The organism is Acinetobacter sp. Z1 (assembly GCF_024296945.1).
Classification (GTDB): domain Bacteria; phylum Pseudomonadota; class Gammaproteobacteria; order Pseudomonadales; family Moraxellaceae; genus Acinetobacter; species Acinetobacter beijerinckii.
This window is the reverse complement of record NZ_CP101115.1, coordinates 865,069-922,739: the sequence shown is the minus strand read 5'-3', so window position 1 is coordinate 922,739 and position 57,671 is coordinate 865,069. Positions and strand designations below refer to the sequence as shown.

The following is a 57,671-nucleotide window of genomic DNA, read 5'->3' as shown; positions in this document are numbered from 1 at the left end:
TTTCCATGAATAAGGTATATGTTCCTGCTGCCAAGTTTTTCACTTCAAACTCAACAGTTGATCCAAAGATACCTAAAATATCAAGTAATCCATTATTTGAATTATCTGCAATTACAGTGGTTGAACCATCTGGATTAGTCCGTGTGAGTACAACATGTAAGCCATCGAATAAAGTTCCCAACGAACCAAAGTTCACTGAAATAACTGCATCAGTTAAATTACCAGGATCTACAGTAAAGTTTGCAGAACCACTAGAGTTACCGATTACTAAACCACCGATACCTAATAACCAACTATAGCTAATCGCATTATCAATGTTTTCAACAGTGACAGGATAGTCATAGTCAATTGATGCAACATCGACGTTGTTGAATGCATCTAATGGAAGTGGATCATTAATCACTGCTGGTTGTGATGGATCAGCAGGATTCCATGTCATATCGATTGTATTACTATCTAAATGTACATAGAACGTTGCTTCAGAAGTATCACCACTTAATGGATCAAACAATGTATAGGTAAATTGATCAACTTGTCCTAGACCTGTCTGGTTGGCAGTCGGTGTATAAGTATAATCACCATTTGGATAGATCACCAAACTACCGTATGTGCCATTAATCGTAGTTCCTGCTAGATCAATTGCAATGCCGTTCACTTCACTAATAACGGTATTGGTTGTTGCTATATCAACATCACCATTTGTATTTGGATCAGAGATTAAGTTGCCATGTACAGCGACAACACCATAACCATCAATGATATGCGGGTTATAAACATCCATTGTTCCAGTTAAAGTACCACCTAGACCGATACCAATCAGTCCATCATATGCCATGAATGCACGGTATGAACCTTCGGTTAAGCCACCTATTTGTGCAGCAGGTGTCGAACCAAGTAAAGTCAAATCAATGAGGGATGCATTTGTTCCACCCGTAATTGACTCCCACTGACCAGTCGTTTGATTGAATTTTTGGACGACTAAGTTATAGTCACCCAAAGCGCCTGCACCAATTAATGTACTGAATGTAAAGGTCGCAACACCCTCTAGATTTTCCGCAACTGAGAACTCAATCGCATCTGTACCTAAGAGTTGGAAATCTAGTCCAGCTAATGAAACTAATAATGCATATGAGCTTGTACCTAGCGCAACATCATCATCAACAAGTAATGATAATGGATCAAGTTTAGCTTCTACCAAATTATCAGCCGCTTTGATCGTACCAAGATCAATGTAGAGAACTGCTTGAGCCATATCACCAGTTAAAGAGTCCGTAAGCACATAATTAAACTGCTCTACTTGACCAATACCTGCGCCATTTGGAAGCGGTGTATAAACGTAACTACCATCTTGATAGAAAGTAATTGAACCGTAATCTCCATTGATGGTTGTTCCACCAACGCCAATCGCGACACCATCTACACTTGATACATAAGTCGTTGGCGTTACGATATCAACTTCACCGCTGCCATTGACATCAGTAATCACGTTTCCTTCTGCATCGCCAAGTTCATATCCACCTACTTGCGTTAAATCAAATACGTCCATCGTACCAGACAAGGTGCCTAACACACTTGCACCTAGCAGACCATCAAAGGTCATGAAGGCACGGTACTGACCTTCTTCCAAGCCTTCTAAAACAGCCCCTGGAGCAGCGCCTATACCTAGAATACTAAGACTGATGAGTGATGCTTCACTGTCACCGTGTAAAGATTCCCATTGACCAGTCGTTGTATTGAATTTTTGAACGACTAGCAAGTAGTCAGACAACAAACTAGCATCGATTAATGAGCTATAAGTGAATGTTGCTGTACCTTCTTGATCAGCGCCAACATTGAAGTTAACGGCATTCGCACCAAGTTGTAGATTCAGCCCAGCCAAAGAAGTCAGAATTAAATAACTTGCACTTCCTAGAGCCTGATCATTAACGATTAGTAAAGGTTGCGGGCTAATTACTGCATTATCGAAGTTATCGAATGCAGCAAGTGGATTTGCATCAACTTCTAGTGTTCCTGTATCTGAACCAATATTACCTGCTGGATCAGTTGCAGTCACCGTAACGACGTAATTACCATCTGCCAATGTTGGCAAGGTGTTATCTGCTAATGTCCATGTACCATCACCATTGTTAGTCGCTGGATAATCCACACCATTGACATTGACAACAATAGTTGCTGTTGGATCATCTGTTGTTCCTGTTAATTCAGGTGTCGCATCCGTAGTCACTAAATCGTTAAATGCAACTGTTGGAGCTGTAACATCAATCGTTAAGTTACCTGTATCTGTACCGACGTTACCTGCTGCATCTGTTGCAGTGACTGTTACTGGATAAGTTGCTATCGCTAATAATGGCAAGATATTATCTGCCAATGTCCATGTACCATCGCCATTGTTGGTTGCTGGATAATCCACACCATCTACAGTCACCACGATGCTCGCTAATGGATCATCAATTGTTCCTGTAAGTGCTGGGGTTTGATCATTGGTGCTCAAGTCATTCAAGCTCACCACTGGTGCTGTGATATCCAAGGTATAGCTTTGGCTATCAGTCACACTACTGCTGTTGCCTGCTGCATCAGTGAAGGTCACTTCCGCATCAACCGTTAAGTCCGCATCATTGGCTAAATCACTGCCTGATACGTCTACACTCCATGTGCCTGCAACTGGATCAACTGTCGCAGTGTAGTCGTTGCCATTCACTGTAACCGTCACAACTGTGGTTGCTGCATCTACTGGAATGCCAGTCAATACGCCCGTTAAGGTCACTGTGCCTGAAGTCGATTCTGCTTCGTTAATCACATTGTCCGCAGTCACATCATCGATCGTAAACACACTGCCTGTTGCATCTGGTGGAGTCAGGTCAATCGTTAAGCTACCTGTATCTGTACCGACGTTACCTGCTGCATCTGTTGCAGTGACTGTGATTGGGTAACTCGCTTCTGGCAAGCTTGGCAATAGATTGTCTGCCAATGTCCATGTACCATCGCCATTGTTGGTCGCTGGATAATCCACGCCATCTACAGTCACCACGATGCTCGCTAATGGATCATCAATTGTTCCTGTAAGTGCTGGGGTTTGATCATTGGTACTCAGATCATTCAAGCTCACCACTGGTGCTGTGATATCCAAGGTATAGCTTTGGCTATCAGTCACACTGCTGCTGTTGCCTGCTGCATCAGTGAAGGTCACTTCCGCATCAACCGTTAAGTCCGCATCATTGGCTAAATCACTGCCTGATACGTCTACACTCCATGTGCCTGCAACTGGATCAACTGTCGCAGTGTAGTCGTTGCCATTCACTGTAACCGTCACAACTGTGGTTGCTGCATCTACTGGAATGCCAGTCAATACGCCCGTTAAGGTCACTGTGCCTGAAGTCGATTCTGTTTCGTTGATGACATTGTCCGCAGTCACATCATCGATCGTAAACACACTGCCTGTCGCATCTGGTGGAGTCAGGTCAATCGTTAAGCTACCTGTATCTGTACCAACGTTACCTGCTGCATCTGTGGCAGTGACTGTGATTGGGTAACTCGCTTCTGGCAAGCTTGGCAATACATTGTCCGCCAATGTCCATGTACCATCACCATTGTTGGTCGCTGGATAATCCACACCATCTACAGTCACCACGATGGTCGCTAATGGATCATCAATTGTTCCTGTAAGTGCTGGGGTTTGATCATTGGTACTCAGATCATTCAAGCTCACCACTGGTGCTGTGATATCCAAGGTATAGCTTTGGCTATCAGTCACACTGCTGCTGTTGCCTGCTGCATCAGTGAAGGTCACTTCCGCATCAACCGTTAAGTCCGCATCATTGGCTAAATCACTGCCTGATACGTCTACACTCCATGTGCCTGCAACTGGATCAACTGTCGCAGTGTAGTCGTTGCCATTCACTGTAACCGTCACAACTGTGGTTGCTGCATCTACTGGAATGCCAGTCAATACGCCCGTTAAGGTCACTGTGCCTGAAGTCGATTCTGTTTCGTTGATGACATTGTCCGCAGTCACATCATCGATCGTAAACACACTGCCTGTTGCATCTGGTGGAGTCAAATCAATCGTTAAGCTACCTGTATCTGTACCGACGTTACCTGCTGCATCTGTGGCAGTGACTGTGATTGGGTAACTCGCTTCTGGCAAGCTTGGCAATACATTGTCCGCCAATGTCCATGTACCATCGCCATTGTTGGTTGCTGGATAATCCACACCATCTACAGTCACCACGATGCTCGCTAATGGATCATCAATTGTTCCTGTAAGTGCTGGGGTTTGATCATTGGTGCTCAAGTCATTCAAGCTCACCACTGGTGCTGTGATATCCAAGGTATAGCTTTGGCTATCAGTCACACTACTGCTGTTGCCTGCTGCATCAGTGAAGGTCACTTCCGCATCAACCGTTAAGTCCGCATCATTGGCTAAATCACTGCCTGATACGTCTACACTCCATGTGCCTGCAACTGGATCAACTGTCGCAGTGTAGTCGTTGCCATTCACTGTAACCGTCACAACTGTGGTTGCTGCATCTACTGGAATGCCAGTCAATACGCCCGTTAAGGTCACTGTGCCTGAAGTCGATTCTGTTTCGTTGATGACATTGTCCGCAGTCACATCATCGATCGTAAACACACTGCCTGTTGCATCTGGTGGAGTCAGGTCAATCGTTAAGCTACCTGTATCTGTACCAACGTTACCTGCTGCATCTGTGGCAGTGACTGTGATTGGGTAACTCGCTTCTGGCAAGCTTGGCAATACATTGTCCGCCAATGTCCATGTACCATCACCATTGTTGGTCGCTGGATAATCCACACCATCTACAGTCACCACGATGGTCGCTAATGGATCATCAATTGTTCCTGTAAGTGCTGGGGTTTGATCATTGGTACTCAGATCATTCAAGCTCACCACTGGTGCTGTGATATCCAAGGTATAGCTTTGGCTATCAGTCACACTGCTGCTGTTGCCTGCTGCATCAGTGAAGGTCACTTCCGCATCAACCGTTAAGTCCGCATCATTGGCTAAATCACTGCCTGATACGTCTACACTCCATGTGCCTGCAACTGGATCAACTGTCGCAGTGTAGTCGTTGCCATTCACTGTAACCGTCACAACTGTGGTTGCTGCATCTACTGGAATGCCAGTCAATACGCCCGTTAAGGTCACTGTGCCTGAAGTCGATTCTGTTTCGTTGATGACATTGTCCGCAGTCACATCATCGATCGTAAACACACTGCCTGTTGCATCTGGTGGAGTCAAATCAATCGTTAAGCTACCTGTATCTGTACCGACGTTACCTGCTGCATCTGTGGCAGTGACTGTGATTGGGTAACTCGCTTCTGGCAAGCTTGGCAATACATTGTCCGCCAATGTCCATGTACCATCGCCATTGTTGGTTGCTGGATAATCCACACCATCTACAGTCACCACGATGCTCGCTAATGGATCATCAATTGTTCCTGTAAGTGCTGGGGTTTGATCATTGGTGCTCAAGTCATTCAAGCTCACCACTGGTGCTGTGATATCCAAGGTATAGCTTTGGCTATCAGTCACACTACTGCTGTTGCCTGCTGCATCAGTGAAGGTCACTTCCGCATCAACCGTTAAGTCCGCATCATTGGCTAAATCACTGCCTGATACGTCTACACTCCATGTGCCTGCAACTGGATCAACTGTCGCAGTGTAGTCGTTGCCATTCACTGTAACCGTCACAACTGTGGTTGCTGCATCTACTGGAATGCCAGTCAATACGCCCGTTAAGGTCACTGTGCCTGAAGTCGATTCTGTTTCGTTGATGACATTGTCCGCAGTCACATCATCGATCGTAAACACACTGCCTGTTGCATCTGGTGGAGTCAAATCAATCGTTAAGCTACCTGTATCTGTACCGACGTTACCTGCTGCATCTGTGGCAGTGACTGTGATTGGGTAACTCGCTTCTGGCAAGCTTGGCAATACATTGTCCGCCAATGTCCATGTACCATCGCCATTGTTGGTTGCTGGATAATCCACACCATCTACAGTCACCACGATGCTCGCTAATGGATCATCAATTGTTCCTGTAAGTGCTGGGGTTTGATCATTGGTGCTCAAGTCATTCAAGCTCACCACTGGTGCTGTGATATCCAAGGTATAGCTTTGGCTATCAGTCACACTACTGCTGTTGCCTGCTGCATCAGTGAAGGTCACTTCCGCATCAACCGTTAAGTCCGCATCATTGGCTAAATCACTGCCTGATACGTCTACACTCCATGTGCCTGCAACTGGATCAACTGTCGCAGTGTAGTCGTTGCCATTCACTGTAACCGTCACAACTGTGGTTGCTGCATCTACTGGAATGCCAGTCAATACGCCCGTTAAGGTCACTGTGCCTGAAGTCGATTCTGTTTCGTTGATGACATTGTCCGCAGTCACATCATCGATCGTAAACACACTGCCTGTCGCATCTGGTGGAGTCAGGTCAATCGTTAAGCTACCTGTATCTGTACCAACGTTACCTGCTGCATCTGTGGCAGTGACTGTGATTGGGTAACTCGCTTCTGGCAAGCTTGGCAATACATTGTCCGCCAATGTCCATGTACCATCGCCATTGTTGGTTGCTGGATAATCCACACCATCTACAGTCACCACGATGCTCGCTAATGGATCATCAATTGTTCCTGTAAGTGCTGGGGTTTGATCATTGGTGCTCAAGTCATTCAAGCTCACCACTGGTGCTGTGATATCCAAGGTATAGCTTTGGCTATCAGTCACACTACTGCTGTTGCCTGCTGCATCAGTGAAGGTCACTTCCGCATCAACCGTTAAGTCCGCATCATTGGCTAAATCACTGCCTGATACGTCTACACTCCATGTGCCTGCAACTGGATCAACTGTCGCAGTGTAGTCGTTGCCATTCACTGTAACCGTCACAACTGTGGTTGCTGCATCTACTGGAATGCCAGTCAATACGCCCGTTAAGGTCACTGTGCCTGAAGTCGATTCTGTTTCGTTGATGACATTGTCCGCAGTCACATCATCGATCGTAAACACACTGCCTGTCGCATCTGGTGGAGTCAGGTCAATCGTTAAGCTACCTGTATCTGTACCAACGTTACCTGCTGCATCTGTGGCAGTGACTGTGATTGGGTAACTCGCTTCTGGCAAGCTTGGCAATACATTGTCCGCCAATGTCCATGTACCATCGCCATTGTTGGTTGCTGGATAATCCACACCATCTACAGTCACCACGATGCTCGCTAATGGATCATCAATTGTTCCTGTAAGTGCTGGGGTTTGATCATTGGTGCTCAAGTCATTCAAGCTCACCACTGGTGCTGTGATATCCAAGGTATAGCTTTGGCTATCAGTCACACTACTGCTGTTGCCTGCTGCATCAGTGAAGGTCACTTCCGCATCAACCGTTAAGTCCGCATCATTGGCTAAATCACTGCCTGATACGTCTACACTCCATGTGCCTGCAACTGGATCAACTGTCGCAGTGTAGTCGTTGCCATTCACTGTAACCGTCACAACTGTGGTTGCTGCATCTACTGGAATGCCAGTCAATACGCCCGTTAAGGTCACTGTGCCTGAAGTCGATTCTGTTTCGTTGATGACATTGTCCGCAGTCACATCATCGATCGTAAACACACTGCCTGTTGCATCTGGTGGAGTCAAATCAATCGTTAAGCTACCTGTATCTGTACCGACGTTACCTGCCAAGTCTGTTGCCGTCACAATAACGGTATGTGGACCTTCTGCGAGTACTGGAAGGATATTGTCTGCCAATGTCCATGTACCATCACCATTGTTGGTCGCTGGATAATTCACACCATCTACATTCACTACAATCGTCGCATTCGGATCATTGATCGTTCCGCTTAGATCTGGTGTTTCATCATTCGTCACCTCATCATTGAAGGTTACGATTGGTGGTAAGCCATCACCATCTACAATTTCAGTCGCTGGTAATGATTCATTCCCTGCCGCATCCGTCGCTGTGGCTGTAACCGTATCTCCATCCACCAAGTTACCTGGATTTGCTACCGTCCATGCCCCTGTGCCTGGATCTGCAACCACTTGCACTGTGCTGCCATCTGGGAAGGTCACTGTCACCGTCGAACCAGGTTCTGCTGTTCCTGTGATTGGATCAACTGCATTGATTGGATCAATATCAGGTACATTCGGTGCAATGGTATCAATGGTCACTGTACCTGTATCTGTTCCAACATTACCTGCCAAGTCTGTTGCTGTCACAATAACGGTATGTGGACCTTCTGCGAGTGCTGGAAGGATATTGTCTGCCAATGTCCATGTACCATCACCATTGTTGGTTGCTGGATAATCTACGCCATCTACAGTCACTACAATCGTCGCATTCGGATCATTGATCGTTCCGCTTAGATCTGGTGTGTTGTCGTTGGTGAATTCATCATTCAATGCAACCACTGGTGGTAAGCCATCACCATCTACAATTTCAGTCGCTGGTAATGATTCATTCCCTGCCGCATCCGTCGCTGTGGCTGTAACCGTATCTCCATCCACCAAGTTACCTGGATTTGCTACCGTCCATGCCCCTGTGCCTGGATCTGCAACCACTTGCACTGTGCTGCCATCTGGGAAGGTCACTGTCACCGTCGAACCAGGTTCTGCTGTTCCTGTGATTGGATCAACTGCATTGATTGGATCAATATCAGGTACATTCGGTGCAATGGTATCAATGGTCACTGTACCTGTATCTGTTCCAACATTACCCGCCAAGTCTGTTGCTGTCACAATAACGGTATGTGGACCTTCTGCGAGTGCTGGAAGGATATTGTCTGCCAATGTCCATGTACCATCACCATTGTTGGTTGCTGGATAATCTACGCCATCTACAGTCACTACAATCGTCGCATTCGGATCATTGATCGTTCCGCTTAGATCTGGTGTGTTGTCGTTGGTGAATTCATCATTCAATGCAACCACTGGTGGTAAGCCATCACCATCTACAATTTCAGTCGCTGGTAATGATTCATTCCCTGCCGCATCCGTCGCTGTGGCTGTAACCGTATCTCCATCCAACAAGTTACCTGGATTTGCTACCGTCCATGCCCCTGTGCCTGGATCTGCAACCACTTGCACTGTGCTGCCATCTGGGAAGGTCACTGTCACTGTCGAACCAGGTTCTGCTGTTCCTGTGATTGGATCAACCGCATTGATTGGATCAATATCAGGTGCATTCGGTGCAATGGTATCAATGGTCACTGTACCTGTATCTGTGCCAACATTACCTGCCAAGTCTGTTGCCGTCACAATAACGGTATGCGGACCTTCTGCGAGTACTGGAAGGATATTGTCTGCCAATGTCCATGTACCATCACCATTGTTGGTCGCTGGATAATCTACGCCATCTACATTCACTACAATCGTCGCATTCGGATCATTGATCGTTCCGCTTAGATCTGGTGTGTTGTCATTGGTGAATTCATCATTTAATGCAACCACTGGTGGTAAGCCATCACCATCTACAATTTCAGTCGCTGGTAATGATTCATTCCCTGCTGCATCCGTCGCTGTGGCTGTAACCGTATCTCCATCCAACAAGTTACCTGGATTTGCTACCGTCCATGCCCCTGTGCCTGGATCTGCGACCACTTGCACTGTGCTGCCATCTGGGAAGGTCACTGTCACTGTCGAACCAGGTTCTGCTGTTCCTGTGATTGGATCAACTGCATTGATTGGATCAATCGCTGGTGCATTCGGTGCAACTGTATCAACGCTTAATGTACCTGTTGCAGTACCTACATTGCCTGCTGCATCTGTGGCGGTCACGGTAATGGTGTAGTCACCATCCGTTAACGCTGGAACCGTGTCGTCTGCCAATGTCCATGTACCATCACCATTGTTGGTCGCTGGGTAATCCACACCATCAATCGTCACCACAATGCTTGCGGTTGGATCATTCACTGTGCCAGTGAGTGCTGGTGTATTGTCATTGGTCAATGCATCATCCACCGTCACCATCGGTGCAGTAATGTCTGCGGACACAGTGCCTGTTGCTGGTAATGATTCATTTCCTGCTGGGTCAGTCGCTGTCGCTGTAACCGTATCTCCATCCAACAAGTTACCTGGATTTGCTACGGTCCATGCTCCTGTGGTTGGATCAGCAACTACTTGTGCAGTGCTGCCATCTGGGAAGGTCACTGTCACCGTCGAACCAGGTTCTGCTGTACCAGTGATTGGATCAACTGCATTGATTGGATCAATCATTGGTGCGTTTGGTGCAGTCGTATCAACACTTAATGTGCCTGTTGCGGTGCCCACATTGCCTGCTGCATCTGTGGCAGTCACGGTAATGGTGTAGTCGCCATCCGTTAATGCTGGAACGGTGTTGTCTGCCAAGCTCCAGGTACCATCACCGTTGTTGGTCGCTGGATAATCCACACCATCAATCGTCACTACAATGCTTGCAGTTGGATCATTCACTGTGCCAGTGAGTGCCGGTGTATTGTCATTGGTCAATGCATCATCTACCGTCACCATCGGTGCAGTGATGTCTGCGGACACAGTGCCTGTTGCTGGTAATGATTCATTTCCTGCTGGGTCAGTCGCTGTCGCTGTAACCGTATCTCCATCCAACAAGTTACCTGGATTTGCTACGGTCCATGCTCCTGTGGTTGGATCTGCGACCACTTGTGCACTGCTGCCATCTGGGAACATCACTGTAACCGTCGAACCAGGTTCTGCTGTTCCTGTGATTGGATCAACTGCATTGATTGGATCAATCGCTGGTGCATTCGGTGCAACTGTATCAACGCTTAATGTACCTGTTGCAGTACCTACATTGCCTGCTGCATCTGTGGCAGTCACGGTAATGGTGTAGTCGCCATCCGTTAATGCTGGAACGGTGTTGTCTGCCAATGTCCATGTACCATCGCCATTGTTGGTCGCTGGATAATCCACACCATCAATCGTCACTACAATGCTTGCAGTTGGATCATTCACTGTGCCAGTGAGTGCCGGTGTATTGTCATTGGTCAATGCATCATCTACCGTCACCATCGGTGCAGTGATGTCTGCGGACACAGTGCCTGTTGCTGGTAATGATTCATTTCCTGCTGGGTCAGTCGCTGTCGCTGTAACCGTATCTCCATCCAACAAGTTACCTGGATTTGCTACGGTCCATGCTCCTGTGGTTGGATCTGCGACCACTTGTGCACTGCTGCCATCTGGGAAGGTCACTGTCACCGTCGAACCAGGTTCTGCTGTACCAGTGATTGGATCAACTGCATTGATTGGATCAATCATTGGTGCGTTTGGTGCAGTCGTATCAACACTTAATGTGCCTGTTGCGGTGCCCACATTGCCTGCTGCATCTGTGGCAGTCACGGTAATGGTGTAGTCGCCATCCGTTAATGCTGGAACGGTGTTGTCTGCCAAGCTCCAGGTACCATCACCGTTGTTGGTCGCTGGGTAATCCACACCATCAATCGTCACTACAATGCTTGCAGTTGGATCATTCACTGTGCCAGTGAGTGCCGGTGTATTGTCATTGGTCAATGCATCATCTACCGTCACCATCGGTGCAGTGATGTCTGCGGACACAGTGCCTGTTGCTGGTAATGATTCATTTCCTGCTGGGTCAGTCGCTGTCGCTGTAACCGTATCTCCATCCAACAAGTTACCTGGATTTGCTACGGTCCATGCTCCTGTGGTTGGATCAGCAACTACTTGTGCAGTGCTGCCATCTGGGAAGGTCACTGTCACCGTCGAACCAGGTTCTGCTGTACCAGTGATTGGATCAACTGCATTGATTGGATCAATCATTGGTGCGTTTGGTGCAGTCGTATCAACACTTAATGTGCCTGTTGCGGTGCCCACATTGCCTGCTGCATCTGTGGCAGTCACGGTAATGGTGTAGTCGCCATCCGTTAATGCTGGAACGGTGTTGTCTGCCAAGCTCCAGGTACCATCACCGTTGTTGGTCGCTGGGTAATCCACACCATCAATCGTCACTACAATGCTTGCAGTTGGATCATTCACTGTGCCAGTGAGTGCCGGTGTATTGTCATTGGTCAATGCATCATCTACCGTCACCATCGGTGCAGTGATGTCTGCGGACACAGTGCCTGTTGCTGGTAATGATTCATTTCCTGCTGGGTCAGTCGCTGTCGCTGTAACCGTATCTCCATCCAACAAGTTACCTGGATTTGCTACGGTCCATGCTCCTGTGGTTGGATCAGCAACTACTTGTGCAGTGCTGCCATCTGGGAAGGTCACTGTCACCGTCGAACCAGGTTCTGCTGTACCAGTGATTGGATCAACTGCATTGATTGGATCAATCATTGGTGCGTTTGGTGCAGTCGTATCAACACTTAATGTGCCTGTTGCGGTGCCCACATTGCCTGCTGCATCTGTGGCAGTCACGGTAATGGTGTAGTCGCCATCCGTTAATGCTGGAACGGTGTTGTCTGCCAATGTCCATGTACCATCGCCATTGTTGGTCGCTGGATAATCCACACCATCAATCGTCACTACAATGCTTGCAGTTGGATCATTCACTGTGCCAGTGAGTGCCGGTGTATTGTCATTGGTCAATGCATCATCTACCGTCACCATCGGTGCAGTGATGTCTGCGGACACAGTGCCTGTTGCTGGTAATGATTCATTTCCTGCTGGGTCAGTCGCTGTCGCTGTAACCGTATCTCCATCCAACAAGTTACCTGGATTTGCTACGGTCCATGCTCCTGTGGTTGGATCTGCGACCACTTGTGCACTGCTGCCATCTGGGAAGGTCACTGTCACCGTCGAACCAGGTTCTGCTGTACCAGTGATTGGATCAACTGCATTGATTGGATCAATCATTGGTGCGTTTGGTGCAGTCGTATCAACACTTAATGTGCCTGTTGCGGTGCCCACATTGCCTGCTGCATCTGTGGCAGTCACGGTAATGGTGTAGTCGCCATCCGTTAATGCTGGAACGGTGTTGTCTGCCAAGCTCCAGGTACCATCACCGTTGTTGGTCGCTGGGTAATCCACACCATCAATCGTCACTACAATGCTTGCAGTTGGATCATTCACTGTGCCAGTGAGTGCCGGTGTATTGTCATTGGTCAATGCATCATCTACCGTCACCATCGGTGCAGTGATGTCTGCGGACACAGTGCCTGTTGCTGGTAATGATTCATTTCCTGCTGGGTCAGTCGCTGTCGCTGTAACCGTATCTCCATCCAACAAGTTACCTGGATTTGCTACGGTCCATGCTCCTGTGGTTGGATCAGCAACTACTTGTGCAGTGCTGCCATCTGGGAAGGTCACTGTCACCGTCGAACCAGGTTCTGCTGTACCAGTGATTGGATCAACTGCATTGATTGGATCAATCATTGGTGCGTTTGGTGCAGTCGTATCAACACTTAATGTGCCTGTTGCGGTGCCCACATTGCCTGCTGCATCTGTGGCAGTCACGGTAATGGTGTAGTCGCCATCCGTTAATGCTGGAACGGTGTTGTCTGCCAAGCTCCAGGTACCATCACCGTTGTTGGTCGCTGGGTAATCCACACCATCAATCGTCACTACAATGCTTGCAGTTGGATCATTCACTGTGCCAGTGAGTGCCGGTGTATTGTCATTGGTCAATGCATCATCTACCGTCACCATCGGTGCAGTGATGTCTGCGGACACAGTGCCTGTTGCTGGTAATGATTCATTTCCTGCTGGGTCAGTCGCTGTCGCTGTAACCGTATCTCCATCCAACAAGTTACCTGGATTTGCTACGGTCCATGCTCCTGTGGTTGGATCTGCGACCACTTGTGCAGTGCTGCCATCTGGGAAGGTCACTGTCACCGTCGAACCAGGTTCTGCTGTACCAGTGATTGGATCAACTGCATTGATTGGATCAATCATTGGTGCGTTTGGTGCAGTCGTATCAACACTTAATGTGCCTGTTGCGGTGCCCACATTGCCTGCTGCATCTGTGGCAGTCACGGTAATGGTGTAGTCGCCATCCGTTAATGCTGGAACGGTGTTGTCTGCCAAGCTCCAGGTACCATCACCGTTGTTGGTCGCTGGGTAATCCACACCATCAATCGTCACTACAATGCTTGCAGTTGGATCATTCACTGTGCCAGTGAGTGCCGGTGTATTGTCATTGGTCAATGCATCATCTACCGTCACCATCGGTGCAGTGATGTCTGCGGACACAGTGCCTGTTGCTGGTAATGATTCATTTCCTGCTGGGTCAGTCGCTGTCGCTGTAACCGTATCTCCATCCAACAAGTTACCTGGATTTGCTACGGTCCATGCTCCTGTGGTTGGATCAGCAACTACTTGTGCAGTGCTGCCATCTGGGAAGGTCACTGTCACCGTCGAACCAGGTTCTGCTGTACCAGTGATTGGATCAACTGCATTGATTGGATCAATCATTGGTGCGTTTGGTGCAGTCGTATCAACACTTAATGTGCCTGTTGCGGTGCCCACATTGCCTGCTGCATCTGTGGCAGTCACGGTAATGGTGTAGTCGCCATCCGTTAATGCTGGAACGGTGTTGTCTGCCAAGCTCCAGGTACCATCACCGTTGTTGGTCGCTGGGTAATCCACACCATCAATCGTCACTACAATGCTTGCAGTTGGATCATTCACTGTGCCAGTGAGTGCCGGTGTATTGTCATTGGTCAATGCATCATCTACCGTCACCATCGGTGCAGTGATGTCTGCGGACACAGTGCCTGTTGCTGGTAATGATTCATTTCCTGCTGGGTCAGTCGCTGTCGCTGTAACCGTATCTCCATCCAACAAGTTACCTGGATTTGCTACGGTCCATGCTCCTGTGGTTGGATCAGCAACTACTTGTGCAGTGCTGCCATCTGGGAAGGTCACTGTCACCGTCGAACCAGGTTCTGCTGTTCCCGTGATTGGATCTGTTGCATTGATCGGATCAATTTCTGGCGCATTTGGTGGGGTAACATCTACTGTATACACTTGGCTATCTGTTACCGTGCTGCTATTGCCTGCTGCATCTGTAAATTTCACATTTGCATCAATAGTCTTATCTGCATCTGCCAACAAGCCACTGCCTGGTACGCTGACACTCCATGTACCATTTGCAGTATTTACCGTTGCAATATAGCTCACACCATTCACAACTACTGTCACGACTGTAGTCGCAGCATCTGTTGGAATGTTCGTCAGTTTACCTGTAATCGTAACATTACCCGCTGCTTCCGCTGCATTTAAAACATTGTCAAGAGTTAATGGATCTATATCGAATAGGACATTGTTTGTGTTTGGCCCAACGGTATCTACGATCTCAGTTGCTGGTTGTGATGGGTTGCCTGCTGGGTCTGTCGCAACTGCAGTTACTTCATCACCATCTTCTAATCCTGGGTTATCTACTGTCCAACTACCATCTGGTCCTGCAACGACTTGTGCAGTGCTGCCATCTGGGAAGGTCACCGTCACTGTCGAACCAGGTTCTGCTGTTCCCGTGATTGGATCTGTTGCATTGATCGGATCAATTTCTGGCGCATTTGGTGGGGTAACATCTACTGTATACACTTGGCTATCTGTTACCGTGCTGCTATTGCCTGCTGCATCTGTAAATTTCACACTTGCATCAATAGTCTTATCTGCATCTGCCAACAAGCCACTGCCTGGTACGCTGACACTCCATGTACCATTTGCAGTATTTACCGTTGCAATATAGCTCACACCATTCACAACTACTGTCACGACTGTTGTTGCTGCATCAGCTGGAACGTTGGTTAGCTTACCTGTAATCGTGACATTACCCGCTGCTTCCGCTGCGTTTAAAACATTGTCAAGAGTTAATGGATCTATATCGAATAGGACATTGTTTGTGTTTGGCCCAACGGTATCTACGATCTCAGTTGCTGGTTGTGATGGGTTGCCTGCTGGGTCTGTCGCAACTGCAGTTACTTCATCACCATCTTCTAATCCTGGGTTATCTACTGTCCAACTACCATCGGGTCCTGCAACGACTTGTGCAGTGCTGCCATCTGGGAAGGTCACCGTCACTGTCGAACCAGGTTCTGCTGTTCCCGTGATTGGATCTGTTGCATTGATCGGATCAATTTCTGGCGCATTTGGTGGGGTAACATCTACTGTATACACTTGGCTATCTGTTACCGTGCTGCTATTGCCTGCTGCATCTGTAAATTTCACACTTGCATCAATAGTCTTATCTGCATCTGCCAACAAGCCACTGCCTGGTACGCTGACACTCCATGTACCATTTGCAGTATTTACCGTTGCAATATAGCTCACACCATTTACAACTACAGTCACGACTGTTGTTGCTGCATCAGCTGGAACGTTGGTTAGCTTACCTGTAATCGTGACATTACCCGCTGCTTCCGCTGCATTTAAAACATTGTCAAGAGTTAATGGATCTATATCGAATAGGACATTGTTTGTGTTTGGCCCAACGGTATCTACGATCTCAGTTGCTGGTTGTGATGGGTTGCCTGCTGGGTCTGTCGCAACTGCAGTTACTTCATCACCATCTTCTAATCCTGGGTTATCTACTGTCCAACTACCATCTGGTCCTGCAACGACTTGTGCAGTGCTGCCATCTGGGAAGGTCACCGTCACTGTCGAACCAGGTTCTGCTGTTCCCGTGATTGGATCTGTTGCATTGATCGGATCAATTTCTGGCGCATTTGGTGGGGTAACATCTACTGTATACACTTGGCTATCTGTTACCGTGCTGCTATTGCCTGCTGCATCTGTAAATTTCACACTTGCATCAATAGTCTTATCTGCATCTGCCAACAAGCCACTGCCTGGTACGCTGACACTCCATGTACCATTTGCAGTATTTACCGTTGCAATATAGCTCACACCATTCACAACTACTGTCACGACTGTTGTTGCTGCATCAGCTGGAACGTTGGTTAGCTTACCTGTAATCGTGACATTACCCGCTGCTTCCGCTGCGTTTAAAACATTGTCAAGAGTTAATGGATCTATATCGAATAGGACATTGTTTGTGTTTGGCCCAACGGTATCTACGATCTCAGTTGCTGGTTGTGATGGGTTGCCTGCTGGGTCTGTCGCAACTGCAGTTACTTCATCACCATCTTCTAATCCTGGGTTATCTACTGTCCAACTACCATCGGGTCCTGCAACGACTTGTGCAGTGCTGCCATCTGGGAAGGTCACCGTCACTGTCGAACCAGGTTCTGCTGTTCCCGTGATTGGATCTGTTGCATTGATCGGATCAATTTCTGGCGCATTTGGTGGGGTAACATCTACTGTATACACTTGGCTATCTGTTACCGTGCTGCTATTGCCTGCTGCATCTGTAAATTTCACACTTGCATCAATAGTCTTATCTGCATCTGCCAACAAGCCACTGCCTGGTACGCTGACACTCCATGTACCATTTGCAGTATTTACCGTTGCAATATAGCTCACACCATTTACAACTACAGTCACGACTGTTGTTGCTGCATCAGCTGGAACGTTGGTTAGCTTACCTGTAATCGTGACATTACCCGCTGCTTCCGCTGCGTTTAAAACATTGTCAAGAGTTAATGGATCTATATCGAATAGGACATTATCGGTATTAGGAGGTGTTGTATCCGTATTATTGTTATTGTTGTTGCTGCCCCCACCGCTCGCTGCTGCAATAATACCTCCTGCTACCAAAGGTATCGCCCATAACCAAGGACTCATACCAGCATCGTGATACAAAAGAGGTTCAACTGATTGAATTGGTTGAAATACCACATCTGAAACTGGAGCTTGCGCCACTTCAGGTACTGCTGCAGGTGTTTCCTCTAAATATACAGCCCCTTCATTATCGGAATCACTGTCTGCATCTGCGTCACTATCTGCATCTGCATCATTTTCTGAATCTTTGAATCTAGCCCAAATTAATTGACCATTTTCACCCTGAAAGACAAGACTATTATCTAAATTGGCTCCTTGGCTGAAGAAATTTTGTATAACAATCATTTCTCCATTTTTTAATAAAACAACAGCATTATTGCCATCCTTTTTGACTGCTGAAATATCACTCACTGGAACCTTTACTAAAACTACAGAGGGTTCAGAAGATAATGTCGCAGTTTTTCCCGTCGTATTTTCAAGGGTTTTATGACTTTCCTTGGAAATTATTTGTATCTCAGACATGGTTATATTCCTCATTATAAATTATTAATTTTCAACTACTTTCTGTTTGCATTATTAACGTAAGTTTAAGTTATTGTTTCTAGTGATATAGTTCACAACATTACTTTAAATCAAATACACAAAATGTTAAATAGTTCACACAACCGATATAAAAATAGTTACAATGAAACAATTTAATCAAAATGACATAAATAATTGATTTATATTAATTACTTTAATAAATAAATTTTAATTCCATTATAAAAGTTACATTTATTAATAAATATACTGTGAATTTATAATTAGTTCCTAAAAGGTATTTAAATAACTTTAAAATATTATTTAATAAATCTTAATCACCTTTAAAAAGAAAAACCTTCTTTAAAGAAGGTTTTTATCAAATAAACAAAATATAATGCTAAAAATTATCAGGATTTTCTAAACGTCTTACTTCTTCACGTCTATTTGGATTATGTACAGTTGCCACACCATCATCTGACTTCTCATCTAATAAAATTTCGGGGTTATAAATAGTGATTATTTCTTTACCTGCACTATCTTCACCAACAATATACTTGAATCCTCTTCTATTCATTTTATTACATAATCGTTGATATAGCCCTTTTATTCCCTCCTTTTCCTCGCTTGGATTGTAGTAGAAAGCATTCATCACTGCAGGTAAACCCAAGCCGCAAACCACCCCAGACAATAAAACACTGATAAAGGTGTATCCAATTAAAATACTGCTATACGCACTAAGAGCCGGAACATTCGCTACAGCAAGAATTAATGCTAAAGAGATACCTCCGCGAACGCCACCCCAAGAAAGTATGGCTAAACTACCGTTATAGCTTTTATTTTTAAAAGAGGGAAATAATGCGAAAGCTGCAAAATTTGCGGCAAATCTAGAGAAATGGAGAATAAAGAAGGCAATAATTCCACCAATAATTAAATTTGCACTTAAATCCAAAATAAAGAGCTCTAGACCAATCAGCGTAAATAGGAATGAATTGATAATTCCCTCTACTGTATGCCAAAAATGATTCACCTCGCGTATTTCACGCTGCTCTCTTATTTCTTGCCATTTATTCCCAACGATTAAGCCACCGATCACACAAGCGATCGGTGCAGATGCATGTGCAAATAATGCGACTAAATAAGAACCACTGGCCAATAAAGCTGTGGTTAATATAAGTGACTCCATTTCATGCTTACCACGCAGCAGTCTTAAAATACCTAGACCAAACGCAAAACCAATAATAACTGCTACAATAATTTCATAAAGTAATGTCTCGATCGTAGCGATCAGAGAAAAATGCTCACCCTGCAATACTTTGAGCAAGGTCATGAATAATGCAATACACATTGCATCATTAAAGAGAGACTCACCTTCAAGCTTTACGATTAAATGATGCGGTGCTCGAATAGAGCTTAATACTCCTTTAACCCCAATTGGATCCGTAGCTCCTAAAGCTGCACCAAGTAATAATAAAACAGGTAAAGGTACTGGGTAACCAACCACCCATTGGAAAATATACAGTAACCCTGCATAAAAAACGGCGCAGAGTACTAAAGCAATACTTGCCAAAATACTAATGGGCTTCCAGTAACTTTTTAAATCAGAAATTTTAAATTTAAGCGCTGATGAAGTTAAAATAAAACAAATAACACCATTAATTAGAAAATCGTAAAAATCAATATTCCGAACCTCTGATTCAATATTATGAATATTGATCGTTATAAACTCATTTCCATTTAATAGGCTCGCTCCCCATTGCAGAATAAAAACGAATATTGCCGATACAATCGGTACTCCTATCGCTTGGGGAAAACCCAATATTCGTTTATTAAAAATAGTGGTTGCTATGGAAAGTGCAAAAACAGCCGTTAATGCTTGTAAAAGAAAGAAATTACCCATAACACCTCTTTAATATTTCTATTACACAGCCAACAACCTACCTAGACACAAAGCTGATCAAAATAAATTAATGACGGTTTTAGGAAACTTAAATAGATCAAACACCCATCCAATATTAATTATCGCATAAGGCCGATTTTCAGGATAAGCATTTGATCTAAAATCAATATTTGTAAATAATATCTTACTTAACTCTGCTTTTGTTATTCGTATAGCTTAGGTAGTCAATCACTTATTAGATGATCAAATGCCTTTAAACGTATTACATTGATTGATGTCACCAGACCTCAATCCTAATTGGAACCACTGCATACGCTGTTCACTTGTACCATGAGTAAAACTATCAGGTACAACTTGTCCGGTCGATCTACGCTGTAAATAGTCATCACCAATTTTTTCGGCTGCATCCATCGCTTCTTCAATATCACCCTGCTCTAAAAACTGAGTACGCTTTTGATTCTGATGTGCCCAAATTCCTGCAAAACAGTCTGCCTGAAGCTCTAAACGTACGGAAAGCTGATTACCTTCAGCTTGGCTAGCTTGTGAACGTGCCTGTTGAACCTGTCCAGAAATTCCTAATAAATTTTGAATATGATGACCAACTTCATGAGCAATCACATAAGCTTGTGCAAAATCTCCAGCCTGATCTTGACGAGAAAGTTCAGTTTGATTTTGCTCTCCAGAAATACCCATTTGCTGGCGCATATCTTTAAAGAAAGCAGTATCGATATATACTTTTTGATCTGCTGGACAGTAAAAAGGTCCCATCGCCGCTTGAGCATTACCACAACCCGATCGAACAACACCATTAAATAAAACTAATTTGGGTGGCTTATACGTCATTCCTAATTGTTGAAAAATAGGTACCCATGTATCTTCGGTATCGGCGAGTACAGTTCCCACAAATTCACTTGCCTCTTTCTGATCAGCAGTTAAATTCTGTGGGGCTGCTGCTTCTTGAGAAGATTGAGAGTTCGTCACAGCCTGAGTTGCTTGATAAGCTTGTTGAGGATCAACACCAAAAAACTTCCATGCAACAAAAGCCACGATTAATCCTAATATACTAATTCCACCTGCTTTTGCCCCGCCACCACCACGACGGTCTTCAACATTGGTACTGACTCTACGACCTTTCCAACGCATAACGATCTCTCTCTATTATGATGTTGTGGGCTTCAATGCTAAGCAGAAGCTTTAGTCCAAACTTTTTTTATTATTCCAACCAAAATTAATACAATCGCACCAGCAATAAAACCAATACCTAAATTAATCAAAGTTGGTGTTAAAGCACCAACAATCGAACCGATGCTTGGTATGAGTTCTAAATGATCTACCGTTTCTTCTGTGAAATGATGCAATAAAGGAATAGTATGTGAAATAATTCCACCACCGACTAAAAACATAGCAATTGTTCCAACAATCGATAATGTTTTCATTAATATTGGTGCAAAAGCCAGTAATCCTCGACCGATCTTGTTTTTAAAGTCTGATGCTTGTTGTGTTAAATATAAGCCTAAATCATCAATTTTAACAATCATTGCAACAAAACCATAAACACCAATGGTCATCGCAATTGCAATCACGCTCAGTACAGAAACTTTCGTCATAAATGCTGCTGTCGCAACAGTACCAAGTGAAATCACCACAATTTCGGCAGATAAAATAAAGTCTGTTCGAATCGCACCTTTAATTTTATCTTTTTCAAATTTTTCTAAATCTAATTCTGCTTGTTTAAGATTCTCATTTGCCTCTTCGGCAGTTTTAGCTTTTTTATGATGCAGCATGTGCACAACTTTTTCGACACCTTCGTAACAGAGAAATAATCCACCAATCATAAGCAATGGATTAATTAGCCAAGGCGCAACAACACTAATTAACAAAGCTAAAGGTACTAATATTAACTTATTGACGAATGATCCTTTTGCAACACTCCATACCACAGGCAATTCACGGTCAGATCGTACACCGCTCACTTGTTGCGCATTCAGAGCAAGGTCATCACCCAATACACCCGCAGTTTTTTTTGCTGCCATTTTACTCATTACAGCAACATCATCTAAAATCGTTGCAATATCATCAAGTAATAATAATAAACCACTCGCCATTTTTATTTCCTAGTTTGTATTTATCTCGCTATTGTAGAATTACTCAATAAATTCACAACATTATTTTAAGAAAAAGTTGAAGCAATCGCTGACGAAAAATTTTTATTTACCGTACAATAACGCCAATCTTATATTTATCAAATAACTGAATCTTGGAACATATCATGAGTAATGTTGATCAACGTCCAATTATTTTGACAGGCGATCGTCCGACAGGACAACTTCATCTTGGGCATTTCGTCGGTTCATTACGTTCTCGTGTAGGTCTACAAGATAGTCATCATCAGCATCTACTCTTAGCTGATGCACAAGCAATGACTGATAATGCTGATAACCCAGATAAAGTTCGCAACAATATTCTTCAAGTTGCTCTAGATTACTTGGCTGTGGGTATTGATCCAAGCAAAACAACAATTTGTGTACAGTCTTGCTTACCTGCACTCAATGAACTCACCATGATTTATCTAAACTACGTGACAGTTGCGCGCTTGGAACGTAATCCAACAGTAAAAGCAGAAATTCAATTACGTAATTTTGAGCGCGATATTCCGGCAGGTTTCTTGTGCTATCCAATTGCTCAAGCAGCAGATATTACTGCCTTTAAGGCAACTGTGGTTCCTGTAGGTGAAGATCAATTACCTATGATTGAGCAAACCAACGAAGTTGTACGTCGTATCAATCGTCAAATTGGTCATGATCTATTACCAGAATGCAAAGCATTATTATCGAATATGGCACGTTTGCCCGGTTTTGATGGTAAAGCAAAAATGTCTAAATCTTTAGGCAATACCATTGTATTAAATGCAACGGATAAAGATATTAAAAAAGCCGTCAATGCAATGTATACCGACCCAAACCATTTACGTATTGAAGACCCAGGTCAGGTTGAAGGCAATATTGTATTCACTTATCTCGATGCTTTTGATCCGAATAAAGAAGAAGTTGAAGAGTTAAAAGCACATTATCGTCGCGGTGGTCTTGGCGATGGTATGGTGAAAAAACGTCTAGAAGGCATTTTACAAGAGCTTATCGCACCTATTCGTGAACGTCGTGCTGAGTTGGAAAAAGATCCTGATTACATCATGGATATTTTAAAACATGGTACAGAAAAATGTCGTGACATTACCCAACAGACTTTAGATGAAGTAAAAGCTGGAATCGGATTATTTAAATTCTAATTTACGTTACTTTTACAATAAAAAGCCCATTTTTTGGGCTTTTTTTATTAACTATTTGATTTAATTTTCAATTCGATAGGCATCTTTCAATATCTAAACTAACATTTTTTGTCACTTATTAACATCAATTTACACTCCCTTACATGAATACCTATGAAGTTGGTCAGGTTTTTTAATAATATAGCGATGTAGGTTAGTAAACACTAATCTCATGACATTTCTCCTTTCAACCGAAACTGTTTTTACAGATTCGTTGTTCAACGCAGTGATCACCCCAATCATTGCGTTTTTTTTCGTTTGAAGAATAACAATTGATTTAGGTTGAAATTAAAACCAGTAACATTTAATCTTATAACTGATTTATTTTTATAAAAAATTTCTTAACGATTTCTAAAAGAAATAAGAGTATTACTGATGATATGGGATTTAATAACACATCCATCCAACATCGTTTTTAGCATATCTTTAATGTTGTGCCTATTTATTGGTGTGCTTGAGTTAATTCTATTAATGTTTGGTGGTAGCACCAGTTTTTTTGATCAATTTTTACCAGATAGTCTAACTGATGTTAATCACGCAGAAGTATCAGCAGAACATACTGAAGGTTTATTTACTCAGCTTTTAGAATGGCTATATATAGGTAAAGTTCCTTTGCTTATTTGGCTAATCATTTTTTTAACTGTTTACTCATTAACAGGATTAATCATTCAGGATATTTTTTACCAATTTACTGAACATTATTTATCAGCTTGGATTATCGCTCCCGCATGTTTATTTTTATGTATGCCTATAGTGCGTTTTAGTGCTGCTTTAATTGCTAAAATTATTCCTAAAGATGAAACAACTGCCATTCAGATTGATGACCTAATAGGTCGAACAGCTCAAATTGTTTTAGGTGAAGCAAAACCCAACTCACCTGCCCAAGCCAAAGTTAAAGATCAATTTGGTCAAATCCATTACATCTTAGTAGAACCTGAATTTGATCTGGTTTTTCATCAAGGTCAAGATGTGATTTTGACACAACGAACCAAAATTGGATTCCAAGCAATCGCTTGTTAATTTTTTTATATAATTTGAGGGTGTAGAAATGTTTAATTCAGCATTGACTGAAATTTTGATTATTGCAGGTGTGATTTTCGCTGCATTTATTTTTATTGGGGTAATTATTGCCCGCCTATATACCCGTTCAAGTAAAGAAGTCTCTTTTGTTCGTACTGGTTTTGGTGGCGAAAAAGTCATTTTAAATGGCGGTGCGATTGTACTTCCTGTGCTACATGAAATTATTCCAGTCAATATGAACACTTTACGCTTAGAGGTAAAACGCGCAGCAGATCAAGCGTTAATTACACGAGATCGTATGCGTGTGGACGTTATGGCTGAATTCTATGTTCGCGTCAAACCGATTGCTGAATCGATTGCAACGGCTGCCCAGACACTCGGTAGAAAGACCATGTCACCTCCTGAACTTAAAGATTTAGTCGAAGGAAAGTTTGTCGATTCACTCCGTGCCGTTGCAGCTGAAATGGCAATGGAAGAACTACATGAAAAGCGTGTCGATTTTGTGCAAAAAGTTCAGCAAGTCGTTTCCGAAGATTTATCAAAAAATGGTTTGGAGCTTGAAACAGTTTCATTAACTGGGCTTGATCAAACTAGCTTTAAATTCTTTAATCCACAAAATGCGTTCGATGCAGAAGGTTTGACCAAGCTGACTGAAACCATTGAAGATCGTCGTAAAAAGCGTAACGACATTGAACAAGATGCTGATTTAGCAATTCGTGCAAAAAACTTACAAGCAGAACGTGCACGTTTAGAAATCTCTCGTGAAGAAGAATACGCGAAGTTACAACAAGAGCGTGAAATCTCGATTCGTAAAGCTGAACAAACTGCAGAAATTGCCTCTCAAGAAGCAGGTAAAAAACGTGAAGCTGAAGAAGCTCAAATTGCTGCTGAACGTGAAGTGGAACTTAAACGTATTGCCTCTGCCCGTGATGTTGAGAATGAAAATATTCAAAAAGCTCAACTCATTCAAAAAGCTCAAGTTGAACAGAAAAAAACCATTGAGTTGGCTGAACAAGATCGTGCAATTGCCATTGCTGAAAAATCTCGTGCTGAATCAGAAGCCAAAGCCCAAGCCGACAAAGCCCGAGCTGAAGCGGTAAAAGCAGAAGAAGAAGTTGTGACTGTTCGTGAAACTCAACGTGCGGAACGTCAAAAAGCAGTCGAGCTGGTTGCAGCTAAACAAACGGCAGAGAAAGAAGCAATTGCGATTACGGTCGCTGCGGATGCAGGAAAGAAAGCCGCGGCCGATGAAGCAGAAGCAGTACGTATTGCAGCAGAAGCAGACGCTGAAAAGATTCGCTTAAAAGCGAAAGGTGAGGCGGATGCAAAAATCCTACTTGCTCAAGCGTTGGAAAAACAATATCAGGTTGATGCGGAAGGTGCGCGTGCGGTGAATGAAGCAGCCAATACTCTTTCTGCTGAACAGGTAGAAATGCAAGTTCGCTTAGCTTTGCTTAAACATTTACCTGAGATCATTCGTGAAAGTGTTAAACCAATGGAAAATATTGATGACATCAAGATTTTACAGGTCAATGGTTTAAGTAGCTTTGCGGGTGGCGGTACTGTCGGCAGTGATACGATTGAAAATGGTCAAACCTCTTTATCTGACCAAGTGGTTAATAGTGCCCTACGCTACCGTTCGCAAGCTCCGCTCATTGATAGCTTAATGAATGAATTAGGCTTACAAGGTGGCGATATCAATGGTTTAACGCAAGGGCTTAAACCAAAAGCTGAATAAGTATTTTCGATCTATAAAGAGCCTTTATTATGAGGCTCTTTTTATATAAAAAGAAGGAATAAAATGAGAACATATAGTTTTAAAGAAGCTTAAAAATATAAAATGACACATAAATTCAATGCTTTATATTTGAAATAAAAGTTAATTTCTTTAAATATGATGATTATGAGTTATGATAAATTCTTTTAAAAGCATTTGAAAATGGTTTCAATAGATCTGCGCTACTTCTAGGGTGTGTTGACATTTCATAGCGGTAGCCAAATAAATATACAGGCTAAAGCAACTGAATTTTCGTAGTTCCGCTTTAGCTTGTCATGACGTGTTGCAATTCCCCTAAATTGCTTGAGTCTAGCAAAGGTATTCTCCACTAAGTGCCTGATTTTATATAAGTGCCAGTCCATATAATCATTGTTCGATCGTGTATTGGATTTCTTTGGAATATTTGCTTTAGTCGCTGTTTTTTCTATCTGCTCTCTCAATAATTCTGAGTCATATCCTTTATCTGCACAAAGCACATCGGTATCTTTTAAATCAATGCTATCGACTAATGCAGGTGCAACACTCACATCATGGGTGGTGCCATCATGAATGAGAAATTGGATTGGGTTCCCATTTGAATCCACAGCTAAATGGATTTTAGTACTGTTTCCACCGATGCTTCTTGAAATAGCTTGATCCTTGAGTCCTGTAGCATGTTGATGTGCTCGAATATGGCTAGCATCAATAAACACCCATTCTAGATCAGCATGTTTTGATAATAATTTAAATATTTTTAGTAGCTTATTATCTTTAGACCACCTGGTGAATCGTTTAAATATGGTGTTGGACTTACCAAAAGATTCAGGTAAATCTCGCCAAGGACAACCTGTTCTAATTCTATAGAGAATGGCTTCAATAAAATTTCGAAGATTATGTTTGAGGTAGATCCCCAAATTGTGGACAATAGATTTCAGCTTTAACCAGTGTTGATCATTCAGCATTGTACGAGTCATAGCGAGGAGTAAATTTGGTTTGGCGATTGAATTTTACTTTCTCGCTATTTTTTTGCACAGCAAATGTCAACAGACCCTAATCAATTTACTTTTTATTTTAGATACCTAACAACAATGGGGTTAAGTTTAAATGGGGAATTTTGTATATCTTGGATTTTATTTATTGGCTTTATTTATCAGTACTTTTTTTGCTTATTTATCATATCGTAAGGCTATGATTCAATACGAATATAAAATATCTATATTCGCAATTTTACTTCCAACCATACTTCTTAACATCTTTTTGATAATTATTGGAACTTTAAGAGGAGAAAATATTTTTTTCTACTCTCTTATTTTGTTTTTAAACATAATAGGCCCATATCTTGCTATAAGGAAAGTAAGTAATTATAAGAATCAAATGTAACCTCTCCCTTTTACATAAGTTCTTTTTTAATCTATTAGTTCACAATCTCACAAATAGTACTATTTTAAACTGAATTTTTTCTCTATTACTATTAAGAATTAATTTGAAGAAAATACTTAGATCTAGAGTTAATAGATTAGATATCAATTTTTATTGATAAAATAAGTCTCTGCATATACCAACAATCTTACCAATAAAAAAACCCCAATGTCTCCATTGGGGTTTCTTAAAGATTAAAATCTAACGAATTACGCTAAACCTTTCTCTTTTAAAACTTGCAACATCGTTGAACCAAGCTCAGCTGGGCTACGCGTGTAAGCCATTCCCGCGCGTTCAAATGCAGCGAATTTCTCTTCAGCAGTACCTTGACCACCAGAAATAATTGCACCAGCGTGACCCATACGCTTACCTTTAGGTGCAGTTACACCAGCGATATAACCAACTACAGGCTTAGTCACGTTAGATTTGATGAATTCAGCAGCTTCTTCTTCCGCTGTACCACCGATCTCACCGATCATGATGATTGCATCAGTATCTGGATCGTCTTGGAACAATTGAAGCGCTTCGATCTGGTTCATACCTGGGATTGGGTCACCACCGATACCGATACAAGTAGACTGACCTAAACCAAGCTTAGTTGTTTGAGCAACAGCTTCATAAGTCAATGTACCTGAACGTGAGATGATACCAATACGACCTGGTTGATGGATGTGACCAGGCATAATACCGATCTTACATTCACCTGGAGTGATCACGCCTGGGCAGTTAGGGCCAACTAAACGAGTACCGTTACCATTAGTTTCTAAGTAGCGTTTCGCTTTAAGCATGTCGATAGTTGGAACACCTTCAGTGATCACAACGATCAGGCCAACACCTGAATCAACCGCTTCAACGATTGAGTCTAAAACGAATGGAGCTGGTACATAGATTACAGATGCATCTGCATTTGTTTCACGAACAGCTTCTTTCATTGTGTTAAATACTGGTAGGTCAAGGTGAGTTGTACCGCCTTTACCTGGAGTAACACCACCAACAACTTTTGTACCGTAGTCTAAAGCTTGTGCAGAGTGGAAAGTACCGTTTTTACCAGTAAAACCTTGTACCAATACTTTAGTGTCTTTATTAATTAATACGCTCATGATTGATACTCCTTACGCTTTAACTGCAGCTACAACTTTTTCTGCGGCATCAGATAAACCGTTCGCAGAAATTAATTTCAAACCAGATTCATCAAGTAATTTAGCACCTAACTCAGCGTTGTTACCTTCTAAACGAACAACAACTGGAACAGTTACATTTACTTCTTGAACCGCTGCAATAATTGCTTCAGCAATCATGTCACAACGTACGATACCGCCGAAGATATTAATTAAAACACCTTGTACAGAAGTATCAGCAAGGATGATTTTGAACGCTTCGATTACGCGCTCTTTCGTTGCACCGCCACCAACGTCAAGGAAGTTTGCAGGCTGACCACCATAAAGTTTGATGATGTCCATCGTTGCCATTGCAAGACCAGCACCGTTCACCATACAACCAATGTTACCTTCTAAAGCAACATAGTTAAGATCAAATTCAGATGCTTTTAATTCACGCTCATTCTCTTGAGACTTGTCACGTAAAGCAGCAACTTTAGGTAAACGGTAAAGCGCGTTAGAGTCGATACCTACTTTCGCATCTACACATAAAATATCGCCATTTTCACGAACTGAAAGTGGGTTAATTTCGAATAGTGCAAAGTCATTTTCAACAAATGCTTGATAAGCAGCAGCCATAATTTTTACAAACTGGCTGATTTGCTTGTCTTTCAAACCTAAAGCAAATGCAACTTCGCGTGCTTGGAATGGTTGTAAGCCAACGAGTGGATCAACTTCAACTTTGATAATTTTTTCTGGCGTTTCTTCTGCAACTTTCTCGATTTCTACACCACCTTCGGTAGAAGCCATGAAAGTAATACGACGGCTAGAACGGTCTACAACCGCACCCAAGTAAAGCTCACGCTCAACTGGATAAACGTCTTCAGCAACAATAATGCTGTTAACTGGTTGACCATTTGCATCTGTTTGATACGTTACTAAACGAGTACCAATGATGTTGTTAGCGAATTCGATAACATCTTCTTTTGATTTTGCAACTTTAACGCCACCAGCCTTACCACGACCACCAGCATGAACTTGCGCTTTCATTACAGCGAATTTACCACCAAGCTGTTCAAATGCAGCAACTGCTTCATCTGCATTGGTTGCCAAGATACCTTCTTGTACTGGCATACCATATTCTTTCAATAACGCTTTAGCTTGATACTCATGTAAGTTCATTTAGTTACCTACTATGTTGTTTGATGTGATACAACCTAGATATTTTTTTTAAACTAGGCTGTTACATATTGAGTAAATGATTGTCTTGTAAACCAATCATCATCATTCAAAAAAGTGTGGCAAAAGCCACACTTTTTATTTTTATTTACGTTTACGTTGAATCGCGTGGATTGCACGACCATCAACAGCAAGCGCAGCTTCGTGTACAACTTCAGAGAATGTTGGGTGACCAAAAGTCATCAACTGTAAATCTTCTACAGAAGATACAAATTCAAGTGCAATCATACCTTGATGTACGATGTCAGATGCGTTTGGACCAACAACATGCATACCTAACAGGCGATCAGTTTTTGCATCTGCAACGAATTTAACAAAACCAGCAGTATCACCAGCTGCTAAAGCACGACCATTGACCGCAAATGGGAATTGACCTGCTTTAACTTCGTGACCTTTTTCGACAGCTTGTTCTTCAGTTAAACCAACCCAAGCCGCTTCTGGGTGTGTGTAAATAACGCTGATAATCGTGTCATAGTTCACTTGAGCAGCATGACCGTGGATACGTTCAACTGCCATTACGCCCTCTTCCATTGCTTTATGTGCAAGCATTGGACCGCGTACTAAGTCACCAATCGCGTAAACACCTTCTACAGATGTTTGACATTGATCATTGACATCAACCAAACCACGCTCAGTCAATTTAATGCCTGAATCTTCAGCCAATAAACCTTCTGCATATGCTTTACGACCAACACAAACGATTAACTTGTCAAAAACTTGTTCTTTATCTTCGCCAGCTTGGTTGTATTTAACTGTTACTTCTTGACCATTGGTTTCAGCACCAGAAACTTTCGCACCGATACGAATATCTAAACCTTGTTTCTTCAAGATTTTTTGATATTCCTTCGCCAATGCTTTATCAGCCATTGGTAAGAATGCATCTAATGCTTCAAACACAACAACTTCTGAACCAAGACGACGCCATACCGAACCAAGCTCTAAACCGATAACACCTGCACCGATCACACCAAGACGCTTAGGAACTTCTGAGAATTTCAATGCACCAGTCGAATCAACGATTAAGTCTTCATCTACAGGAGCTACTGGAATATTTACAGGTACAGAACCAGTCGCAAGAATCACATACTTAGGTTCTAAAACTTGAACCTCACCCTCAAAAGGCGTGAACTCTACTTTTTTACCAGCAAGTAATTTACCAGTACCTTGTAACCACTCAATACCATTACCTTTCAGTAATTGAGCAACACCACCTGTCAATTGATCAACAACTTTGTCTTTACGCGCCAACAAAGTATCTAAATCAAATTTAACTTCACCTGTGGTAATGCCGTGTTCAGCAAGTTCGTGAAGGGTTGCTTCGTAACGGTGAGAAGAGTCAAGCAATGCTTTAGAAGGAATACAACCAACGTTTAAACATGTACCACCTAAAGATGGCTTACCATTGTGAATACGTTTTTCGATACAAGCGACTTTGAAACCAAGCTGAGCTGCACGAATCGCCGCTTCATAACCACCAGGTCCACCGCCAATAACAACAAGATCAAACTGTTGAGACATTTTTATCTCCAATTAATCCCCCTTAAGTCCCCTTCTTTCAAAAAGGGGCTTCCCCTCTTTACTAAAGAGGGGTTAGGGAAGATTTATAATTAATGTATTAAAGATCAAGAATGAGTTTAGCTGGTTCTTCTAACAACTCTTTGATTGTTACTAAGAAACCTACAGCTTCTTTACCATCGATCAAACGGTGGTCATAAGAAAGCGCTAAGTACATCATTGGCAAGATTTCAACTTGACCATTTACCGCCATTGGACGTTCTTGGATTTTATGCATACCCAAAATAGCTGTTTGTGGTGTATTCAAAATCGGCGTTGAAAGCAATGAACCGAACGTACCACCATTAGTAATCGTGAACGTACCGCCAGTCATGTCTTCGATACCTAATTTACCGTCACGTGCTTTATAAGCATAGTCACGGATACCGTTTTCAACTTCTGCATAGTTCATACGGTCAGTATCACGAAGTACAGGAACAACTAAACCACGTTCACTCGATACAGCAACACCGATGTCATAGAAACCGTGATAAACGATATCATCACCATCAATAGAACCATTCACTGCTGGGTAGCGTTTTAGTGCTTCAGTCGCAGCTTTAACAAAGAAAGACATAAAGCCTAAACGAGCACCATGACGTTTTTCGAAAGCATCTTTATATTGCTTACGCATTTCCATGATTGGCTTCATGTTCACTTCGTTAAACGTAGTTAACATTGCTGTTTGTTGTGTTGCAGCCAATAAACGCTCAGCTACACGCTTACGTAAACGTGTCATTGGAACACGTTTCTCAATACGCTCACCAACAGCAACGCTTAATGGTTGAGCTGATGCAGCAGGTTTAGCTTGATGACCAGCAACATCTTCTTTAGTGATGCGACCACCACGACCTGTACCTTGTACGTCAGCAGCATTGATACCTGTTTCAGATAATGCTTTGCGAACAGCAGGAGCTTGATCTTGAACTGGTACAACTGGAGCTGCACCTGCTTCTGTTTTAGCAACAGCTTGTTCAACTTGAGCTGGAGCTGAACTTTGTACTGCTTGAGTATCAGCAGCGCCAGATACTGCGCCTGCTTCAAACTGAGCAATCACTTCATCAGAAAGAACTGTGTCGCCTTCACCTTTAATGATCGCAACTAAGCTACCATCAGCAGGAGCAACCACTTCTAAAACAACTTTATCGGTTTCAATGTCACAGATCACTTCATCACGTGATACAGGTTCACCTACTTTCTTGTGCCAAGTTGCTATCGTACCGTCAGCAACTGACTCTGGAAATACCGGTGCTTTAATTTCGGTTGCCATTATTTAGAATCTCCTGATTGTTCAGCTTCAATTGCAAGTGCGTCATTGACGAGCTGAGCTTGTTGTTTTGCATGCAAGTATGGCGAGCCACAAGCAGGTGCGGCTGATGCTTCACGACCAGCATAGCTAATGCGAATTTGTTTACCAGATTTTAGAACGTCTTCATATAAGCGAGGAACGATGAATAACCAAGCGCCTTGGTTCTTCGGTTCTTCTTGCGCCCAAACAAGTTCTTGAATGTTTGGATAGCTTTCCATTACTTCAGCTAAACGCTGTTCTGGATATGGATATAATTGCTCAATACGAACAATCGCGGTGTTATCTAATCCAAGTTCACGACGTTTTTCGAGTAAATCGTAATAAACTTTACCGCCACAAAGAACTAAACGCGTCACGTCAGCTTTATTGATGTTATCAATTTCATCAATCACAGTTTGGAATGAACCGTTTGCCAACTCATCTAAAGTTGAAGTTGCAAGTTTATGACGTAATAGCGACTTAGGCGACATTACAATCAGTGGCTTACGAATAGGACGAACAGCTTGACGACGTAGTGCATGGAAAATTTGCGCAGGTGTCGTTGGTGTCATGACTTGCATATTATCTTCAGCACAAAGTTGCAAGAAACGCTCTAAACGTGCAGATGAATGCTCAGGACCCTGACCTTCATAACCATGTGGCAATAACATTGTAAGACCGCATACACGTTCCCACTTGGTTTCACCAGACGCAATAAACTGGTCAATCACAACTTGCGCACAGTTTGCGAAGTCACCAAATTGTGCTTCCCAAACAATTAAGCTTTTAGGCAAAGTTGTTGCATAACCATATTCAAATGCAAGTACGGCTTCTTCTGACAATAAAGAATCATAAACCGCTGTACGAGGCTGATTTTCTTTAATGTGACAAAGAGGAATATATACAGAACCATCAACTTGGTTATGTAATTTTGCATGACGATGAGAGAATGTTCCACGACCAACATCTTCACCTGTAATACGCACAAGGAAACCATCATCTAAAAGTGTTGCATAAGCTAAAGTTTCAGCAGCACCCCAGTTGAGTGGCATTTCGCCCGTTTGCATTTTTACACGATCATCAATCACTTTTTGTACTTGGCGTTGTAATACAAAACCTTCAGGTAATGTATTCATTGTTTTGCCAAGTTCTTTTAAACGATCGATGTTGAAGCTTGTGTCCCAAATATCAGTATATTCATGACCTAGATATGGGGACCAGTCCACGAACATCTTTTTGTTTGGTTCACGAACCAAAGCATTAGCAACATGATTACCTGCTTCTAAATCAGAACGATAGTCTTCTACCATTTGATCAGCAGTCGCACGATCAAGTACTTTTTCTTGTACCAATTGATCCGCATACAAAGTACGCGTTGTTGCTTTTTTATTGATGACTTGATACATCAATGGTTGTGTTGCAGATGGCTCATCTGCTTCGTTATGACCACGACGGCGATAACAGAACAAATCAAGAATCACATCTTTACGGAATTCATGACGGAAATCATGTGCAATTTGAGTTGCAAAAATAACCGCTTCAGGATCATCACCATTCACATGGAAAATTGGTGCCTGAATCATTTTAGCAACATCAGTACAGTATTCTGTAGAACGCGTATCGCGTGGATCAGATGTGGTAAAACCAACTTGGTTATTCACAATAATATGAACTGTACCACCCACCGTGTAGCCACGTGTTTGTGACATTTGGAAGGTTTCCATGTTCACACCTTGACCTGCAAACGCAGCATCACCGTGAACAATTAGCGGAAGTACATCGTCACCACCAATATCTTTACGACGAACTTGACGAGCACGTACAGATCCTTCAACTACTGGACCAACGATTTCTAAATGTGATGGGTTAAATGCCAAAGCAAGGTGAACTTCACCACCTGAGGTCATGACATTTGAAGAAAAACCTTGATGGTACTTAACGTCACCCGAACCTTTTTTGTGAATACTTTTACCTTCAAATTCACCAAAAAGATCAGCTGGATTTTTACCCATAATATTTACAAGTAAATTGAGACGTCCACGGTGTGGCATACCAATGACGACTTCTTTACAACCTACACTACCTGCACGTTGAATAAGTTCGTTAACCATTGGAATAAAAGACTCACCGCCTTCCACACCAAAACGTTTAGCACCAACGAATTTATTACCGAGGTATTTTTCTAAACCTTCAGCCGCTGTCAAACGCTCTAAGACGCCTTTTTTCTGATCAGCATTTAAATTATATTTACCGCGAACACCTTCCAAACGTTGTTGAATCCAACGTTTTTCTTTGGTATCTACAATGTGCATATACTCTGCACCAATAGAACCACAGTAAGTCGCTTCCATTGCCTCAATCATTTCCGACAATGTTGCTTCTGCTTTACCAATCGCAAGATTACCAGTATTAAATACGGTATCTAAGTCAGACTTGGTTAAGTTATGCGCGGATAAATCAAGATCAGGAACGTCTTCGCGTTTTGCAAGACCTAATGGATCAAGTTTCGCTTTTTGATGACCACGATTGCGGTAGGCAGCGATGAGTTGTAATACACCAATTTGACGACGCTCATGCTCTGTGCTTACAGTGCTTTGAACAACAGGTTGAATTCGGCTTGAATTACGACCTAAGAGGAGGAATTGCTCGCGCACACTGCCGTGTGGTTGATCACCTTTAGGGTATTTGTCGAAATATTCACGCCAATCCTCTGACACTGAGGTTGGAGATGTTAGGTACTGTTCGTAGAGCTCTTCGATATACGCTGCACTATCAGCGGAAAGTTCAGTGTCAAGACGCAATGCGTCAGCAACTTCTTGCATTTTTGGACCCATTTCCTATTGCAAAAAATAATACAGGTTGCCTTTTAAGCACACCCATGATTCATAATGTCAAATTGGTAACATGACATTACTACCCAAGATCATCCAACCTTGAGACATATCACTACACATCAGGAGTATTCCTTTTGATGTAATAAATGAGCTATGCGCTTTCAATTCAAAGCACATAACTCATCCTTATACTCGATAAAATCGAGCAATTTTTTGCAAATCATTTTAGAAAAATTAAATAAATTTTTAACTTTTCTAAAATGACTTTCGCAGAATAATTTTCATAAATCTCAAAGTTGCACTTTTCAGATAACTTTTAGAATATGCTCATTTTTCGCTTTCAGTTGTGGCAGAATCCTAACATGTTATTCAACTTGGATTGATTTTTTTGACACATACCATCTATAAAGCAGCTAAATACACGTCACTAATTATATTCTAATATACCGCCCTTTTTATAATAGTTGCATCTTTATAGACCAAAGTTAAACATTCGCTACAATTTTTGCACAAACACTATGCAGAGTGCTTAAAAATAGAACAGGCTCATGTTTTTATTTATTTTTTAAATTTATTTAGTAGAAAAACCAATAAGTAAAAAAACTCGTATTGACATAATTTAATCTTAAAAAAACGGGAGCTTCTTTCAAAGCTCCCGTCTTTTTCGTTAGAACATCCTGATTAACCAGCTTGATCCAACAACATATTACGAATGTGACCAATTGCTTTTGTTGGGTTTAAACCTTTAGGGCAAACTGATACACAGTTCATGATTCCTTTACAACGGAACAAAGAGAATGGATCGTCTAAACGAGCCAAACGCTCTTGTGTTGCTGTATCACGAGAATCAATAATGAAACGGTATGCATTTAATAATGCAGACGGTCCAAGGAACTTATCAGGGTTCCACCAGAATGATGGGCATGAAGTCGAACAACATGCACAAAGAATACATTCATACAGACCATCTAAGTGTTCACGTTCTGCTTGAGACTGTAAACGCTCTTTCGCTGGCGCTGGCTGATTGTTAATCAAGAACGGTTGGATTTTGTCATATTGATCGTAGAATTGATTCATATCTACAACCAAGTCTTTTACCACTGGTAAGCCAGGTAAAGGACGAATCACAATTTTCTCTGGTAAATCGTTCAAGTTCCACAAGCACGCTAAACCATTTTTACCATTGATGTTTACACCATCCGAACCACAAATACCTTCACGGCAAGAGCGGCGGAATGTTAATGATTCATCTTGCACTTTCAACGCAAGTAACGCATCAAGCAACATACGATGCTTATCGGTCAACTCAAGTTTGAAAGTTTGCATGTACGGCGCTTTATCCTTATCAGGATCATAGCGGTAGATTTCGAATGTACGAGTGCCTCTACTCATCTTTGTTCTCCCGATTAGAATGTACGTGGTTTAGGTTCAATTGCTTCAACCGTTAATGGGTTGAAACGTACTGGCTTATATTCAAGACGATTGTCTGATGAATACCACAAAGTATGTTTCATCCACTCATCATCACGGCGACCGTAAGAATAAGTTGGGTGATCAGGTGCTAACTCATAGTCAACAACTGTATGCGCACCACGACATTCTTTACGTGCAGCAGCAGAAATTAGAGTCGCTTTTGCAACTTCATATAAGTTTTCAACTTCTAATGCTTCAACACGTGCGGTGTTAAATACTTTAGATTTGTCTTTTAAATGAATATTGCGGACACGTGGTTCAATCGCAAGAATTTCTTTTACGCCCTTATCAAGCAATGCTTGAGTACGGAATACACCTGCGTGATCTTGTACGATGTCACGGATTGCATCAGCAACTTCTTGTGCATTTTCACCCATGGTTGAATCATCCAGCTTACGAATACGATCTAATGTATTTACCAATACATCAGTCGGAAGCGGCTGATAATCATCGCCATGATGTTTAGTTACGTAATCAATGATGTGCTCACCCGCTGCTTTACCAAATACTACAAGGTCAAGCAATGAGTTGGTACCTAAACGGTTTGCACCATGTACTGATACACAAGAACATTCACCAATTGCATAGAAACCTTTTACTGGTTTCACATAATCACGTGTACCTTTATAGGTATATTCTTTCGTGTCTTTATCATAATGCGCAGAGAATTCACCCTCTTCCACACCATGAGGCACAACCACTTGACCATGAATATTGGTTGGAATACCACCCATTTGATAATGGATTGTTGGTACCACAGGAATTGGCTCTTTAGTACAGTCAACGTTTGCGAATTTCTTACCAATCTCAAATACAGATGGAAGACGCTTCATAATCGTTTCAGCACCCAAGTGAGTCATATCAAGTAAGATATAATCCGCTTTAGGACCACAACCACGACCTTCTTTAATTTCTTGGTCCATAGAACGTGATACGAAGTCACGTGGCGCCAAGTCTTTTAAAGTTGGTGCATAACGTTCCATGAATGGTTCGCCGTCTTTGTTACGAAGGATGCCACCTTCACCACGACAACCTTCAGTTAACAATACGCCTGCGCCCGCAACACCTGTTGGGTGGAATTGCCAGAATTCCATATCTTGTAATGGAATACCTGCACGAGCAGCCATACCAAGACCGTCACCCGTATTGATATATGCATTGGTTGATGCACGATAAACACGACCAGCACCACCAGTAGCGAATAAAGTCGCTTTCGCTTGGAATACTGCGATATTACCTGTTTCTTGGTCAATAGCAGTTACACCAAGTACATCACCCACTTCATTACGGATTAAGTCTAATGCAATCCATTCAACGTAAAACTGAGTACCCATTTTTACGTTACTTTGATACAAAGTATGAAGCAAAGCATGACCTGTACGATCGGCAGCAGCACATGCACGTGGAACAGCTTTTTCACCATAGTTTGCAGAGTGACCACCGAAAGGACGTTGATAGATTGTTCCATCTTCGTTACGGTCAAAAGGCATACCTAAGTGTTCAAGTTCATAAACAACTTTTGGTGCTTCACGCGTCATAAACTCGATTGCGTCCTGATCGCCTAACCAATCCGAACCTTTAACCGTGTCATAGAAGTGATAATGCCAATTATCTTCTTGCATATTTCCTAACGACGCACCAATACCACCTTGGGCAGCAACAGTGTGTGAACGTGTTGGGAATACTTTGGTCAATACAGCAACTTTTAAACCAGCTTGAGCAAGTTGGTAAGAAGCACGCATACCTGAACCACCACCACCGACAATAACTGCATCGAAAGTGAGGTTTTGAATATTTGAATAATCTTCTTTAGGGTTAATTGCGCCCATGATCTCTTCCTATCAATTTGCCCAGAAAATCTGGATACCCCAGATTGCGTACACGAACACTGAAATAATAACAGCAGATGTCAGTACAAGGCGTAAACCTGAAGCTGAAGGACCCATTTGACGAGTCGTTACATAATCTGTAAAGACTTGCCACATACCAATCCAAGCATGTGCAACGAGCGATAATACTGCTAATAAAGAGAAAATCTTCATTGGCAGAGTTAACATAAAGCCAGCCCACTGTTCGTAGCCGAATCCGCTATTACATAAGATCCAACCGAAGATCACCACAGTATATGCAGCTAACACTACAGCACTGACACGTTGGATATACCAATCGCGAGAACCTGAACCTGTTAAACCTGTAGCACTTTTCATCAGAACATAATCCATACGAATGCTGCGACGATACCAATCGCAGACAAGATCAATGAAACTGTAGCTGCAATACGACCACTTTGTAATTCTTCCGCAAAACCAATATCAGCAAGTAAATGCTTGATACCAGCGATGAAATGGAAAATTAAGCCAGCTACAAATACCCATACGACAAAACGTACAATGATATTTCCGAAAACGACATTTTTAACGTAGTCAAATCCTTCTGGTGAAGATAAAGATTTATCTAAAATCCACAAAAGAACAGCGACTAATAAGAAAACGATTACACCTGATAAACGGTGTAGAATTGATGCAATAGCCACGGGTGAGCGTAAATTTACCGCTAATACCTGACCCATGGACAAATTGACAGGTCTGTTGCTTTTCACAGCGGGCATCCTGTAGGTAGAAACTCCATCCGGAGTTTGTTTGAATTAATTCAAAGGAAAGCTGGCATTGTTAGGCAAGCATAGTGCATGCCCAACCTATATAACGACACCGAATTATAAAACGTGAAATATCAAAATACAAACAATCAGTTTTAGCTTTAGTCTAAAAAACAAATAAATAAGAATCATTTACATCAATTAATATATAAAATACCTATCTATCAGAATAAATATAAATTCATCCCACTGTTATTTAAGAATAAAATTTACTCAGCACTTTCCATCTATTGCGCTATAAATAGTAATAATTATTTCTAAAATCTTACAAATGAAGATGATTTTATTGATAAATAACCCATAAAAGGAGTCATTATAATTATTGTTGAAAATAATACCCCTCATTTATATATAAAATATAAAAATTCAGTAATCTATATTTTCATTACTTTTATAAAAGTAAATTGATTTTTTTTTAAACAATTAGTCGCACTACATTAGGTCGTTTATGATTTAATTTTCAATAATATCTTCGGTTTTTTGACCTATTATTTAACTGTAGGCCATGAGATACATAGTTTTTTAATCCTAGATAAGTATTTATTTTATAAGCACCAAAAGTTTGCAAGCATAAAAATTTACTTACAATTGTACTGGTGCTTCATTTTTTTTATGCACCTAAAACATGATTTGACATATTATACTCGACCGATGCTGTGATTTTACTCAATTTTTTCTTCGATATGGAATGACTAATTGACTGTAGCAACGTCATTTTTTATCCCTAAGTATAATTGACAAAATTTTAGTAGCCACTAATCTTATAGCAAATTTTGACAACGTCTGATTCGCACATGACAAGATTAGTATTTCGAGTCAGATAATCATTCACCAGGACAGGAGATCTATTGAATGTCTGCAGCAACTGGCAAAAAAGCCGTATTACAGCTTGATGGCAAAGAAATTGAATTACCAATTTACAGCGGCACATTGGGCCCAGATGTAATTGACGTTAAAGATGTTTTAGCATCTGGTCACTTTACTTTCGATCCTGGTTTTATGGCGACAGCTGCTTGCGAATCTAAGATCACATTCATTGATGGTGACAAAGGTGTGTTATTACACCGTGGTTATCCAATTGATCAATTAGCGACTCAAGCAGACTATTTAGAAACTTGCTACTTATTATTAAATGGCGAGCTTCCAAATGCTGAACAAAAAGCAGAATTCGACGCAAAAGTACGTAACCATACAATGGTTCACGATCAAGTAAGTCGTTTCTTCAATGGTTTCCGTCGTGATGCCCATCCTATGGCGATCATGGTTGGTGTTGTTGGTGCATTATCTGCGTTCTATCACAACGGTTTAGACATCGAAGATGTAAACCATCGTGAAATCACAGCAATTCGTTTAATCGCGAAAATTCCTACACTTGCAGCGTGGAGCTACAAGTACACTGTAGGTCAACCATTCATTTACCCACGTAATGATTTAGGTTATGCAGAAAACTTCTTACACATGATGTTTGCTACACCTGCTGACCGTGATTACAAAGTAAACCCTGTTCTTGCTAAAGCAATGGATCGTATCTTCACGCTTCATGCTGACCACGAACAAAATGCTTCTACTTCTACAGTTCGTCTTGCTGGTTCGACTGGCGCAAACCCATATGCATGTATCTCTGCTGGTATCTCAGCACTTTGGGGACCTGCTCACGGTGGTGCAAACGAAGCTGTGCTTAAAATGTTAGATGAAATTGGTAGCGTAGAAAACGTTGCTGAATTCATGGAAAAAGTGAAGCGTAAAGAAGTTAAACTCATGGGCTTCGGTCACCGTGTGTATAAAAACTTCGATCCACGTGCGAAAGTCATGAAAGAAACTTGTGACGAAGTACTTGCTGCACTAGGTATCAACGATCCACAATTGCAACTTGCAATGGAACTTGAGCGTATTGCGCTTAACGACCCGTACTTCGTTGAACGTAAACTTTATCCGAACGTAGACTTCTACTCAGGTATCATCTTAAAAGCGATTGGTATCCCAACAGGTATGTTTACAGTAATCTTCGCGCTTGCACGTACAGTTGGTTGGATCAGCCACTGGTTAGAAATGCACAGCGGTCCTTACAAGATCGGTCGTCCACGTCAGCTTTACACAGGCTCGACTCAACGCGATATCAAACGTTAATTTTTGTTGAAAAGTTAATGTTAAAAAAGCTGCCAATTGGCAGCTTTTTTATTGATTCAATAAATCAAATGAGTTAACGCCCCCAATCCAAATCTTTTGCATAAGGCTCTACTAACTTAATGCGCTTCACATTTTCTTTTTCGATCTTAGTTAGACGGGTATCCACATTGGTATAACAAGGCATATACCAATCATTTTGAGAAAAGGTTATTGCCCATTTTTTATTCTGAAAAGCATAGCCATGACGCGCATAGATCTCGTTCCGCATATATTGCAACTGCCCCAAAGGTACTTGTAAGTCTGCATCTTTTAACAAACGTGATGAAGCCTCAGAAAATTCCCCTTGCCCTTTCGCATATTTACATTGTTGCGAGCTTAAACTAAAAAATTTCGGTTTCACCGTTTTTGTAGCAGACAACCATTGCGCATCAATCGGCATCGTATTGTTTTTATAATCTAAAATAAATTTCCCAACATCTGCGCCTTGACCTATTTCATTCAAGGATAAAGTATAATTCAAATCACTCTGCTGAATTTTACCTTTGAAATGAGTTTGCTTTCCATTCAATAGACTATAGCCCGTGATATCAGTGCCTTTTTGCTGAAAAAATAATGAGATTTTCTGCTCATCGTTATATAAGCCTGTCCATGAAGCTGATATTTGAGGAATTTGAGCTACACTAAGCGCGCTACAGGCGAAAGCTGTACTGAAAAGTAATAATTGTTTGAGCTTATTCATTTCGCTATTCTCATTTAATAGACATTATTCAAATTATTTTCATTCCATATCATAACAGTGATCAATATTTATGTGGAAAATTCTCAATCAACTCACTCAATTGATTACTGTCATGGTGTTTATTTATTTGAGTTGGTTGATGCTGAAGATATGTATGCAATATTTTCCATGGTCTGACAGCAATCATTTTTTAGTTTTAAAGCAGGATGTCGTCCACACCCAGCCTTGGCGCTTGGCTTTCCAGATTCATGTAATCACCAGTAGCCTAGTTTTATTGGCTGGTTTTACTCAGTTTTCAAAAGACATTCGTAGAAAGCTCCCTCACCTACATCGTTATGCAGGTTGGCTGTATATTTTTATCACCCTTGGTTTAGCTCTACCTAGCGGTTTTATCTTGGCACTTTCAGCCAATGGAGGATTAAGTACACAAATCGCTTTTGTGTCACTTGGTTTATTATGGGGGCTGAGCAGCTTATTAGCGCTCTATTATGCTTTTCAGCGACAATGGAGCAAGCATCGCAATTGGATGATTCGTAGCTTTGCTTTAGCTTTATCTGCGCTGAGTCTCAGAACATGGAAGTTAGCACTTTATGAAGTTCAACCTTATTGGGATTGGCTAACACCCATACATATTTATCAGCTTGAATCATGGTTAGGTTGGACGATCAATCTACTAATCGCTGAAATCATTATTTCCAGATTGAGTATTAAGAAGAAAAATATTTAAATTTCATCTTCTTCTAATGCACGCAACAAATTATTACTGATTCCATCCGCACGTAACCATGCTAACTCATAACTCGCTTTAGCCAACGCAAGTACTCGTCGCTCAAACTCATCCCAAATGGGTTTGACTTGTGAATCATTAATCCCAAGCCCACTGTCATGTGCCAAGTGTTTATTTTTTTCACAAATTTTTAAAGCATGATAGAGCTTACGCCCTTTACTCGCACTGTCTAACACTCGAACACGCTTATTTTGAATAAAACCCTCGATATGCATTAAATTCGCGTGCGGTAATAACGGAATAAGGATTTGATCCAACTGTGCATCTAATCTGGTCCATACAGCCAAACGATGTTCTGCTGTGTAAGTATTCCATTGAATCACCTCGTGATTAAAACGACGACAACCCCGACAGACTAGATCACCGAACACCGTAGAACAACGCCCTGCACATGGTGTTAATGATGGAATTCGACGATCGTTACTCAAAACCAACTCCTTATAAAACCATATTTATTTTATGGTTTTCTCGCTTATTTTCAAATTTCGCGCTAAAATATGCGCCTTAATTTTCTATCTTAATACATTTGGAGTTATCCATGAACGCTACTGTAGAACAGCTTGCACCTGTAGAACAGCAAGCGACCAATAATTGGGTTGTTGCGGCACTATATCAGTTTAAAGAAGTTCAAGATGCAGCAGATCTGCAACAGCGTCTTTTAGATTTAGTGAATAGCATCAATTTATGTGGAACTCTTATTGTTGCATCAGAAGGAATTAATGGAACTGTTGCTGGTGATCGCGCTGCGATTGATACAATCCATCAATTTCTCCTGAATGAAGGCTTTAACGCAATGGAATATAAAGAGTCTGAAAGCTCTGAAAAGCCATTCCGTAAAATGAAAATTAAACTAAAAAAAGAAATCGTAACTTTAGGCGTAGAAGTTAAACCACGTGATTTAGTCGGACATTATCTTGATCCAAAAGAATGGAATGATCTAATTGCACGCGATGATGTTATTTTGATTGATACTCGCAATGACTACGAATATAAAGCTGGTACATTTAAAGGCGCAATCGACCCTAAAACTGAGTCTTTTCGTGAATTTCCTGAATATGTAAAGCAAAATCTTGAACAACATAAAGACAAAAAAATTGCAATGTTCTGCACAGGCGGAATTCGCTGTGAAAAATCAACGTCTTTGCTGCTACAAGAAGGTTTTAATGAGGTTTATCATCTCAAAGGCGGTATTTTAAAATACTTAGAAGAAACACCTGCTGAAGAAAGCATGTGGGAAGGTGAGTGCTTCGTCTTTGATGGTCGTACTGCGGTTACACACGGTGTTGAAGAAGGTGAAAATATCAAGTGTCATGCATGTGGTTGGCCTTTAACTTCTGCAGAGGCAGAACTTCCAAGTTATGAACATGGTGTTTCTTGTGTTTTTTGTATTGATAAAACAACTGAGAAACAAAAAGAAGGTTTCCGTATGCGTCAATCGCAGATTACTGCTGCAAAACGCAAGCGCCTTTAAATCAAGATCAATTATAAGTACTCAACAGCCTTAGTTTTACTAAGGCTTTTTATATTAAAAGTTAACCAATCCACTATTGAGAGTTTGACTAACAACAATTAATCTTCAATACAATTTAAAAACGAATATCAAAGGTACTATGGGACTTGAAGATTGGGTCTTATCAATCATGGAAAAATTAGGATATTTGGGAATCGCATTCCTGATGTTTCTTGATAATGTCTTCCCGCCTATTCCATCCGAAATTATCATGCCATCTGCGGGTTATACCGCTTCAAAAGGTGATCTAACTCTCATTGGTGTCATAATAGCTGGTAGTGCTGGCTCACTTTTAGCTGCAATGCTTCTATATTGGATTGGTCGTAAAATTCCGCAGCAACATTTATATTTATTCATCGAAAAATATGGAAAGTATTTAAGAATAAGCGTTACCGATTTTGAAAAATCTTTAACTTGGTTTGAAAAACATGGACATCGCGTCGTTTTTTTTGGACGTATGATCCCCGCTGTCCGCTCCCTAATTAGTATCCCCGCAGGCATGAGTCGAATGCCTTTCAGCAAATTCATGACTTATAGCGCTGCAGGAACAATTATTTGGACAAGTTTTTTAGCTTATGTAGGATATCATTTTAGTGAAAACCAAGCGTTAATGGCTGCGATCACTCAACGTATTGGCTATATCATTCTGCTTATAGTGGCAGTTTACGTCTGCTGGCGTTTAGCAAAAAAGTATTATCTAGCCAAAAGAAAAGACTAACGTATTGAACATCTATTATTTAAGCGTAAAAAGTGAGGATTGATTAATGCAACATGATTTTTGGCATGATAAATGGAAATCCAATAATATCGGCTTTCATCAAGATCAACCTCATAGCTTACTCATAAAATATTTTTCGTGTTTAAATTTAGTGAAAGGCGCAACCGTATTTGTTCCCCTTTGCGGAAAAAGCCGTGATATAGCTTGGCTTTTTGATCAAGGTTATCATGTCATTGGAATTGATCTGAGTCCGATTGCCATTCAAGATCTTATGGTAGATCTAGGTCTTACATTTGAAGAGCATCAAGTAGGAACATTAATCCATTACCATCACCCTCAAATTGATTTATTTGTTGGTGATTTTTTTGCATTAACATCAGCACAACTCGATCAAGTCGATGCAATTTATGATCGGGCTGCACTTATTGCACTGCCTGAACAAATGCGTAAACAATATACCCAAGATCTTTCAAAAATTACTGATCAAGCCCCACAACTTTTGATTAGTGTTGAATATGATCAAACGTTATTAGCAGGACCGCCTTTTTCTGTTGCTGAATATGAATTAATTCAACATTATGCTCGAGACTACGATATTGATTTACTTGCCTCAAGCCCAGAAAACTTAAAGGGTAAAGTTATTGCCTATGAACATGTGTGGCATCTTACAAAACTTTCTAACTAAATTTTGAAGCATTTTATCGTCTACTCTATTATTAAAAGATTTAAGGCACTGAATCAAAATACCTTTTGATCGATCTTTCTCATTCTATTAAGTGATTGTATACGACACATCTAGCAATCAGAGTCGTGCTTTGGCTTAAGTGATGAAGACCTTAATTGACTTGCCTGCATTTCAACTCTTAACCAATCTATGAATAAGAGCTTTCTCACATCATTTTCAAATGGTTCAGCAGATAGTAAAAAATAAGAAGATTCATCTTGATATCCTGAACTAATTAAATCAAACATTTGAAATTTCACTTCCTTTTCGACCATATATGCAGAAACCAATGTTGCGCCTAAACCCGCCAAACTTGCCTCAATACACAGATAAAAATGTTCAAGTGATGTTTTTTTATAATCTTTGAGCAACTCAACATTTTGTTGCTTAAATTGCTGCCAAAGTTTTGGTCTAGATGCAGAAATAAAAATTTGCCGATGGGTTAATTGGGCATTTTTTGCCACCACACATAGCATAGTTTCATCGGCAATTTTTTCACTGTAAATTCCATCACCCCAATCAAAATCATTACGTCTTAACGCCAAATCTACTTTTTGATCGTGAAAATTTACTGCCCCACCACCCGTTAACAGCGTCACATCAAATTCAGGATAAAGATTTTTAAACTTATTCAGTCGTGGGATGAGCCATTTCATAGCAATGGTGGGCTCACATGAAAGAACTAAATTTTGGCTATTTTTAGACTGATCTTTTAAATCTAATAAACATTGATCTAGCTGTTGGAATATTTGCTGACAACACTCAAATAAAATCTCACCCTCTGTGGTTAGACTTAATTTTCGTGTTTCTCGACTAAATAGATTAAAACCCAAACTATCTTCTAAATTTCTGAGCTGCTTACTGACTGCACCTTGAGTCACAAATAACTTTTTTGATGCAATCGTCATACTTTCAAAACGAGCAACATAATAAAAAAACTTTAGTGAATTCAGAGATAAACGCTCAATCATTCCAAAAACTCATATGTATTAGAGAATTAATTTCGATTTAAACTATAACAAAGATATGAAAAATATAGAAATTCTAGTAATGCCGATATTTGGAATAAATGAGTGAATGAAATAATTGCTGTGGCGCTGGTTACGATACTAGCAGTAATAAGCCCAGGTGCAGATTTTGCACTGATTACTCGCAATAGTTACCTATATGGACGCCGTTTAGGAATATACACAGCCTTTGGAATTGCCTGCGGTGTTTGGGTACATATTAGTTATAGCCTAATTGGATTAAGCTTTCTAAAAAATCATATTCCAAATTTAATTCAGTTTATTCAATACATCGGTGCAAGTTATTTAATATATATCGGTTATAAAACCTATACACAGCGTCCAATTATATTAAATGAAGATAATACTGAAACGACGCATTGGAAAACCTTTCAACATGGTTTTTTGACCAATAGCTTAAATCCTAAAACTACTCTCTTTGTAATGAGTATTTATTCTCAAATCATGACATCAGAAAATAGCTTAACAAAACTGTTTGCTTATGGTATTTACATATCAGGCATGCATCTCTTATGGTTCTGTTTAATTGCACTTTTTTGCTCAAATCCAGTAATCCGAAATAAAATTCTCGCTCAACAACACAATATAAATCGTATTATTGGTATTATTCTAGGTACTTTAGGCCTTAGTTTATTTCTTACAAACCTTTAGCAACCTTTATATAAATATTTCTTCGATACAAATCACAACAACAGTAATAAAAAAACGTCCTTGAAGAACGTTTTTTATTTAATCTTTTAACTATGCTATATACCAAAACCTAGATCCTGATAATGCAGAATATTGATTTAAGATGGCGTGTGATACATTAAATAAAGTTCATTTAAATTATCTGGAATTTCTTCAGCTAATTCATCCATCAATTGACCATTACGACGGAAAGACTCCATTTGAGGGTCTTCTTCATCAATACCGCTAAAGACCATAATCGGTAAAGTTAAGTCAATCAATTGCTCTTCAAATTCAGGCGCAAACCATGCATCTTCATTTAAGAACATCGCATCAACAAAACCAACACTCCAATCACCTAAGCTAGATTCCACATCGGCTTCTTCAATTTCAAATGGAAACTCGATCCCATTTTCATTGGCTAAATCTTGTCGTAGTGATTCTAACCAAAGTTTGATTTGTTCAATGACTTCATTCGGAATTTTCTTTTGGTTATTATCGAACAGTTCATCTAACCAACGATCAAATTTTGGCCCTACAGCTATCGCACATAGAAAGCCATGAGTTGCCGCAAAATCTAGACCATGTTCGTTTTGGTCACCGTCAAGATAGTTACTCAATAAGTCTAAATCTAACGTACTCATTATTTATCCAATTTCTAAAAAACATCGGCAACAGCATAACATCTTAAAGCCCAAAGTCTCAGCAATTTTGCTTAGTCTTCATCACCAAGATCATCATCGTCGAAATCATAGTCAAAATCTTTTAATTCACGCTCCAAACGACGTTGAGCTAATAAATCATCAATCAAACGGCGCTTTTCTAATGATTCTTTGGCACTGATTTTTCCTGATGATTCATCAAAACTAACATCATCCTCACCGTAGTTATCATCATCTAATTCAAAATCTGTAGAAGACACTAACACTACCTCTATATTATGAAAAATGTAATTGGGTCTAGCCGCTATTTATCGGTCTTAGCCATCCGTGTCAAGTTTTATTTGATTTTTTTACTATAAAACCTTGTTTTGTACTTTTTTTCGGCAGTTTTTTTGTGTATTTATAGTCTAATAGTATTTAGATCGAAAAAATATTTTTGACATGACTTAATACTTGAAAAAAATTGATCTAGCCCCATATTTTAGAAACTAGCATGAAATCAAACATATTTTTTTATTTAAAGTTAACGGATCAAATCCAAAACATTCTGAGTGAATTGTGCTATCATGCACGGTTTTTCACCGCCACAGATTCAACAAAAGAGTAAGCAAAGATGAGCGATATGAATTCCCCTACTTCGCAAGTAGCGGCTCTGATTAGCCGAGGCAAAGAACAAGGTTACTTAACTTACGCTGAGGTTAACGATCATCTCCCAGACTCAATTACGGAAAGTGAGCAAATTGAAGACATTATTCAAATGCTTCAAGATGTCGGGATTCCTGTGCATGAACGTGCGCCTGAAACTGATGACACCATGTTCGGTGAATCAACTGAAGCAGCTGATGAAGTTGCAGAAGAAGAAGCGGCAGCAGTATTAGCCTCAGTTGAAAGTGAGCCTGGTCGTACCACTGATCCAGTTCGTATGTATATGCGTGAAATGGGAACTGTTGAACTTCTCACGCGTGAAGGCGAAATTAGTATTGCGAAACGTATCGAAGAAGGTATACGTGACGTTTTACACTCAATCGCTTACTGGCCAAATGCTGTTGAAGTCGTTTTAAAAGAATATAATGATTTTTTAACTGGCGAGCGTCGTCTTGCTGATATTCTTTCTGGTTATTTAGATCCAGAATCTGATGAAGAAATTCCAGAAGTTCTTGAAGAAGCTGAAATTGAAGAAGCTGGCACTCCAGCAACGGCAAAAGAAGTAAAACTCGACGATGAAGATGAAGACGAAGAATCTGAAGGTGATGATGATTCTGAAGGTGAATCAGGTCCAGATCCAGAAATTGCTAAGGCTCGTTTTACTGAGCTAGAAAATGCTTGGAATGATACTAAAGCCATTATCAGTAAACATGGTCGTAATAGCGAAGAAGCAAAAGTTGCGCTTGAATCATTAGCAACTGTGTTCATGATGTTCAAATTTACACCGCGTCTATTTGACATTATTTCAGAAATGATTCGCGGCACTCATGATCAAATTCGTACTAATGAACGTGAAATCATGCGTTATGCAGTTCGTCGTGGTCGCATGGATCGTACAACTTTCCGTATGACTTTCCCTGAGCAAGAATCAAACCCTGCTTGGTTAGATGAGCAAATTGCAAAAGCACCTGCCGAAACAAAAGCACATTTAGAAAAAGTTCGCCCAGATGTATTAGCATTCCAACAAAAGATTGCTGACATCGAAAAAGAACTAGATCTAAACGTTAAAGAAATTAAAGATATTTCTAAACGTATGGCTGTAGGCGAAGCGAAAGCTCGTCGCGCTAAGAAAGAAATGGTTGAAGCCAACTTACGTTTGGTAATTTCGATTGCGAAAAAATATACAAACCGTGGTTTACAATTCCTTGATCTTATTCAGGAAGGTAACATTGGTTTGATGAAAGCTGTAGACAAGTTTGAATATCGTCGTGGTTATAAATTCTCGACCTATGCAACTTGGTGGATTCGTCAGGCAATTACGCGATCGATTGCCGACCAAGCACGTACCATTCGTATCCCAGTGCACATGATTGAGACAATCAACAAAATCAATCGTGTTTCACGTCAACTTCTTCAAGAAATGGGTCGTGAGCCTACTCCTGAAGAATTAGGCGAACGTCTGGAAATGGACGAAGTTAAAGTTCGTAAAGTGCTTAAAATCGCTAAAGAGCCGATTTCGATGGAAACACCGATCGGTGATGATGAAGATTCGCATCTTGGTGACTTCATTGAAGATGGCAACATCACATCTCCAATTGATGCTGCTACTTCAGAAGGCTTAAAAGAAGCAACTCGCGAAGTGCTTGAAAACTTAACTGAACGTGAAGCTAAAGTATTGAAAATGCGTTTTGGTATCGATATGCCAACCGACCATACTTTAGAAGAAGTTGGTAAACAATTTGATGTAACACGTGAGCGTATTCGTCAGATTGAAGCGAAAGCATTACGCAAACTTCGCCATCCTTCTCGCTCAGAACACTTACGTTCATTCTTGGAAAATGACTAATATTGGGAAATTTTGAGTGATGGTGAGAACCACCATTCAAGACTTGAAACTAAACATTTCATCCCCATCTAGTTATTAGATCAAAAAGCGCCTGCACTGATGCAGGCGTTTCAAATTAAGAGGTTGCTCATGTTAGACCGCACTCCTTCTCGTGAATTGCAAGAACATCTTTGGGTTTTCCCGATGGACTATCCAATCAAATTGATTGGTAATGCAGGGGATGAACTTCGAGTAGCTGTTGTTGATATTTTGCAGAAGCACTTCCCAGAATTTGATGGAGGTACTGTTAAAGTTCAGCCATCACGTACAGGTAAATACCATTCTTTAACTGCGCAATTACGCTTTGAAGAGTTGGAGCAAGTTCATGCTTTATATGCAGATCTTGCAGCTTGTCCTTTAATTAAGACAGCGCTTTAAAAAAAGGAATCCAAAATGCGAAAGTATTTTGGATTTTTTTAGATTATAAAAATATACAACCATACAAGCCACTGATAAAATTAAATATATTTATGTTTATCATTTAAGCATTTTGTGAAATAACGGATGAAAATAAGATTTTTAGTTTCCACAACCATGATTTTAGCATCAAGTTTTTGCTATGCAAAAACAGCAAATTTCATATGGCAAGATGAGCTATGCGAGTTTAAAGGTGTTTACGATGCCAGCAAATACTCTGAAAAACAATTAAGCGATACCGTTAAAATGATGCAGCAGCGTCATACAACTCTTTTGAATAGTAAATCCTATGCTTTTAAACCGAATCAAATTGCAGAAATCAATGTGGATCTGATTCGTAAAGAATATGAGTTAACAAAGAAAGAATTAAAAAGCTTAAAACCTATTCCACTGAAAGAATTTGAGCAATTAAAAGATCGTTTACTAGGTTATCTTGATCAGGAATATAAACATCACTATTTAACGGCTGTTGCCTTTTCACAACCTCAGAAACTGTTAATACCAACGTATGGAATACAATGTTTATCTATTGCAAAATCATTAAATACTCAAGATAAATCTCAATTATTAAATAATGCAAAATTATCAATGCAACGAGAAAATAAAGAACAGTTAAAATTAGGCAATGATCCTCAATTTTTAGCAAAACGTACGCAAGTCTTTTACTCTAAACTACAAAGTAATGAGGCTGTTCAATATGCTCAAATTCAACTGATTCGTGAATGGTCAAACTGTGTGAATCCTTATCAATCGAGTAACGATCAGCTAGAGCAGATTTTCCGTACAAAAGTATTTATTCAGTCAAAGGAAGTTTATTGTGACGAACCTTGATAAACCCAGCTTAATTGTTCGCTGTTTTCATGATCTAGAGGATTACACGACTCGCTTTGAAGCAATGAAAGAGTTTACAGCGAATCGTGATGAAACTACGCCTGATGAAATTTGGTTATTGCAACATCAAGATGTTCTCACTCAAGGTCAAGCTGGTAAAGCTGAACATATCCTCACTCAAAGCCACTTGCCTATTGTACATACAGATCGTGGTGGACAAGTAACTTGGCACGGCAAAGGACAACTAGTTGCTTATTTCTTATTGGATTTAAACCGTTTGAAATGGCATGTACGCACTTTGGTGAGCTTTGCTGAACAAGCAATGATTGATTTGCTTAAAATGTACAACATCGAAGCTTATGCAAAACCAGATGCGCCTGGCGTGTATGTGGATGGTCGAAAAATTGGATCTCTAGGTTTTAAAATTCGTCGCGGACGTAGCTACCATGGCTTAGCTCTGAATATCGATTGTGATTTAACAGGTTTTCAAACGATTAATCCGTGTGGATACACTGGTTTAGAAATGGTACGCTTACAAGACCTATTAAGTGACTACCCAAGTTTTGAGCAGCTCTGTAAGGATATTATTCAATATTTAAAAAATACAGATTACTTTCATGACCTCGTAGTCAAATCTGAATAAACTACTTTTCAATTACAAAGAAATAAATTAGAGTAAATACTCTAAATTTGCTTTTGCATAATTTTAACAAGGGATACGCAAGTGATTTCGACCAAAGCAGTGAAGCCCACTTTGCAATTTGCCTACGTAAAACTCATGATGGATGTTGTTGGTCGTGGTTTAGTAATGGCAAGCCAAGTGGATAATGAAGTACAAGAGGAAGTGTCTAAATTTCCTGTTGGTTTTGTGCTTTCAATGAATGTTTTCCCAAATGGACCTGCATTTGTTGCAAAAGTAACAGAAGAAAAGCAATTAGAACTTTTACCAAATTATAAAGGTAAGCCTGATCTAACCATCACATTTAAGCATTTAACCCATGCATTTTTAGTTTTCTCTTTTCAAGAGAGTACAGCACAAGCTTTCGCAAATGATCGCATGATTGCAGATGGAGATGTATCGAGCGCTATTCGTCTCGTACGCTGTTTAAATAAGATGGAAGCATTAATCTTACCTAAACTGATCGCCTCACTTGCGGTAAAACGTTATCCAGCAGAATTAACATTGAAACAAAAATTCTCTGGTGCAAAAAATATCTATCTTAAAGTCGCACAATCTTACTTTAAACGGAGTGCATAACATGGCTAAGCCTTATTACGAATTTTTCTGTCCTGTAAAAGTAATTGCTGGTAATGCTGCGTTAGAGCACATCCCTTTTGAACTTGCTACTTTAGGCGCAAAACGCCCAATGATCATTACAGATAAAGGCGTGCGTGCAAACGGATTATTAAGCCCAATTGAAGCTGCCTTTAGCACAACAGATGCTGTCATCGGTGCAATTTTTGACGATGTTCCGCCAGACTCAAGCTTAGAAGTGGTCCGCTTAGCTGCCGAAACTTATCGTAAGCAAAATTGCGATGCAATCATTGCAATTGGTGGTGGTTCAGTCATTGATACCTCAAAAGCAACCAATATTTTGGTTTCAGAGGGTGGCGATGATTTACTTCAGTACTCTGGTGCACATAATCTTCCGAAGCCACTAAAACCATTTTTTGTGATTCCGACCACATCAGGCACAGGTTCAGAAGTGACCATGGTTGCTGTTGTATCTGACGTTCAACGCAATGTGAAGTTAGCGTTCGCATCTTATTATCTTATGCCTCATGCAGCGATTCTTGATCCACGCATGACCATGACATTGCCGCCTCATCTTACTGCAATGACGGGTATGGATGCACTGACGCACTGTGTTGAAGCATATACATGCTTAGCTGCAAATCCACTGAGTGATGCTTATGCAAGTGCGGGCATCAAGAAAATTAGCGAAAATTTATTTAAAGTTTTAGATAACCCAAGTGATGCCCAAGGTCGTTTAGAGCTTGCTCAAGCATCAACTATGGCGGGTATCGCATTTTCTAACTCAATGGTTGGTTTAGTTCATTCACTCGGTCATGCTTTAGGTGCTGTTGCGCATCTCCCCCACGGACTTTGCATGAACTTATTTCTACCTTATGTGCTTGAATACAACAAAGAGATCAATGGCGATAAAATTGGTGAGTTATTACTACCACTTGCTGGTGCGGATATTTACGCACAAACACCTGCCAATCTGCGCGCTGATAAAGCAATTGCAACGATTTTAACCATGCGTGATCGTTTATTCAGCTTAACCAAGTTACCACGTACTTTACGTGAAACTGGCAAAGTGACTGAAGCGCAATTAGATGAAGTTGCAGAAAAGGCATTAAATGATGGTTCAATCATTTATAATCCGAAAGAAGCAAACTTGCAGGATATTCGTGCAATTTTACAAAAAGCTTGGTAATTCATTTATTTAATTAATTTTTTACAAGCAAAAATCCCCAATACCTATTCGATATTGGGGATTTTATATTTTAGGTGAATCTTTATTCATCGGTTTGTCTCGCAAATTGGCAAAAAAATTGCTAAAAAAAACATAAAAGTGCTGACAATTTATAGGGATTTGAGATAAATTGGCGCACTTCTTATTCCTGTAGGGGGGATCATTTCGTCTCAAATGATCCTTAAACCATAGCTGATCCTTGATCAACGATTACGAGGATAACGCCGTTGACAAATATCTCTGGGACTCCATCGGTAGCTAAGCTGCAAAAAACGCTAGGTCTCTGGCACATTATTATTATTGGCTTAGCCTATATTCAACCCATGACGTTGTTTGATACTTTTGGGTTAGTATCTGAAGAAAGTCATCATCATGTTCCGACTTCTTATATTGTTGCCTTAGTTGCAATTTTATTCACATCGATCAGTTATGGTCACATGATTCGCCGTTACCCATCATCAGGGTCGGCTTACACCTATGCGCAAAAATCTATCCATCCAAACGTTGGTTTTATGGTGGGATGGTCTTCATGGCTAGATTATTTGCTTTCGCCAATGGTCAATATTATTTTGGCCGTCATTTATCTTGAAGCATTATTTCCAGATGTGAATCATTGGGTTTGGGTGATTGTCCTAACTGCCTTTATGACTGGGATTAATCTACGTGGCGCACGTTTTGTTGCGAACTTCAACAGTCTGATTGTTTTAGTCCAACTTATTGTAATTGCTGTATTTACATATTTGGTTTATAGCAAATTACAAATGGGTTATAACGCCGAAGGTGTAATTACTGCAGAAACGCGTTATCAGCTTTGGAGCTTAGAACCCTTCTGGAATGAACTCACCTCAGTTGGTGCATTAGTTACAGGCGCAACCTTACTGTGCTTCTCATTTACAGGCTTTGATTCACTCAGCTCTCTTGCTGAAGAAACCAAAGACACTGAAAAGACTTTGCCGAAAGCAATATTCTTAACAGCATTATTTGCTGGTGTGATTTTCATTATCAGCACTTACTTCATGCAAATCTATTTTCCTAATGATCCAAAAAGCTATTTCCAAGATGTCGCAGCGACTCAACCAGATATTCTATTATTGGTTGGTGGTTCATTGTTCCAATCTTACGTACTTGCTTTTGCGATTGTGACAGTCATGGCATCTGGGATTTCTGCGCATGCAGGTGTGTCTCGTTTGATGTATGTTATGGGCCGTGATGGGGTGATTAATAAGAAAATCTTTGGTCATATTAGTCCTAAAACCTTTACACCTTCATACAACATCCTGATTGTAGGATTGGTTGCGTTGAGTGCAGGCTTTATGAGTCTGGATGTTGTGATTTCTATGATCAGCTTTGGTGCTCTGATTGCCTTCACCTTTGTGAACCTGTCAGTGATTTCACGTTATGCTCTACGTGACGGTCGCACCAAGACGTTCAAAGATATTCTAAGCTTTGTGATTATTCCTCTCTTAGGATTTATCAGCGTGTTTGCGATGTGGCTTGAAATTGAAGACACTGCATTAAAATACGGTTTATGGTGGGCAATGTTTGGTATTTTATACCTTGGTTATAAAACCAAAGGCTTTAAATACAATGCCCCTCAACATAATGAGTTTGATGACCGATAACATTTCACAATTCAAAAAAGGCGCTCAATGCGCCTTTTTTATTTTTTAAAATTATCCATGCAATTTATCAACAATAGATTGCACACGTTTCGCATAAAGCTTGGCTGTTTCCAAGTCCCCTGTAGGAATCTCATCCGTACTCGCATCTGATGGCGATTGAACCAACAAACCAACAGAACCCCCTAAGTTATTTACATCTTCACGTTTCGCATCTTTGGTATTGGCTGGCAACAAACCTAAGCTAACCCAAATTCCACCATGCTGAGATGCCAAGGTTTGTAATTGGATCAAAGTGATTTGCTTATCACCATTCAAGCTAGCACTGTTGGTAAAACCAGCAAAAACTTTATCTTGCCAACCACGAGTAAACCAAATCTTTGAGGAAGCATCAGCAAATTTCTTAAACTGCCAAGGTGTCGCTGCCATATAGGTTGGTGCTCCAAACACAATTCCTTGTGCAGTATTGAGTGTCTGCCAATCTTGTTCAGTAATATCACCATTCTGATCAATTTCAATCAAAGCTGCGTCAATTGCACCCGCAAAAGTTTCAGCAACAACTTTGGTATGGCCATAGCCAGAGAAGTATACAACCGCAATTTTTGTCATCGGATAATCCAAAATTTTTAAAAAGTTCGATTTAATGATATATTTTAGAAACTAGGTGTCAATTAGTTACCTAATGGTAACTGGGTAGTATCAGCCAAGAAAATGAGAGTATTTAAATGAATCAGGCATTAAAATATAATATTTATCAACAACATTGCCCTGCTCGTTTATTTTTTGAAAAAATTGCAGATAAATGGGTTTTACTGATTATTAATGTATTAGCCAGAGAAACTCAGCACTTCAATTTACTAAAAAAGAGCATTCAAGGTATTTCACCTAAAGTCCTTTCCCAAAAGCTAAAAATGCTGGAACGCGATGGTTTTATCGAAAGACAGGTCCAGAATACGTCTCCAATACGTGTTGATTATTCATTAACATCACTAGGACAAGAAGTAGCCAAAATGGCGTTTCAATTAAAAGATTGGGCTGAAAGTAATATTGAAAAAGTAATATCAGCTCAGCATAAGTTTGACTCAGCCTCAAAACAAGAAAACGACTTAAAGTAGATCACTTTAAGCCGTTTTAGTTGTTCAATATTAAATTTAAAC

General features: G+C 40.8%; 38 protein-coding genes (2 of these 38 only partly in view). 17 read left to right on the top strand and 21 right to left on the bottom strand.

Annotated features, from left to right (window positions below; translation table 11 throughout):
• The 4 genes from NGC85_RS04295 to NGC85_RS04280 form a co-directional block, all read right to left on the bottom strand.
• On the bottom strand, positions 1-18,115 hold the 5' portion of the coding sequence (locus tag NGC85_RS04295) for a BapA/Bap/LapF family large adhesin (protein ID WP_254804948.1). Its footprint begins 1,637 nt before the window's first position; only the first 18,115 of its 19,752 coding nucleotides appear in the window; the start codon lies at positions 18,113-18,115; its stop codon lies off the left edge, out of view.
• 397 nt (positions 18,116-18,512) lie between these two features.
• Positions 18,513-20,012, bottom strand: a complete 1,500-nt coding sequence (locus NGC85_RS04290; RefSeq protein ID WP_254804947.1) for a sodium:proton antiporter — start codon at positions 20,010-20,012, stop codon at positions 18,513-18,515.
• A gap of 243 nt (positions 20,013-20,255) precedes the next feature.
• Complete coding sequence (locus NGC85_RS04285) at positions 20,256-21,155, bottom strand: neutral zinc metallopeptidase (protein WP_254804946.1); 900 nt, start codon at positions 21,153-21,155, stop codon at positions 20,256-20,258.
• A 38-nt stretch (positions 21,156-21,193) separates the two neighbouring features.
• Positions 21,194-22,117: a DUF808 domain-containing protein gene (locus tag NGC85_RS04280; protein ID WP_005061853.1), complete on the bottom strand. Its 924-nt coding sequence runs from the start codon at positions 22,115-22,117 to the stop codon at positions 21,194-21,196.
• A 164-nt stretch (positions 22,118-22,281) separates the two neighbouring features.
• Here NGC85_RS04280 and trpS point away from each other — a divergent pair, with 164 nt between their 5' ends.
• From trpS to NGC85_RS04265, 3 genes are all read left to right on the top strand, one after another.
• Complete coding sequence (gene trpS / locus NGC85_RS04275; protein WP_005061849.1) at positions 22,282-23,295, top strand: tryptophan--tRNA ligase; 1,014 nt, start codon at positions 22,282-22,284, stop codon at positions 23,293-23,295.
• A gap of 414 nt (positions 23,296-23,709) precedes the next feature.
• Positions 23,710-24,354: a YqiJ family protein gene (locus tag NGC85_RS04270; protein WP_254804945.1), complete on the top strand. Its 645-nt coding sequence runs from the start codon at positions 23,710-23,712 to the stop codon at positions 24,352-24,354.
• 28 nt (positions 24,355-24,382) lie between these two features.
• Complete coding sequence (locus NGC85_RS04265) at positions 24,383-26,092, top strand: flotillin family protein (RefSeq protein WP_254804944.1); 1,710 nt, start codon at positions 24,383-24,385, stop codon at positions 26,090-26,092.
• Positions 26,093-26,337: 245 nt separating this feature from the next.
• On the opposite strand, the gene NGC85_RS04260 is transcribed toward NGC85_RS04265, so the two are convergent.
• The 10 genes from NGC85_RS04260 to sdhC form a co-directional block, all read right to left on the bottom strand.
• On the bottom strand, positions 26,338-27,084 hold the full coding sequence (locus tag NGC85_RS04260; RefSeq protein WP_254804943.1) for an IS5 family transposase: 747 nt from the start codon (positions 27,082-27,084) through the stop codon (positions 26,338-26,340).
• Positions 27,085-27,738: 654 nt separating this feature from the next.
• Positions 27,739-28,629, bottom strand: coding sequence for a succinate--CoA ligase subunit alpha (gene sucD / locus NGC85_RS04255; protein ID WP_003655479.1), 891 nt, complete (start codon positions 28,627-28,629; stop codon positions 27,739-27,741).
• Positions 28,630-28,641: 12 nt separating this feature from the next.
• Positions 28,642-29,808, bottom strand: a complete 1,167-nt coding sequence (gene sucC, locus NGC85_RS04250; protein ID WP_003655470.1) for an ADP-forming succinate--CoA ligase subunit beta — start codon at positions 29,806-29,808, stop codon at positions 28,642-28,644.
• 141 nt (positions 29,809-29,949) lie between these two features.
• Positions 29,950-31,383, bottom strand: coding sequence for a dihydrolipoyl dehydrogenase (gene lpdA, locus NGC85_RS04245; protein ID WP_005061841.1), 1,434 nt, complete (start codon positions 31,381-31,383; stop codon positions 29,950-29,952).
• Positions 31,384-31,480: 97 nt separating this feature from the next.
• Entirely contained in the window at positions 31,481-32,689 is a 1,209-nt protein-coding gene (odhB, locus tag NGC85_RS04240) for a 2-oxoglutarate dehydrogenase complex dihydrolipoyllysine-residue succinyltransferase (protein WP_005055651.1), read from the bottom strand.
• Positions 32,689-35,529, bottom strand: coding sequence for a 2-oxoglutarate dehydrogenase E1 component (locus NGC85_RS04235; RefSeq protein ID WP_005061839.1), 2,841 nt, complete (start codon positions 35,527-35,529; stop codon positions 32,689-32,691). The genes odhB and NGC85_RS04235 overlap by 1 nt, the downstream gene beginning before the upstream one ends.
• 693 nt (positions 35,530-36,222) lie before the next feature.
• Positions 36,223-36,933, bottom strand: a complete 711-nt coding sequence (locus tag NGC85_RS04225; protein WP_004664446.1) for a succinate dehydrogenase iron-sulfur subunit — start codon at positions 36,931-36,933, stop codon at positions 36,223-36,225.
• A gap of 14 nt (positions 36,934-36,947) precedes the next feature.
• Positions 36,948-38,843 (bottom strand): FAD-binding protein, encoded by a 1,896-nt coding sequence (locus tag NGC85_RS04220; RefSeq protein ID WP_254804942.1) that lies wholly within the window; start codon positions 38,841-38,843, stop codon positions 36,948-36,950.
• 12 nt (positions 38,844-38,855) lie between these two features.
• Entirely contained in the window at positions 38,856-39,221 is a 366-nt protein-coding gene (gene sdhD / locus NGC85_RS04215; RefSeq protein WP_005055658.1) for a succinate dehydrogenase, hydrophobic membrane anchor protein, read from the bottom strand.
• Positions 39,221-39,622: a succinate dehydrogenase, cytochrome b556 subunit gene (sdhC, locus tag NGC85_RS04210; RefSeq protein WP_045505219.1), complete on the bottom strand. Its 402-nt coding sequence runs from the start codon at positions 39,620-39,622 to the stop codon at positions 39,221-39,223. Before sdhC ends, sdhD begins: the two co-directional genes overlap by 1 nt.
• A gap of 900 nt (positions 39,623-40,522) precedes the next feature.
• Between sdhC and gltA the strand changes: the two genes are divergently transcribed.
• A complete protein-coding gene (gene gltA / locus NGC85_RS04205) occupies positions 40,523-41,797 on the top strand; it encodes a citrate synthase (protein WP_005061836.1) in 1,275 nt (424 codons plus the stop codon).
• A gap of 73 nt (positions 41,798-41,870) precedes the next feature.
• On the opposite strand, the gene NGC85_RS04200 is transcribed toward gltA, so the two are convergent.
• The gene (locus NGC85_RS04200) at positions 41,871-42,536 is read right to left on the bottom strand and encodes a YARHG domain-containing protein (RefSeq protein WP_254804941.1); all 666 of its coding nucleotides are present in this window, start codon (positions 42,534-42,536) and stop codon (positions 41,871-41,873) included.
• Between the two features lie 70 nt (positions 42,537-42,606).
• Between NGC85_RS04200 and NGC85_RS04195 the strand changes: the two genes are divergently transcribed.
• Positions 42,607-43,263, top strand: a complete 657-nt coding sequence (locus tag NGC85_RS04195) for a DUF2306 domain-containing protein (RefSeq protein ID WP_005061833.1) — start codon at positions 42,607-42,609, stop codon at positions 43,261-43,263.
• Here the strand turns inward: NGC85_RS04195 and NGC85_RS04190 are convergent.
• Positions 43,260-43,751 (bottom strand): DUF1289 domain-containing protein, encoded by a 492-nt coding sequence (locus NGC85_RS04190; RefSeq protein WP_005061829.1) that lies wholly within the window; start codon positions 43,749-43,751, stop codon positions 43,260-43,262. The two genes, NGC85_RS04195 and NGC85_RS04190, sit on opposite strands and share 4 nt — an antisense overlap.
• A gap of 110 nt (positions 43,752-43,861) precedes the next feature.
• Here NGC85_RS04190 and NGC85_RS04185 point away from each other — a divergent pair, with 110 nt between their 5' ends.
• The 3 genes from NGC85_RS04185 to tmpT all read left to right on the top strand — a co-directional run bounded on the left by NGC85_RS04185 (position 43,862) and on the right by tmpT (position 46,236).
• The gene (locus NGC85_RS04185) at positions 43,862-44,794 is read left to right on the top strand and encodes a rhodanese-related sulfurtransferase (protein ID WP_005061826.1); all 933 of its coding nucleotides are present in this window, start codon (positions 43,862-43,864) and stop codon (positions 44,792-44,794) included.
• Positions 44,795-44,933: 139 nt separating this feature from the next.
• Complete coding sequence (locus NGC85_RS04180; protein WP_254804940.1) at positions 44,934-45,551, top strand: DedA family protein; 618 nt, start codon at positions 44,934-44,936, stop codon at positions 45,549-45,551.
• 46 nt (positions 45,552-45,597) lie between these two features.
• Positions 45,598-46,236: a thiopurine S-methyltransferase gene (gene tmpT, locus NGC85_RS04175; protein ID WP_254804939.1), complete on the top strand. Its 639-nt coding sequence runs from the start codon at positions 45,598-45,600 to the stop codon at positions 46,234-46,236.
• A gap of 110 nt (positions 46,237-46,346) precedes the next feature.
• Here tmpT and NGC85_RS04170 read toward each other — a convergent pair whose 3' ends face one another.
• Complete coding sequence (locus NGC85_RS04170) at positions 46,347-47,246, bottom strand: LysR family transcriptional regulator (RefSeq protein ID WP_254804938.1); 900 nt, start codon at positions 47,244-47,246, stop codon at positions 46,347-46,349.
• Between the two features lie 102 nt (positions 47,247-47,348).
• Here NGC85_RS04170 and NGC85_RS04165 point away from each other — a divergent pair, with 102 nt between their 5' ends.
• The gene (locus tag NGC85_RS04165) at positions 47,349-47,954 is read left to right on the top strand and encodes a LysE family translocator (RefSeq protein WP_254804937.1); all 606 of its coding nucleotides are present in this window, start codon (positions 47,349-47,351) and stop codon (positions 47,952-47,954) included.
• Positions 47,955-48,091: 137 nt separating this feature from the next.
• Here NGC85_RS04165 and NGC85_RS04160 read toward each other — a convergent pair whose 3' ends face one another.
• Together NGC85_RS04160 and NGC85_RS04155 are read right to left on the bottom strand one after the other, a co-directional pair.
• Positions 48,092-48,616, bottom strand: a complete 525-nt coding sequence (locus tag NGC85_RS04160; RefSeq protein ID WP_005055671.1) for a YecA family protein — start codon at positions 48,614-48,616, stop codon at positions 48,092-48,094.
• A gap of 71 nt (positions 48,617-48,687) precedes the next feature.
• Positions 48,688-48,894, bottom strand: coding sequence for a PA3496 family putative envelope integrity protein (locus tag NGC85_RS04155; protein WP_005055674.1), 207 nt, complete (start codon positions 48,892-48,894; stop codon positions 48,688-48,690).
• A gap of 353 nt (positions 48,895-49,247) precedes the next feature.
• Here NGC85_RS04155 and rpoD point away from each other — a divergent pair, with 353 nt between their 5' ends.
• The 7 genes from rpoD (at position 49,248) to NGC85_RS04120 (ending at position 56,517) form a co-directional block, all read left to right on the top strand.
• Complete coding sequence (rpoD, locus tag NGC85_RS04150; protein ID WP_005061816.1) at positions 49,248-51,125, top strand: RNA polymerase sigma factor RpoD; 1,878 nt, start codon at positions 49,248-49,250, stop codon at positions 51,123-51,125.
• Positions 51,126-51,254: 129 nt separating this feature from the next.
• Positions 51,255-51,542: a YbeD family protein gene (locus NGC85_RS04145; protein WP_004664473.1), complete on the top strand. Its 288-nt coding sequence runs from the start codon at positions 51,255-51,257 to the stop codon at positions 51,540-51,542.
• Between the two features lie 156 nt (positions 51,543-51,698).
• Positions 51,699-52,412 (top strand): hypothetical protein, encoded by a 714-nt coding sequence (locus NGC85_RS04140; protein WP_368407615.1) that lies wholly within the window; start codon positions 51,699-51,701, stop codon positions 52,410-52,412.
• Complete coding sequence (lipB, locus tag NGC85_RS04135) at positions 52,399-53,055, top strand: lipoyl(octanoyl) transferase LipB (protein WP_254804935.1); 657 nt, start codon at positions 52,399-52,401, stop codon at positions 53,053-53,055. Before NGC85_RS04140 ends, lipB begins: the two co-directional genes overlap by 14 nt.
• 81 nt (positions 53,056-53,136) lie before the next feature.
• Entirely contained in the window at positions 53,137-53,670 is a 534-nt protein-coding gene (locus tag NGC85_RS04130) for a hypothetical protein (protein ID WP_005055681.1), read from the top strand.
• 1 nt (position 53,671) lies between these two features.
• The gene (locus tag NGC85_RS04125) at positions 53,672-54,856 is read left to right on the top strand and encodes an iron-containing alcohol dehydrogenase (RefSeq protein WP_005055684.1); all 1,185 of its coding nucleotides are present in this window, start codon (positions 53,672-53,674) and stop codon (positions 54,854-54,856) included.
• Positions 54,857-55,122: 266 nt separating this feature from the next.
• Positions 55,123-56,517 (top strand): APC family permease, encoded by a 1,395-nt coding sequence (locus tag NGC85_RS04120; protein ID WP_005055685.1) that lies wholly within the window; start codon positions 55,123-55,125, stop codon positions 56,515-56,517.
• Between the two features lie 51 nt (positions 56,518-56,568).
• Here the strand turns inward: NGC85_RS04120 and NGC85_RS04115 are convergent, their stop codons facing one another.
• The gene (locus NGC85_RS04115; RefSeq protein WP_254804934.1) at positions 56,569-57,123 is read right to left on the bottom strand and encodes a flavodoxin family protein; all 555 of its coding nucleotides are present in this window, start codon (positions 57,121-57,123) and stop codon (positions 56,569-56,571) included.
• 116 nt (positions 57,124-57,239) lie between these two features.
• Here NGC85_RS04115 and NGC85_RS04110 point away from each other — a divergent pair, with 116 nt between their 5' ends.
• Complete coding sequence (locus NGC85_RS04110; RefSeq protein ID WP_254804933.1) at positions 57,240-57,629, top strand: helix-turn-helix domain-containing protein; 390 nt, start codon at positions 57,240-57,242, stop codon at positions 57,627-57,629.
• Positions 57,630-57,665: 36 nt separating this feature from the next.
• On the opposite strand, the gene NGC85_RS04105 is transcribed toward NGC85_RS04110, so the two are convergent.
• A protein-coding gene (locus NGC85_RS04105; protein ID WP_254804932.1) for a tRNA (cytidine(34)-2'-O)-methyltransferase crosses the window boundary here: on the bottom strand, positions 57,666-57,671 show its 3' end. 468 nt of this gene lie beyond the right edge of the window; the window shows 6 of its 474 coding nt (coding positions 469-474); its start codon lies off the right edge, out of view — the gene reads right to left on this strand; it ends in the stop codon at positions 57,666-57,668.

Bases quoted from the DNA above. Each gene is read 5' to 3' on its own strand.
- NGC85_RS04290 (WP_254804947.1), bottom strand. From the start codon at position 20,012: ATGGGTAATTTCTTTCTTTTACAAGCATTAACGGCTGTTTTTGCACTT.
- NGC85_RS04285 (WP_254804946.1), bottom strand. From the start codon at position 21,155: ATGCGTTGGAAAGGTCGTAGAGTCAGTACCAATGTTGAAGACCGTCGT.
- NGC85_RS04280 (WP_005061853.1), bottom strand. From the start codon at position 22,117: ATGGCGAGTGGTTTATTATTATTACTTGATGATATTGCAACGATTTTA.
- trpS (WP_005061849.1), top strand. From the start codon at position 22,282: ATGAGTAATGTTGATCAACGTCCAATTATTTTGACAGGCGATCGTCCG.
- NGC85_RS04270 (WP_254804945.1), top strand. From the start codon at position 23,710: ATGATATGGGATTTAATAACACATCCATCCAACATCGTTTTTAGCATA.
- NGC85_RS04265 (WP_254804944.1), top strand. From the start codon at position 24,383: ATGTTTAATTCAGCATTGACTGAAATTTTGATTATTGCAGGTGTGATT.
- NGC85_RS04260 (WP_254804943.1), bottom strand. From the start codon at position 27,084: ATGACTCGTACAATGCTGAATGATCAACACTGGTTAAAGCTGAAATCT.
- sucD (WP_003655479.1), bottom strand. From the start codon at position 28,629: ATGAGCGTATTAATTAATAAAGACACTAAAGTATTGGTACAAGGTTTT.
- sucC (WP_003655470.1), bottom strand. From the start codon at position 29,808: ATGAACTTACATGAGTATCAAGCTAAAGCGTTATTGAAAGAATATGGT.
- lpdA (WP_005061841.1), bottom strand. From the start codon at position 31,383: ATGTCTCAACAGTTTGATCTTGTTGTTATTGGCGGTGGACCTGGTGGT.
- odhB (WP_005055651.1), bottom strand. From the start codon at position 32,689: ATGGCAACCGAAATTAAAGCACCGGTATTTCCAGAGTCAGTTGCTGAC.
- NGC85_RS04235 (WP_005061839.1), bottom strand. From the start codon at position 35,529: ATGCAAGAAGTTGCTGACGCATTGCGTCTTGACACTGAACTTTCCGCT.
- NGC85_RS04225 (WP_004664446.1), bottom strand. From the start codon at position 36,933: ATGAGTAGAGGCACTCGTACATTCGAAATCTACCGCTATGATCCTGAT.
- NGC85_RS04220 (WP_254804942.1), bottom strand. From the start codon at position 38,843: ATGGGCGCAATTAACCCTAAAGAAGATTATTCAAATATTCAAAACCTC.
- sdhD (WP_005055658.1), bottom strand. From the start codon at position 39,221: ATGAAAAGTGCTACAGGTTTAACAGGTTCAGGTTCTCGCGATTGGTAT.
- sdhC (WP_045505219.1), bottom strand. From the start codon at position 39,622: ATGCCCGCTGTGAAAAGCAACAGACCTGTCAATTTGTCCATGGGTCAG.
- gltA (WP_005061836.1), top strand. From the start codon at position 40,523: ATGTCTGCAGCAACTGGCAAAAAAGCCGTATTACAGCTTGATGGCAAA.
- NGC85_RS04200 (WP_254804941.1), bottom strand. From the start codon at position 42,536: ATGAATAAGCTCAAACAATTATTACTTTTCAGTACAGCTTTCGCCTGT.
- NGC85_RS04195 (WP_005061833.1), top strand. From the start codon at position 42,607: ATGTGGAAAATTCTCAATCAACTCACTCAATTGATTACTGTCATGGTG.
- NGC85_RS04185 (WP_005061826.1), top strand. From the start codon at position 43,862: ATGAACGCTACTGTAGAACAGCTTGCACCTGTAGAACAGCAAGCGACC.
- NGC85_RS04180 (WP_254804940.1), top strand. From the start codon at position 44,934: ATGGGACTTGAAGATTGGGTCTTATCAATCATGGAAAAATTAGGATAT.
- tmpT (WP_254804939.1), top strand. From the start codon at position 45,598: ATGCAACATGATTTTTGGCATGATAAATGGAAATCCAATAATATCGGC.
- NGC85_RS04170 (WP_254804938.1), bottom strand. From the start codon at position 47,246: ATGATTGAGCGTTTATCTCTGAATTCACTAAAGTTTTTTTATTATGTT.
- NGC85_RS04160 (WP_005055671.1), bottom strand. From the start codon at position 48,616: ATGAGTACGTTAGATTTAGACTTATTGAGTAACTATCTTGACGGTGAC.
- rpoD (WP_005061816.1), top strand. From the start codon at position 49,248: ATGAGCGATATGAATTCCCCTACTTCGCAAGTAGCGGCTCTGATTAGC.
- NGC85_RS04145 (WP_004664473.1), top strand. From the start codon at position 51,255: ATGTTAGACCGCACTCCTTCTCGTGAATTGCAAGAACATCTTTGGGTT.
- NGC85_RS04140 (WP_368407615.1), top strand. From the start codon at position 51,699: ATGATTTTAGCATCAAGTTTTTGCTATGCAAAAACAGCAAATTTCATA.
- NGC85_RS04125 (WP_005055684.1), top strand. From the start codon at position 53,672: ATGGCTAAGCCTTATTACGAATTTTTCTGTCCTGTAAAAGTAATTGCT.
- NGC85_RS04115 (WP_254804934.1), bottom strand. From the start codon at position 57,123: ATGACAAAAATTGCGGTTGTATACTTCTCTGGCTATGGCCATACCAAA.
- NGC85_RS04110 (WP_254804933.1), top strand. From the start codon at position 57,240: ATGAATCAGGCATTAAAATATAATATTTATCAACAACATTGCCCTGCT.